This is a genomic window from Amycolatopsis sp. NPDC057786, assembly GCF_042797905.1.
GTDB lineage: Bacteria > Actinomycetota > Actinomycetes > Mycobacteriales > Pseudonocardiaceae > Amycolatopsis.
In genome coordinates this window covers 1-43,737 of sequence record NZ_JBHVKW010000073.1, presented here as the reverse complement: position 1 = coordinate 43,737, position 43,737 = coordinate 1, and the positions used below count along the sequence as shown (strand labels likewise).

The following is a 43,737-nucleotide window of genomic DNA, read 5'->3' as shown; positions in this document are numbered from 1 at the left end:
GCCCTTCACTGCGTCTAGCGCAGTGAAGGGGGCCTTCACGTACTTCGCGGTCAGAGAAGCTGCGGCCGCTCAGGCCAGCCAGGCGATGGCGCCGCCGATGGCCAGCACCGCGCCGATCCCCAGCACGACGGCCATGAACTTGACGCTCTTCCAGGTCGCGTAGACGCCGCCGATCAGGAAGCCGCCGAGCGCGAACAGCAGCACAGCGATGGTCGTGTTACTCACGACCGCCACCCTGCCACACGTCCACCACCACGACCGCGCCGGGCCCGCACCTTGCTCTCGTGACCTGACGCGGCTAACGTACAACTATATGGTTGTACTTCGAGAGGAGAGCGAGGAGTCGCTCAACCAGCTCTTCCGCGCGTTGGCCGACGGCACGCGCCGCGACATCCTGGCGCGGGCCATCACGGAAACGCCGTCGGTCTCCGATCTCGCCGCGCATTACGAGATGAGCTTCGCCGCCGTACAGAAACACGTCGCCGTGCTCCAGCGCGCGGGCCTGGTCCGGAAACGCGCCAACGGCCGCGAACAGCTGGTCTCGACCGACCGCGAGCGGCTCCAGCGCGCCACCGAGCTGCTCGACTCCTACGAAGTCCTTTGGCGCCAACGGGTGGCGCAGCTCGACGATGTCCTGCGGGAAGGGGAATGACGATGCCGATCACCTCGGTCACCAAAGATCCCGGGAAACTCCACCTCACCGTCGTGGCGGACTTTCCCGTCCCGCGGAAACGCCTTTGGGAAGCCTGGGCCGATCCACGGCAACTCGAACGCTTCTGGGGCCCGCCCTTCGCGCCCGCCACGTTCACCCATCACGATTTCCGGGCGGGCGGCCGCGCCGAGTACCACCTGTCCGGGCCGAACGGCGAGAAGTGGGCCAATTCCTGGAAGTTCACCGAGGTGAGCCCCATCGACTTCTTCGAGGCGGAGGACGGCGACGACAACGACGAGAACATGCCCACCTCGATGACCTTCACCTTCGAGTCGACTCCGACGGGATCACGGATGATCCACGTGACGCGCTTTTCCAGCGTCGAAGCCATGGAGAAGACCATCCCGGGGATGGAAGAAGGCTTCCGGGCCGCGATGCCCCAACTCGACGCACTGCTGGAGACGTGATGAGAAAACTCAAGATCATCGAGCACATCTCGCTCGATGGCGTGATCCAGCATTCCGAAGACGAGAACGGCTTCCCGTACAGCGGCTGGAACATGCCCTACCGGACGCCCGCCGGCCGGGAGGCCATCCTGGCCGCGCATCCCGAAAGTTTCGACCTCCTGCTCGGCCGTCGTACCTACGACCTCTGGTCGGAATACTGGCCGGACGCGCCGAGCGACCCGCTCGCGGACCGGCTCAAGGCGGCGACCAAGTTCGTCGTCACCCACCGGCCGGAAAGCCTGAAATGGGGCCCGTTCGAGGGAGTCGGACCGGACCTCGTCGGAGGCGTTCGCCGCCTCAAGGCGCAGGACGGTCCGGCCCTCATCCTCTCGGGCAGCTCCACGCTGACCTCGGCACTGCTCGAACACGGACTCGCGGACGAGGTGCTGCTGGCCGTGTACCCGCTCCTTTTGGGCACAGGCAAGCGTTTCTTCGCCGACGGAACGCCTGCCTGCTCCTTGAAGTTCGCCGGCACCACGTGCACCCCGTCCGGCGTGCTCCTCAACACCTACCGCGTTTAGTCCTCTGGATGCGGCAGGTGCACACGCAAGGAACGCATCCAGAGGACTAAACGCGGGGTTAGAGGACGCCCTTCGTGGAAGGGATGCCGCCCGCCCGCGGGTCAGGCTCGGTGGCGGCGCGCAGCGCACGCGCGACGGCCTTGTACTCGGCCTCCGCGATGTGGTGCGGGTCGCGGCCGTGCAGCACCCGCACGTGCAGCGCGATCTGCGCGTGGAACGACAGCGAGTCGAACACGTGCCGCGTCAGCACGAACGGGTAGTTCCCGCCGATGGTGAAGCTGTTGAACTGCTCCGGCTCGCCAAGGTGCACGCAGTACGGGCGCCCGGAGACGTCGATCGCGGCGTGTGCGAGGGTCTCGTCCATCGGGATCCACGCGTCGCCGAAACGGCGGATGCCGCTCTTGTCGCCGAGCGCCTGCCGCAGCGCCTGGCCGAGCACGATCGCGGTGTCCTCGACGGTGTGGTGCGCGTCGATGTGCACGTCACCGGTCGCCCGCACCTTGAGGTCGAGCGAGCCGTGCACGCCGAACGCGGTGAGCATGTGGTCGTAGAACGGGACACCGGTGTCGATCTCCACCTGGCCCGTGCCGTCCAGATCGAGCTGGACCGAAATGGACGATTCCCTGGTGGTGCGATCCACCTTGCCGACGCGACTCATCGCGGCACCTCCTTGCTGGCCTCGAGAAAGGCGTCGTTCTCTTCCGGCGTCCCGATGGTCACCCGCAGGTGCCCTTCGATGCCGACGTCCCTGATCAGCACACCGTTGTCCAAATAGGACTTCCAGGTCGACGGCGCGTCCGCGAACCGTCCGAAGAGGACGAAGTTCGCGTCACTCGGGACCGGCGTGAATCCCAAGCCCAGCAACGCTTCCACCACGCGGTCGCGTTCGGCCGCGAGTTTGGCGACCGAGGCGAGCGTGGCGTCCGCGTGCCGTAGCGCGGCGCGCGCGGCGGCCTGCGTGAGCTTCGAGAGGTGGTACGGCAGCCGTACCAGCTGCAGCGCGTCGACGATCGCGGGCGCGGCCGCGAGGTACCCGAGGCGCCCGCCCGCGAAGGCGAACGCCTTGCTCATCGTGCGCGACACGATCAGCTTCGCCGGGTAATCCTCGAGAAGCTCCACGGCGCTCGGCTGCGACGAGAACTCCGCGTACGCCTCGTCGACCACCACGATGCCCGGCGCCGCTTCGAGCAGCCCGCGCAGCTCGTCGAACGGGATCGACCCGCCGGTCGGGTTGTTCGGGCTGGTCACGAACACGATGTCCGGACGGCGTTCGCGCACCAGCGCGGCCGCCTTCTCGGTGTCGAGCGTGAAATCGTCGCGGCGCGGCACGGGCAGCCACTCGGTGCGAGTGCCCGCCGAGATGATCGGGTGCATCGAGTACGACGGCTCGAAGCCCAGCGCCGAGCGGCCGGGGCCGCCGAAGGCCTGCAGAATCTGCTGCAGGATCTCGTTGGACCCGTTGGCGGCCCACACGTTCGACTCCGACACGAGCACGCCGGTGGACACCGCGAGGTAGTCCGCGAGGTCCTGGCGCAGCGCGACGGCGTCGCGATCCGGATAGCGGTGCAGCGAGGCGGCTTCGGCGCGGACGGCCTCGGCGACGTCGGCGACCAGCGCGTCCGGCGGCGGGTACGGGTTTTCGTTGGTGTTGAGCCGGATCGGCACGTCGAGCTGTGGTGCGCCGTACGGAGTCTTGCCCCGCAGGTCCTCCCGCAGCGGGAGCGAGCCGAGCGTGATCTCCTCGCCGATGCTCATGCCCGCTCCCCCTCGAACCGCGCCGTGATGGCCTCCCCGTGCGCGGGCAGGTCTTCGGCGTTCGCCAGCGCGACGACGCGGCCGGCGATCTCGCGCAGCGCGTCCTGGCTGTAGTCGACGACGTGCACGCCCTTGAGGAAGCTCTGCACCGAAAGCCCGGACGAGTGCCGCGCGAACCCGCCGGTGGGCAGGACGTGGTTCGACCCGGCGCAGTAGTCGCCGAGCGAGACCGGCGCGTACGCCCCGACGAAGATCGCGCCGGCGTTGCGCACACGGGCCGCCACCGCCGGCGCGTCCGCGGTCTGGATTTCCAGGTGTTCCGCCGCGTACGCGTCCACGACACGGATTCCGTCGTCCACAGTGGACACCAGAATGATGCCGGACTGCTTGCCGCCCAAGGCTTCCGTCACCCGCTCGGAGTGCTTGGTCGCGGCGACGCGGCCGGCAAGCTCCTTGTCGACGGCGTCCGCGAGCTCCTCGGACGTGGTGACCAGCACACTCGCGGCGAGCGGGTCGTGCTCGGCCTGGCTGATCAGGTCGGCGGCGACGTGCACCGGGTCGGCGGTCTCGTCGGCGAGGATCGCGATCTCGGTCGGGCCCGCCTCGGAGTCGATGCCGATGATGCCGCGCAGCAGCCGCTTGGCCGCGGTGAGATAGATGTTGCCCGGCCCGGTGACGACGTCGACCGGCTCCAGCGTCGCGCCGTCGGTGTCGATGCCGCCGTACGCGAGCAGCGCGACGGCCTGCGCCCCGCCGACGGCCCAGACCTCGTCGACGCCAAGCAGTTCGGCGGCGGCCAGGATCGTCGGGTGCGGGAGCCCGCCGAACGCGGCCTGCGGCGGCGAGCACAGCACGAGTGTGCCGACGCCGGCGATCTGCGCCGGGACGACGTTCATCACCACGGTCGAGGGGTACACCGCGAGCCCGCCCGGCGCGTACAGCCCGACACGCTCGACCGGGATCCAGCGCTCGGTGACGGTGCCGCCGTCGACGACCTCGGTAGTGACGTCCTGACGGCGCTGGTCGCCGTGGACCTTGCGGGCGCGGACGATGGACTCCTCCAGCGCCGCGCGGACGGCCGGATCGAGGTTCGCGAGCGCGCTGGTGAGCTCCGAGGCGGCCACGCGGACACCGCCGGGGCGGACCTTGTCGAACTTCTCGGTGTACTCGAGAACCGCCTCGACACCGCGATCGCGGACCGCCTCGACCACCGGCCGTACGTGATGCAGCGCCGCGTCCACGTCGTACTCGGCACGCGGGAGCGTGCGCCTGAGTTCGGCAACGGACGGGACCTGTCCACGCAGGTCGGTACGGTTCAGCATGGGTCAAGGGTACGAGGTGGCCGGATCGCCCCGAGCAGGCACACTGGGGTGGTGACCAGCGATCCCACGATGAGGGAGGCCTCCGTGCCGCGAATCGGGTTGTGCCAGCTCACGGCCGCCGAGGATCCCGAGACGAACCTGAAGCTGATTCGCGAGGGCGTGACGGCCGCGGCGGGCGAAGGCGCCCGAGTCGTCGTGTTCCCGGAGGCGGCGATGGCGCGCTTCGGCATCCCGCTCGGACCCGTCGCGCAACCCTTGGACGGACCGTGGGCGTCCACTGTGGCCGTCCTCGCCGAGGAGCACGGCGTCGTGATCGTGGCGGGCATGTTCACGCCGTCGCCCGACGGGCGGGTGAGCAACACCCTGCTCGTCACCGGCGCGGGGCATCACTTCGGCTACGACAAGATCCATCTCTACGACGCCTTCGGTTTCGCGGAGTCCGACACGGTCGCGCCCGGCACCGCGCCCGCCACCTTCGAGGTCGACGGGACCACGTTCGGCCTCGCGACCTGCTACGACATCCGCTTCCCCGAACTGTTCCGAAAGCTGGCCGACAACGGCGCCGACATCGTCCTCGTGCCGACGTCCTGGGGCGCGGGCGAGGGCAAACGCGAGCAGTGGGAGGTGCTGGTGCGCGCCCGCGCGCTCGACTCCGGCTGCTGGGTCCTCGGCTGCGGACAGGCCGATCCGGCCACGACCTCGACCCCGGTGAACCCGAAGGCGCCCACCGGGATCGGCTACTCCACGGTGTCCGACGGCTTCGGCCGCGTCCACACCCAGCTGGGCGCCGGGCCGGAACTCGTGGTCGTCGACGTGGATCCCGCGGTCAGCGGGAAGGCGCGGGCGGCGACGGGGGTGCTGGCGAACCGTCGGCTGTAGCGTCCACAGATCGCTCGAAGAAGGATTCGAGCACCACGATCGTCTGTGTCCCGGTGACGCCGTCGATCGCGTACAGCCTGCGCAGTGACGCCTGCAGTTCTTCGGTGGTCGGCGTGCGCACCTTCACCAGCAGCGAGGCCGGGCCCGCGATGATGTGCGCCTCGACGACCTCCGGCAGTGCCTCCAGCGCGGCCTTGGTCGGTGCGTCGCCCATCCACGAGCCCGCCTCGACCAGCACGAACGCCATCACGCCCCGGCCGACCGCCGCCGGATCGACGTCGACGGTCGTGCGCCGGATGACGCCCTGTTCGCGCAGTTTGCGGACCCGCTCGTGCGCGGCACCCGCGGACAGGCCGACCACCTTGCCGAGCGCGGCGTACGCCTGAGTCGCGTCCTGCTGCAACGCGGTGAGCAGCATGCGATCTATGTCATCCACGGGTTGACCATATCAAGTTCAGCAGTTCATGATGATCGCAATATCTCATTCGGAACACTGGGGTTCTTCATGGACATGGTCAAGGCACACTTCGAAGTCCTCGACGAGCGCTTCGCCCTGGTCAACGGGGACGAGTGGATGCAGCGCCTCCACACCGGCTGCCGGTGGACCGAGGGGCCCGCCTACTTCCCCGCCGGCCGGTACCTGGTGTTCAGCGACATCCCGAACGACCGGGTCCTGCGCTGGGACGAGACCACCGGCGCGGTCGGCGTGTTCCGCGAGCCCGCCGGCTTCCACAACGGGCACACCGTCGACCGGCAGGGCAGGCTCGTCAGCTGCGAACAAGGCGGCCGCCGGGTGACGCGCACCGAACACGACGGCACGACCACCGTTCTCGCGGACACCTATCAGGGCAAGAGGTTCAACAGCCCCAACGACGTCGTCGAGTCCTCGGACGGCGCGATCTGGTTCACCGACCCGAGTTACGGCATCGACAGCGACTACGAAGGCCATCAGGCGGAGAGCGAGATCGGCGCCTGCCACGTGTACCGGGTCGATCCGGTGGACGGTTCGGCGCGGATCGTCGCCGACGATTTCTCGCGCCCGAACGGGCTCGCGTTCTCGCTCGACGAGTCGCTGCTCTACATCGCGGACACGCGGCAGAAACCGAGCCACCTCAGGGTTTTCTCCGTGGACAAGGGACGGCTTTCCGGCGGCGAGGTCTTCGCGACCTGTGACGCGGGCGGCTTCGACGGCGTGCGCGTCGACGCCGCGGGCCGGGTCTGGGCCGCCGCGCACGACGGCCTGCACTGCTTCGCGCCCGACGGCACGCGAATCGGGAAGCTGCGCGTGCCGGAGGTCTGTTCGAACCTGACGTTCGGCGGGCCGCGGCGGAACGATCTGTTCATCACGGCGAGCAGTTCCGTCTACACGCTGCGGGTGAACTTCTCGGGGCCCCGCGTTTAGTCCTCTGAACGCGGTCGTTGCGCGTGGCAAGTACCGCATTCAGAGAACTAACCGCGACGCGGAAGGGACCTTCGCCACGTCGTATGCGGTGAAGGCACCCATCACGGACTAACCGGGGCGGGCGCCCCGCAACATGCTTAGGCGGCGTGCAATGAAGGGGCCTTTCATAGCAAATTTCGCTGTGAAAGGCGCTTCATTGCAGTCTTTCGGCCTGGGTGCGGAACAGTGCACAACCGAGCCAAGCCGAAGCAGCTAGCGCAGCAGGCCTTCCCGGATCGCGACGCGCACGAAACCGGCCCGCCGCCGTTCCCCGGTCTTGTCCCGGATCCGGTCGAGATAGGACCGCACCGTCCGCACGCTGATGTTCAGGATCTCCGCCACGTCGACGTCCCGTTCGCCCGCCGCGACCAGCCGCAGGACCTGCTTCTCCCGCTCGGACAGGACGATCTTGGGCCCGGCGTGGCGGTCTTCGCTGTCCTGGATGATCATCCCGGCCAGCGTCGGCGACACGTACGCGTTGTCCTCGGCGATGGTACGGATGGCGCGCAGGAGTTCGTCGCCGTCGACGTCCTTGGACAGGAATCCCTTCGCCCCGGCCTGCATGGCGCCCAGCACCTCGGGCTGCTCGGCGTGCGCGGACACCACGAGCACCTTGTGCCCCATCTGCCCCACTTCGAGCACGGCGGCGGCGTCCTGGACGCCGCGCAGCTTGAGGTCGAGGACGACGACGCTCCCTGGCGGCTGCTCCTGGACGGCGAACCGCGCGACGGAGTCGGCGACGGCGCCCAGGGCGATGTCGGGCGCTTCGGTGAGGACACGCGCGACGGCGTCCCGGTACAGCGGATGATCTTCGATCACCCCGACGTTGATCGGCGTGGTGCGTTTCGGCTGCTGCTCGTCTGCGTTCACCGGCGTCCTTCGAATCCGCCCGCGTCGGCGCGGGGCGCGACCGGCCGCGACGGGCCGGGCACCTCCGGCGGAGACGCGAGCCCGAACTGGATGGCCTTGCGGACCAGACCGGCCCGCCTTCTCTCTCCGAGTTTGTCACGGATCCGGTCCAGGTATCCGCGAACCGTCCGAACCCCGATGCCGAGGATGCGGGCGATGTCGACGTCGCGTTCGCCCGCCGCGACCAGCCGCAGTACCTGTTTCTCCCGCGCGGAGAGCGCGACGTCCGGAGCAGGCGCGGGACGGTCTGCGTTGTCCTTGATGATCATCCCGGCCACCACCGCGGAAACGTAGGCCCTGCCCCGCGCGACCGTCCTGATCGCGGTCAGCAACTCGTCGACGTCGACGTCCTTGGACAGGAATCCCTTGGCACCGGCGGCGATCGCGCCGAGCACCTGCTCGGGCTCGGCCTGCGCGGACACCACGAGCACGTGATGTCCCAGCTCGGCCACCTGGAGCACGGCGGCCGCCCCGGCGATCCCCGGCAGGCCGAGGTCGAGCAGCACCACGCTGCCGGGCGGCTGCGGCTGGACGTGGAACCGGGCGACCGAGTCGACCACCGCGCCCAGCTCGATCCCTTCGGCCTCGGTGAGGACCCGCACCACGGCGTGCCGGTACAGCGGATGGTCCTCGATCACCGCGACGTCGACCCGGTCGGTCTCCGGCCTGTCTTCGGTCACCTGCACGTTCCGATCACCCCGTCCCACCCACCACCGCGGACACCGCGCGGCCCGCCTGCGCCGGGTCCAGCGCGGGCCCGCGCGGCACCAGCGCCAGCAATCCATTCGGAACCGGTTGCCGTTCGGCTTGGCCGTAGCCGAGGGAGGCGAGCGCTTCGGTGCTCGCCACCGGGTACTTCAGGCCCGTGTCGGTGACGACGTAGACCGTGCCGGAACCGGATTCCGCCACCACCGCGCCTCCCGACGGAGGCACGAAGACGGCGTCGGCGACCAGCGCGTCCGTGCGCGCCGTCACCGGGATCGCCTTCGCACCTTGCGGCAACGGGACCTGTGCGGAGATAACGATTCGAGAACCCTGCGCGCATAACGTCACGGACTGTCCGGTAACGGGCGCTTTTCGCGGGATCCGGTCCGGATACTCCGCGGGATCGGCTCCGCCCGTCCTCGACTTGGCGACCTTCGGCACCGCGGCGACGTCGGCCGCGCGCACCGCGACGGGCGCCGGGACGCCGGTGTAGGCGTCCGCGTTCTCCGGGGTGTTGATCAGCAGGCTCGCCTCAGTCTGGCCGATCGGTTCGAGCCCTTCGGCGCGCACGAGGTAGTAGGACGTCGCGTCGTTGGGCGACGCCATCGCGTCGACGACGCCGAGCACCGAACCGACCTTCGTCGCGGTACCGCCGACCTTCGGGCCGGGCCGTCCGGCGTCTTCGACCGCGCGGTAGGCGAGATCGCGGCCGGCGGCGACGGTACCGATCCACCGGGAGGACACCGCGATCACCGGATAGGTGTCGAACTGCAACGCCGTGGCGGCTTCCGGGGTGAGCTTGTAGCGGCGTCCCGCCGTCACGAGGTAGCGCTCGCCGTCGGGGACACGGACCACGACGGCCTGGTCCCTCGGCAGGTCGACGCCGGCGGCGGGCGCGCCGAGGAGCACCGTCGTCTCCGGTTCGGCCGACGCGGGCGCGTCCTGCGTCGTCCGCGAGCAGCTCGTCCACGGCGTGTTCACGAGCGCGGCCGCCGCGGGCAGCGAATCGGGGGCGCCGGGGATGCCGATCTGCGAACCCCTCGGCGCCTTCGCGAGCTTGTCCGAGGGGACGGTCACAGTGGCCTCGCCGTTGCCGCCGGCCATCAGCCGCGCGGAGGCGTAATTGAGCACGGGATGCAGCGCGCCGTCCTGGCCGAGGATGTAGCGCGCGCCGGTGCCCTCTTCGACGATCACCTTGCCGCCCGCCAGCCAGTCCTTGCCGCCGGACGGGTTCAGCAGACCGATCACGCCGAACACCGCGGTGACCAGCAACGCGACGCCGAGGCCGCACAGGGTTCCGATGACGAGCCTGCGGCTCGGGGCGACCGGATGGTTGGCGTCAGCCGAGACCAGTGCCGAAACCAGTCTCCTGCGGAGGAATTGGTAGGCCTGGATCTGGTCCCGCTGCGTCCACACGCTCCCGTCCCCCGCCGTTCGTGCCCACCCGTTTCGAGGGTGCTCACGTTAGGTTCCGGCCAGGTTCGCGGTGAGGGTATTTTTTACGCCCCTCCCCCGCGCGGGGCGGGGCTACCGTCGTGCGCGTGCACGGAGGAGGGGAATTCCTTGTCGGTTGATGCCCCGGCCCGCCCGGTCCCGGAACAGGCGGCCCCACGCGGGATCGCGGGTGCGGCGCCGCTGCCCTGGCTGCTGCCGATCCGTCCGCTGCAGGCGGCGCTGTGGGAGATCTCCGGGATCGCGATCCTGCTGGCCCTCACCGTCGACGGAATCCCCCAGGCCGTGTGGATCAGTATCGTCACCGTCGCCGGCGTTCTCGTGCTGACGACTTCGGTCCGCTTCGCCGGGCGCCACGCCGCGGGCTGGGCGCTCACCTGGGCCGCGTACCGGCTGAAACGCCGCGACAAACACGAAGTCCCCGATCCGCTGCACCGGCTCGCCGGCCCTGTCCGGGTGCGCCAGCACGTCGACCGCGCGGGCAACCGCTTCGGGGTCGCCGAGGTCGGCGACGGGTGGAGCGCCATCGTGCGGCTCACCCCCGGCGCCATGGCACCGTCGCCGGACACGCTCGTCGGCATCCTGCGCGAGGCGTACACGAGCACCGGAATCCCTTTGTCCAGCGCGCAACTGCTGACCTGGACCGTCCCCAATGGACAATCGTTGCTGCGGGTCCGCTGGCTCACCGTCCGGTACCGGCCCGAGGACGCGCCGATCGCCGCGCTCGCCAGAGGCGGCGGAGAACTCGGCGCGCTGCGCAGCACCGCCTGCGCGGCGCTACGCCTGATGGGCGCGCTGGCCGAAGCCGGGTTCGAGAGCACCGTGCTCGAAGCCGGTGAGGTGGCGGAAAACCTGCGCGTCGCGCTCGGCAGTGGCCAGGGCGCGCCGGTGGACGGCTGGCGTTCCTGGGCTTGGGGCGGCGCGTCGCAGGTCTGCTACCGGCCCCGGTCGGAGCGGGTTCTCGCGCGGACACTGGATCTTCACGTCCCCGGCTCGGCGTTCACCGCGACCTCGTACACGCTGTACCGCTCGCCCGGCGGCCGCGAGAAGTCCGAGGTGACCATCCGGGTCGGCGGACGGCCGGGAGCGGAAACGGTGCGGCCGACCGGGATCGCGGTCACGCCGCTGCACGGACGGCACGCGGCGGCGGTCCGGCGGACCCTGCCGCTGGCGCTGGAGAACTGAGGGGACGGTCCGTGAAGGACTCCTTTCTTCTCTGAGGGTAGGGAAGGAGTCCTTCACGGACGTAACGCGTTTAGTCCTCTGAATGCGGTGGTTGCGTGAGGCAAGTACCGCATTCAGAGGACTAAACGCACGGTCTCGGATGACGAATGGACGTCGCGAAAGTGGCTTTCGCGACATCACTGCCACGTCAGACCGGCTCTATCGGCGCCGTGTGAACCGAAAGGCGCGTGACGCGTTTCGTCCTCTGAATGTGGGCAGTCGCGCACAGAGAGACACCGGCAAAGGTGGCGGATTGCGAAAGCCACTTTCGCAACCTTCAACGTTGCGAAAGTGGCTTTCGCAACGTCAGCGGAGCCTTACCCGTCAACTGAACGCGGCCGGAGAGATCAGCCCCGCACGGCCTCGTAGACGCCGGCGATCATGCCGACGAACGGGATCAGCGAGAGCAGCACCAGGAACTCCACGATATCGAGAGTCCTTGCCCAGTAAGGAGAACGACGCCCCTTCGCGACACGCGTCGCGTAGGTGAGACAGACGCCGGCCGCGACGACGACGGCGCAGCCCGCGGCGAAGACGAACGAACGCGGCCCGCTCGCGGCGAGCCAGAATCCGGCCGCCGCCAGGGCCGCCGCGCCGAAACCGATGAGCACGACCCGCTGCGAGCGGCCGGCGAAGGCGCGCGAGCGCAGCATCAGCGCCAGACCCAGCAGCGCGCACAAGCCCGCTTCCCAAGCCCCGCCGGAAGACGACAGGACCACCGAAGCCGAAACCACGACGAGCCCGAGCGCGACGAGCAGCCCGGTCAGCAACGCCTGCGCGTACGTCGTCCCGCCGACCATGTCCTCGCCGAGCGATGGGTTCTCGTCGGCGCGGAACGCGTCCATGTCGTCGGGCACCCGCGGCAGCGGCAGCCTGCCGAGCCGCAGCGCCATCATCGGCGCGACCGCGGCCAGCGCCGTCGCCACCACCGCGACCACGGCGGCCGCCGAAATCGGGCGGACGTCGGCCAGCAGGACGATGGCGGTCGTGATCGCGCCGAGCCCGGCCGACACCGTCACCGCGACGAACCACGGCAGCCGGTCCGCCACCGAAACGGCCGCGATCACGCCATAGACGGTCACGATCGCGAGACCGGCGGCCAGCGGTCCGGCCGACAGCGAGAACAGCGGATGCGGCGGCAGGATCGACATCCCCGCCAGCAGCGCCGCGCCGACGCCGGCGAGCGCGCCGGCGGCACCGGCCTCCGCGTCGCCGTACGCGCGGCTCAGCGCGCCACCGCCCAGCACCAGGACGAGCGCGAGCAGCCCGGTCCCGATCGGCGCCAGCACACTGCCGGACGCCGCGGCCTGCACCAGCAGTCCCCCGGCGAGCAGCAGCACCACGGACGCGACGATGCCCGCCTTGCGCGCCACCGGCGGCCCCCATCGCCCGGTGCCCGACTCGGCGACGCTGGCGATCGAGTCGACGACGTCGTCGAACAGCAGCGGACCCCGCGGGCGTTCCCGCGGGGTCAGATGGAGGACTTCGCCGTCGCGCACCTGCGCCGCGGCGACCGTGAGCCCGAGCGCGAGCGGCGCGCCGCCGAGCCGCGACAGCACCCAGCCGGGATGCTCGGCCGACGCCTGCCCCGACGCGCCCGCGAGCCGCACGAGCTGCGGGACGAGTTCGGCGAACGTGCTCTGCTGCGGCAGCGCCACGTCGACGCGCGCCCGCGGTGTCACCACCGTGACGCGCCGGGTGGAGCCCGCGATCGCGGCCGTCATGCTTCGATCGACTTGGCGGACTCGATGACCGGGGCGAATTTGGCGCTGCTGGCCTCGGCCAGTTTCTGCAGCCCGTTGTTGACCGCCTCCAGCACGATCTCCGAGAGATTGCGCGCGTCGTACTGACGCACCGCGCGCGGGTCGATGTCGATCGAGGTGAACCGGCCGTCACCGCGCAGCACGACGGTGACCTCGTTCTGCCGCGAGTGCGCCTTGACCTCCATCGCCTCGACCGAACGCTGGATGCGCTGCACCTCTTCGGTCTGCTTGCGGACCTGGTCCAGCAACTCGTCCATGTCCGGCATGGCATAGGGGTCGGTGGTCACGAGTCTTCTCCTTCATCAGCGGTGAAATCCCGCCGGACGTGGACACTGCCCACGAACCGCCGGAAGTCGTCGCCGAGGCCACGGGCCGCCTCGGGCGTTGCGGTACAGGCGATTTCGAGGATCAGCCGCTCGGCAGGGGTCGCCCCCGGCACGGTCAGCAGCACCTGCGTCTGTACGAGATCCTGTCCTTCGCCGGTGCGGACGCGCAGCACCTGCGTCACCCCCGGCGCGATCCCGGTGCCGATCACCTTGCGCCGCACCACTTCGAGTGCGGCCGTGGTCCGGCCGAGGCGTTCGACGGCCTCGTCGGCGATGCCGGTGATCTCCGCCGGGTCGGGCCGTTGCCCGATGCTCAGGGCGATGTTCGGGGTGAATTCCGCGTACGTCCCGGAGTGCACCGCCACGAAGACCGCGCCCTCGGCGCCGACGGACGCCGGCTCGACCGGCACCCACCCTTCGGGGATGTCGAACCCGAGCGGAAGGGAGACCCGGTCCTGCGTCATCGTTTCGCTCATCCCCGTCACCACGTGCCCACGTAGGTGATCGCGTCGTCCCACGCCTCGCCGACGGCGTCCGCCGCCTGGCCCGCCGCGCCGCTGACCGCGTCGACGGCCGCGCCGCCGTATTCGCCGACGGTGTCCGCGATCTTCGGCAGATCGATGTCGATCTTCGCGCCGATCCCGGCACCGAGACCGAGCGCGACACCCGCCTTGAAGTTGACCTTGAGATGCCCTGCGTCGTAGACGGCCTGGCCGTCGAGCTGCGCGCCGAGTCCATATTGGAGGGTGCCGCTCGCGCCGACGCCCACCCCGGCCACGTCCGCCGCGACTTCGCCTTCGATCTTGCCGCCGACGAAGGCGTTGGCGTGCACACCGACCCCGTGCGCGCCCGCCTGCAGCGAACCGTTCACCTCGCCGCCGACGAACGCGGTTCCCTTGGCGATGCCCGAAGCGACGCCCCACTCACCCTTGCGTTCGAGTTCTTCCTTGAAGGCGGCCAATTCCGCGTGCCCGGAAGCCTTGACGTCCCAGCCCTGCGAGGAGATCTTGGCGTCCCAGCCCGGGGTGAAGCCGTCCTGTTCCTGCTTCCACTTGGCGTAGGTGATCTCGGTGTTGCCCCACGCCTTGTCGCGCAAGCCCTCCGGCTTCGGCCTGCCGAACGGGGTGTCACCCGCCCGTGGGGCGCGCGTGCCTTCGAGACCGTCCCAGGTGAGCTTCTTCCAGCCGGAATTGCCGAACCAGGAAGGATGCGAACGCGGACGTTTGCGGCCGTCGAGCGCTTCACCGTTGAGCCAGTACAACGGGCCGCGGCCCCATTTGCCGAGTTCGTGCTCGATCCGGCCGGTGCCCTCCGGCGGGTACAGCCGCGCGAGTTCTTCGCTCAGCTCGTCGGCGATCTCCTGCGCCGCCTGCGCGGCCCGCTCGCCGAGCCGGCGGGCGGCGGAGATGAACGCGTCGACCGCGTTCGCGTTCGCCGTCCGCGCCTGGCTGACGAGCTGCGCGGCGTATTGGTCGAACTGGGCGATGATCGAGTCCACACAGGACTTCGCGCCCTGCAGGGCCTGCGCGCCCGCCCGCAGCCGGTTCGACTGGTCGCTCAGCTTCGTGCCGAGCTCGCCGAGTTCCTGACTCAGTTTCGCGGCGGAGATGGAGAACGCCGTGTAGGCGTCGCCCTCCCAAGACGCGTTGAGCGCCTTCGCCGCCTTGCCGATCTCGTCCGCCCGGCCCGAAACCGTCGACGCCCGGTCGCCGCACCGCCGGCCGGCCGCCGTCAGCGCCGAAGGATCACCGGTGACCCGCCGCTGGTACTCGACCACGAGCCGCCGGTAATTCGACAGGATGGAACCGACGACGCCCGAAGCGTCGACCACACCGCTCCCCCACACGGCTACCTGCCCTTCGCCGGTGAGTCAGCTCCCGCATCGATGTCGATGTGCTGCTCGAAATGCTTTCCGCCGTAGTTCATGTCGATGTCGATATCGATGTCCTGACCGCCCGGCGCCTGCACGGTGGACTTGCCGGTGCTCAGGTCGGTGGTGATGGTGACCGTGTTCCCGTTGCCCACACCCGGCAGAGAACCTCCGGAACCCGCGCCGCCACCCGAGGGTCTGTCCACCGGGATCCAGGCGTCGGCGCCGCCGGGCCAGTTGCCCTGGGAACCGTTCCCGCCCAGCGCGGGCGGCCGGTACTGGGTGAACGGCGGCGTCTCGCCCGGCGTCGAACCACCGCCCCCACCGCCACCGGAGCCGCCGATGGCGGCCTGTCCCGAACCGCTGGCGACCGAACCCGGAGCCTGCGGGTTGGTGACCGGGGTGCCGGAGACCGCCGAGTTGCCCGCCGCGCCGTTGTCCCCGGCGTCGTTGTGCCCGAACAGTTTCTGGACCTCGCCGATGATGGTGGCGATCTGGGTGATCTGGTTGGCGAGGTCGACCACGCCGAGCGCCTTCAGCAGCGCGCCGATCGCGGTGATGAACGCGCGCAGCGAAGCACTGGTGGCGGTGGAAAGCGCGACGGCGGCGCCGTAGGTCCACGGATTCGACATCAGTCCCGCGACCGTCGGGTTCACCGCCGAGACCACCGCCTTGTACGCGGTCTGCGCGGTCTTGATCAGCGTCCCGGCGATGCCGAGCAGTTCGGCGCCCTTCTGCACGACCTGGATGATCTTGGTCAGCGAGTTCAGGGAGTCGGTGATCTTCTTCAACGCGGAGTCCGACGCGGCGCCGGACCAGATCTTGCCCAGCTGCTCGGCGGCCTTCGTCACCTCGTTGTACATGGTGAGGAACTCGTTGGCCTTCTTGAGCACTTCGAGGACGTGCTTCGCGATCTGCTCCGGCTGACCGGTGAGGATCTGCGGCAGGATCGTGATCGGCCCGCCCGAGGACGCCGTGGCGTCCATCGCGCTGGAATTGGGGTAAGTCAGCATGGTCGCTCCTCAGGCCGGAAGTCAGACGGAAGCCGGGCGGTAGACACTGACCTTCGCCAGGCCGTTGATGTCCGCGTCGACGATTCCGTGGTTGTAGAGCAGCCCGCCCTCTCCGGCGATGGCGATGATCGGCTCGCGGTCGGAGAACAGGAGCGGTTCGACCACGACGACGTCGCCGCTGTGCACCCCGCCCGGCACGTCGCCGAAGTTGCGCGCCGTCCCGGCGTAGACCTCGATGACCCCGACCCGCGCCTGGTTGTCGGCGTCACCGGCCAGCCAGTCGTTGAAATCCGAGACGCCGTGGAACCGCGTGTCGGTGATCGGGTGATCGCCGAGCTGTCCCAGCCGCGCGTCCCCCAGGTAGCGCAGCACGTTGCCGACCGATGACGGCTCGCCCTGTCCGCCGGCGCTGTCGTTGATCGCCAGGGTCGCCAGTTCGGAGGCGTGCGAGTTGCCCCAGATCGACGACGACGCCGAACCCGCGCCGCCGCCGGGACGGCCGCCGTAGCCGCCCGCGACCGCCTCGTCGGCGGCCTGGTAGGCGTCGGCACTGCTCTTGATGAAGCCGTTGATCTGCTGCAGCAGTTGCAGGAGCGTCCGGACCGCGACCACCTGCTGGCTCTGCATCGCCGTGTTGGCGGCCGCCACCGCGCTGCCGAACGTGGCGAACGACATCGGCTGGAGGACGGTGCGTTCGAGGTCGGCGACGACGTTGATGCCCTGCATGATGATGCCGCCCAGGTTCCCGACCGCCGAGCGCATGGCCTCGGGCTCCGCCCGGTACTCGCCCGTGCCGACCATGGCTCTCCTTCTCTCGTTCCCCCACGTCTGCGTTGACCAGCAGCGTAAGTTCGCCACCAGACGCGGGCGGACGGCAAAAGTACCCACCGCGAGGGCGGCACGAGTGGCCAGAATGATCGGCAGGATTACCCACAAGCGGCCAGAAAGACCCTGATGAGCGCCACTCGCGACCGCCTGCCCGCCCTGGGCGAGCAGCCCGGTGAAATCGTCCTGCAGTCCCCGCCGATGCTGCCGAAGGGCTCCTCCGGCGGAGCCATGCAGCTGCTGATGTTCATGCCGATGATGCTGGGCATGGGCGCCATGTCGTTCGTCTACATCGGACGCGACGGCGGCGTGATGACGTACATCTTCGGCGCGTTGTTCCTCACCGCGATGGTGGGCATGGTGGTGATGTCGCTCGGCCGCGGCGGCGCGCAGAAGAAGGCGCAGATCAACGAGGAACGCCGCGACTACCAGCGGTATCTAACCGGTTTGCGCGGTCAGGTCCGGGACATCGCGGACAACCAGCGCGCGGCGATGACGGCGCTGCAGCCCGATCCGGCGGATCTGTGGGCCTGTATCGAGACGGGCAGGCTGTGGGATCGCCGCCGGTCGGACGCCCAGTTCGGGCAGGTGCGGATCGGAACGGGGCCGCAGCGGCTGGCGACACCGTTGAAGGCGCCGCAGACCGTGCCGCTGGAAGACCTCGACCCGGTGTGCTCGACGAACCTCAAACACTTCATCCGCACCTATTCGACGGTCGACGGGCTCCCGGTCGCGGTCTCGCTGCGGTCGTTCGCGCAGGTCGTCCTCTCCGGCCGCCGCCCGGACACACTCGGGACCGCGCGGGCACTGCTGACCCAGCTCGCCACCTTCCACGCGCCCGGCGACCTGCGGATCGCGTTGTGCGTCAAGGACGACCGGCTGCACGACTGGGAATGGGCGAAGTGGCTGCCGCACGTCGCCTCCACCGCCGCCGACGCCGCCGGTCCGCGGCGGCTGGTCGACTCCGGTGCCGGGAAGCTCGCCGAACTCCTCGGCCCCGACCTCGGCGACCGGCCCGCGTTCACCCGGCGGCCGGACGCCCGGCTGGACCTGCCGCATATCGTCGTGATCGTCGACGGCGGGCACACCCACGGCGACACGCGGCTCGTCGCCGAGGAGGGCAAGCTCGGTGTCACCGTGATCGAGATCGGTACGGAACAGCCGCGGTCGGTGTCGTCGGAACGGCTGCTGAGCCTGCACATGAGCCCGGAACAGCTCGGGATGGTCGTCGGCGACGGAACGGAGCAGCGGCTCGGCTTCCTCGGCAAGCCGGACACCTTGGACCGCGGGGCCGCCGAAGCGCTGTCCCGGATGCTGACGCCGCTGTTCCAGGGCACGGCGGTGGTCAGCGAGGCGCCGATGTCGGCGACGTTCGGGCTGGCCGGGCTGCTCGGCATCGGCGATCCGCGCGACACCGACACCGAGGTCACCTGGGCGCCGCGGTCCGCGCGGGACCGGCTGCGGATCCCGCTGGGCGTGAACCCCGAGGGCAGGCCGGTCGAACTCGACCTCAAGGAATCGGCAGAAGGCGGGATGGGGCCGCACGGGCTGGTCATCGGCGCGACCGGCTCCGGCAAGAGCGAGCTGTTGCGGACGCTGGTCACCGCGCTCGCCGTCACCCATTCGTCGGAGAAGCTGAACCTCGCGTTGATCGACTTCAAGGGTGGTGCGACGTTCGCCGGGATGACCGGACTGCCGCACACCTGCGCCGTCATCACCAACCTTTCCGACGATCTCGCGCTGGTCGACCGCATGGCGGACGCGCTGAACGGCGAACTGCTGCGGCGTCAGGAACTCCTGCACGCGGCCGGGAACTACGCGTCGGTGCGGGACTACGAAAAGGCCAGGGAATCGGGCGCGAACCTGCGGCCGTTGCCGTCGCTGCTGGTGATCATCGACGAATTCAGCGAGCTGCTGTCCTCGCGGCCGGAGTTCATCGACCTGTTCGTCGCGATCGGACGGCTGGGCCGGAGTCTCGGGATCCACCTGCTGCTGGCCTCGCAACGGCTTGAGGAAGGACGGCTGCGCGGGCTGGATTCGCACCTGTCGTACCGGATCGGCCTGCGGACGTTCTCCGCGTCGGAGAGCCGCGCGGTGCTCGGTGTCGCCGACGCCTACCAGCTGCCGCCCGTGCCCGGTTCGGCGTATCTCAAGTCCGACAACGACACCCTCGTCCGGCTCAAGGCCGCGTACGTCTCGGGGGAACTGCCGCCGCGCAGCAAGATCGTGCGCAAGGACGGCCAGAGTCTCGGACTGATGCCGTTCACGCTGGCGCCGGTGGAGATCCCGGTGACCGTCGAAGCGGAGGAGCCGGTCGAGAAGGGCACCGGCGAGACGATCATCGGCGCGATGATCTCGCGGATCGAGGGCAAAGGCCCGGAAGCACACCAGATCTGGCTGCCACCGCTGGCCGAACCCCCTACGCTGGACCAGCTGCTGCCTCCGCTCGGCGAAGACCCCGCGCGCGGCCTGTGCCCGCTGGGCTGGGGCGGCAACGGCAAGCTGATGATCCCGGTCGCCCTGGTGGACAAGCCGTTCGAACAGCGGCGCGACATGCTGTGGGCCGATTTCTCCGGTGCCGCCGGGCACGCACTGATCGTCGGGGCGCCGCAGAGCGGCAAGAGCACACTGATGCGGGACATCGCCGCGATGCTCGCGCTCACCCATACGCCGGAAGAGGTCCAGCTGTTCGTGCTGGACATGGGCGGTGGCGCGCTGGCGCCGATCGCCGGGCTGCCCCACGTGTCCGGCTACGCGACCCGGCGCGACGCCCAGCGCTGCCGCCGTGTCGTCGCGGAGCTGACGACCTTGCTCGAACAGCGTGAGGAGTTCTTCTCCGCCAACGGGATCGAGTCGATCGCGGCGTTCCGCCAGCGACGTTCGGAATTCCGGGAGAGTACGGAAGGCCGCGAATTCGGCGACGTCTTCCTGTTCGTGGACAACTGGACCACGATCCGCCAGGAATACGAGCAGCTGGAGGAACAGATCACCAGCCTGGCGTCGCGCGGGCTCGGCTTCGGCATCCACGTCGTCGTCTCGATCAACCAGTGGATGGGCATGCGGGCGACGCTGCGCGACGCCATCGGCACAAAGTTCGAACTGCGACTCGGCGAACCGGCGGACTCGCTGATCGACCGCAAGATCGCGCAGAACGTCCCCGCGGACCGGCCGGGCCGGGGACTGACCGCAGACAAGTTGCATTTCCTCGCGGCGCTCCCGCGGATCGACTCGGACCAGCGGCCGGACACCATCGGCGCCGGTGGCCTGGACCTGAATCGCCGGATTTCGGCGGCCTGGAAGGGTGCGGCGGCGCCGCAGGTCCGGCTGCTGCCTCCCGAGGTCCCGCTGGACTCGTTGGAAGCCGGGCCGCGCAAGCAGGTCACGCTCGGCATCGCGGAATCGAACCTGCGGCCGGTGCATCTCGACTTCGCCACCGAACCGCATTTCCTGGCCTTCGGTGACGTGGAATCCGGCAAAAGTTCGCTCCTGCGCGCCATCGCGCAAGGCATCGTGTCGAAGTATTCGGCGGACGAGGCCGCGATCGTCGTCGCCGATTACCGGCGAGGGATGCTCGGCGCGGTGCCGGATTCGCATCTGCTCGGCTACGCGGGTTCCGAAACCGTGCTGACCGGGCTGATCGACCAATGCCAGCAGGCCATGCGGAACCGGCTGCCCGGCGCGGACGTCACGCCGGATCAGCTGCGGAACCGGTCTTGGTGGCGGGGGCCGGAACTGTTCGTCCTCGTCGACGACTACGAAATGGTCGCCACCGTGGGCCGGAACCCGTTGCAGCCGCTGCTGGAATTCCTGCCGCAGGCGCGGGACATCGGGCTCCACCTCGTCATCGCGCGCGGAAGCGGCGGCGCCGGACGGTCCCTGTTCGAGCCTGTGCTGCAACGGATCCGGGAGCTGGGCTCCCCCGGTCTCGTGATGTCCGGGTCGCGGGACGAAGGGGCGCTGCTCGGGGAAGTGAAGCCCGGACCTCAGCCCGCGGGACGAGGGGTGCTGGTGTCGCGGCGGCATGGGACGGGGCTGGTGCAGGTGGCTTGGACGAAGCCCGTGGAGGACTAACCTGGTGGGGCATGACACTGGATCTGTCCGCTGTTCACGCCGCCGCGGCGGCGCAGGCCATCTGAAAGAACGTACGCACCGTGAGGTGCTGGGACCGCTGCTGCCGGCGTCCGGAACCAGCGGGGTGATCTTTCTCGGCGGAGAGTGCATCGCCGCGTGGGGCGATGCCGATACGCCGGAAATGGCGTTCAGTGTCACGAAAAGCGTCGTTTCGATCGTCGCCGGGATCGGATCAGCACTTGCTGTGGATCGATCCCGATCGTGATCTCGTCATCGTTTCCCGGTGGGGGCAGGCCGTCGAGGAACTCGTTCGCGCTGTTTCGGATGCCGTTCCTGTTGTGAGGTGACCTTCGTCGATAAGCGGCAGAGGCGTGCGACGACCTAGTCTGGCGGCATGCGACGCTTCGACGACGAAGACCTCACCGGCGCGGAGTTCCGCGAATGCGACCTGAGCAGGACCCGGCTGGTCGGCGTGGTCATGCAGGACGCCGAGATCGACGGCCTGGTCACCAATCTCGTGGTCAACGGGGTCGAGGTCATGTCGTACGTCGAGGCGGAGCTCGACCGCCGCCACCCGGTGCGGTTGCTGATCCGCTCCGATGAGCCCGCCGACCTGCGAGAGGCCTGGCGGCATCTGCGGGACGACTGGGCGGCGACCACCGAGCGCGTCCGGTCCATGCCCGAGAACAGCGAGCACCACGGCGTGGACGGCGAGTGGTCGATGGTCGAAACCCTGCGTCACCTTGTCTTCGTGCACGACTCCTGGTTCCGGCGCTGCGTGCTCGGGCTCACCGAGCCGTTCACGGCCATGGGACTGGGTCCACCGTCCGTAATGGACCAGGAGAACGGGCTCGACCCGTCCGTCCGACCGAGCCTCGGCGAGGTGCTCGCCGAGCGCGACCGGCAGGCTTCGGGGATCGGGACGTGGCTGGCTCAGGTCACGTCCGATCAGCTCGCGCAGCCCGCGCCGGTGCCCGACGACGACAGATGGCCTCCGTACGCCAAAGGGCGGACAGTGCGGCAATGCCTCGGCACCGTGCTCGGCGAGGAATGGGCTCACCACAGGTTCTGCGAACGCGATCTGGACAAACTTTCGCGTCAGGATTCCGGTTTGGATTCATGAGGTCTCAGCCGTGGTGCTCGAAGCCGACCGCGGCATCTTTGGTCTTTGCTGGCCGACCGGCTGTCAGCCCAGCATAGGCGCGAGCGCAACGAACCACGTGCACATGCCAGATAACGTTGCCCGCACAAGGATTTCGCGCACTTGACCGCACGTCGCCGATCCAGTGGCGATCGAACACTTGTTCGAGTATGATCTTGGTCATGACCCAGTCTCTTGCTTTTAACCCGAAAGCCGCTCGTTTTCTTGATGCCGCTTATGCCGAGGAGGTCGTGCTCCGGCGGGCGCAGGGCCGGCAGGTGCGTTCGATAGCGGGTTTCGCCGTGGTGGGTGGTTCGCGAAGATCGGTGACCGAGGAGGTCGCGTTGGCCTTCTCGGTCTCCCGCAATCAGGCGTACCTGCTGGTCGAGACCTCGTGTGCGCTGGTGGCCCGGTTGCCGAACACGTTGGCGGCGCTGGAGAACGGCGATATCGATCTGTACAAGGCGTCGAAGGTGTCGCAGCTGACCCGTGAGGTCTCCGATGAGGTCGCCGCACAGGTGGACGCGTGGATGGCGAAACGTCTCGCCGGGCGTGATCCCGGGGCGATCCGGAAGTCGGTGGATCACGCGGTGCAGAAGTTCGATCCCGGCGGCTACCGGGAACGCGCCGCGGCCAAACGCGCGCTGCGGCATATCGCGCTGGAGCACGAGGACGAGGCCATGTCGAAGCTGTCGGGCTGGCTCCCCGCCGAGGTCGCCAGCTCGATCTACGCCTCCCTGAGCCACGCAGCCCGTACCCGCCGCGCCGACGACAAGTCCCGCACCCTCGACCAGCACCGGGCCGACATCTTCGCCGAACGGCTGCTGGCCGAGGACGGGCACGGCACACCGCGGGCGCATGTCCATGTCTATGTCGACTTGCTGACCCTGACCGGCGCGCGGGAAGACCCCGCCACCCTCGCCGGCTACGGCCCCATCCCTGGCTGGCTCGTGCGCGAGATCGCCGCCGACCCCGCCTCGACCTGGTCCCGGCTGATCACCGACCCCGCCACCGGGCAACTCCTCGAAGCCGGCCCCGGCACCTACCGGTCCCCGGCCTCACTCGCCCGCCTGATCAAAGCCCGCGACCGGGAATGCACCCACCCCGGCTGCCACCGGCCCGCCGAATTCTCCGAAATCGACCACATCACCACCTGGGCCCGCCACGGCGGCACCGACCACCACAACTGCCACGCCGCCTGCACAATCCACAACCTCCTCAAAGAAGAACCCGGCTGGACCACCACACCCACCGGCCACGGCGGCATGACCATCACCACCCCCACCGGCCGCATCTACACCACCACCCCGGAGCCACTCCACGACCCACGACCCGAAGACGACACCCCACCCTTCTGAAGCGTGGCACCAGACTTCGACGAAGGCACTCTTGAGGCGCCTTCGTGGATGGGTCATGCCCTGTCGACCCTGTCCACTTTGGAGCCACGAGCAAGACAGGCCGTCAAGATGCGTCGCGCTGGCACCGCGCCCTTCCTCGGTCTCGGTCGACACCACGGCAGATCATCGCCAGTCCACCTGCCGTAAGCAGGCCGTCGGCACCTCCGGCGCAGGACACCGCGTCGATCGACCCGTGTTCGCTCGTCAGCCCGGCGGACCTGGAGTCCTAGGGGACCTTCAAACCGCCGACGAGCAAAACGCGGGCGGGGCCCGGCTCTGCACGCTAAACAAAGAAGCGGCGACACTCTCGGAGACCCTCTCGATCGCCGCCTCGCCCTAACGAAAATCACCCGACCTGTGCGGCGATCTCCCGCGCACAGACCAAGGCTTCATTCACCCCAGTGTCCACTTCGAGGTCGTAAACCACGCCTCGATGCACGATTTCGGCCTGCGTCTCCGCCATCCCCGTGACCCGATCCCCCCGCGCCATCTCCCGCCCGGCGGCCACGGCGCCGTCGCACCGGACCCCGACCCACAGCACCTCGAGTCCGTCCAGCGCGTCACGCCACCGCTGCTGCGACGCGGCCCCACCGAGGAACGCGTCGTCGATGATGACCCGGGCCCCGGCACGCACCATCGCCGCGACACCGGCCATCCACGCGTCCTCGAGCCGCCGGAAACTGGATCCGACATTCACCGCACCGTCCGCCGCGAAGTCGATCCCGTCGTCCACCGTGGACGGCATGGCGTCGATCAAGGTATCCACGCCGAGGGTGAGCCAGGGATCCGGCAACACCGCTTGCAGGCACCTGGCGATCCCCGACTTACCCGAACTGGAGCCGCCGTTCAGCACGATCACTGTCGTCACGCGAACACCCTAGACGTCGGCAGGCGAGCCACGGCCCAGGAATCCGGATACAACGGAGGTCCACGGCAAGAGGCGGCGTCCACTCGATTCCGGAATTCACACAGGACGGACAACCGACTTCGGTCGGATACCAAGACCCTTACCTCTGCTTGGTAAAACCGGTTCAACTCGATTCGGAATCCCCGACGCCGGCCGGAGGGCGTATTCATCGGCGGCGCACCGCGAACCCGGCCAAAGGCACCACGAGCCAGTTTTACGGCTGGGGCCGCACGCAGGGCGACAACCCGCCATCGAGCGTCTTGAAGACCGCGAACGTCCGCATCACCGGAACCAGCAGTGACGCGTACGGCGGTCAGCTGCGGGCCGCCCGAGTCGCCGTGCCAGGCCGGACGCCGGCGATGGCTTACGAACGGCGTCCAGGTCGGTTCCCGGAAACTCACGTCAATTGATGCATCGGCCGCGGAGCCCGAAGCGAAAGCGCCGAACCGCCCGCCACGACCGCGACGACTCCCGCCCCCGCGACCAGCGTCCAGAAATCCGGGTGCACGATGGACTGTCCTCGCTGAGCCTGCCAGGTGAGCAGCACGAGCACCCCCGCGAAGCCCACCGAGGCGGTCCGCACCAGATTCCGCCGCACGAATTCCGATTCGAGCACCGGATAACGCCGGGCGAGTTTGAGCAGCCCGAAGGCGACCAGTGGCAGCGCCTGGATCGCGTGGATTCCGAAGAAGTGCGGGATCCGCATGTCCCCGCCCACCGTGCTCCAGCCCAGCACCGGCAGCCCCGGGCCGCCGTCGGGGACACCGACCGCGTGAGCGCCGAGGATCGACGGCCGTTCGCCGGCGCGGAACTGGGCCATCTGTTGTTCGTTCGGCCCGAACATCAGCAGCGCGACCCCGATTCCGGCGACCGACAGCGCGGCACCCGCGCGCAACGCGGAGTTCATCGCCCGGTCGGGAAGACGCTGGAACAGCAGGAGAATCGCGATCGCCGCCGTCGCTCCCCAGCCGGTGAAGGCGCCGTTCGCGACCATGTCGTTGATCCACTGGTCGGCAGGCGTCTCCCGGTTGAAGTGGAGTGTCCTGCCGCGGATGGCGATCTGCCAGAACAGCAACGCCATGTCCAGGCCGAGCCCGACGGCGAAGACCGTCCCGAGCCACCAGCCGAGCCGCTTGCCCCGGGTCAGCTGCCCGATCAGCCAGGCCAGTGTCACCGCGTAGAGCCCCACGGAAATCGTGAACTTGAGCGGTTTGAGCCAAATGGGCGCGTTGACGAGGCTGCGATCGTCGAAAACCAGACCGCCGAGCGCGATGACCCCGAGCACCGCCATCGCCGCCGCCAAGATCATCAACGGCCGATGCGACACAACCCTGGATCCCTTGTCCACCATGGGATCGAGCGTGCCGGGAAGCTCCGATCCGGACACTGGAGCGCTCCCCCTGATCGGGGGTGGGGAAGGCCCTACCACCGACCTGTGGGTAATAGTGCCGTCAGTGCGACCGGCAGTTGTGCCGTTTGACCGCACTCACCTCTTTTCTAGCGTGTCCTTCACAAGAGCAGACAGGGCGTCCCCTGGTGCTCACCGGGATTTCCAGCGAGATGAGAGGAGGTGGCCCATCAATGACCGGTACGGGATATCAGGCAGACGCAGCTGCGATGGCGCGCGCCGTCCAGGGGTTCGAGGAGACCGCGTCGAACGCCAAGACCACGATGGCCAGCTTGGAAAGCGAGCTGACCCAGACCCTGCACAACTACAAGGGTGACCAGGCGGTCGCGTTCTGGGATCTGCAGCGCCGTCTGCAGGAGAAGATGACCATCGCCGTGAACGAGCTCAACACGATGTCGCGCCTCGTGCACGAGAGCAACCGGAACTACAACTCGGGTGACGAGCAGGTCCGGGAAAGCCTCACCGGGGTCAGCGGAGTCGTCGACCAGACCGTGATCCACCGGCTGAACCCCTGATCCGCGAGAGGACCACCAATCATGGCTGACGTCGTCGAAATCAACTTCGCCGCGCTGCAGCACAGCTCGGCCTCGCTGGCCGCCAAGGCCAAGGCGCTCACGTCCCAGCTCGAACAGCTGCACACGAACCTGCAGCCGATCACCCAGACCTGGTACGCCTCCGGCAGCTCCGCCGGTGAGGCCGCCCGTGCGTCTGAAACCCGCCTGCGCCAGGCCACCGCGGACATCGTGGCGATCATCGCGCAGTTCGGTGGCAAGGTCGGCGACGCCCACGATCTCCAGCACGGCCTGGAGAACCGTAACCAGGGCCTGTTCGCCGGCTGATCATCCCCATCCGTCGGCCGGCCGGTGCTTTCACCCCCCTCGGCACCGGCCGGCCGGCTTTGCGCGTAGTCGTCCCCTTGTCGGCGTGGCCGTTCACGAGAGAGCCGGGATCAATGCAAGACCAGTCGTACTACGTCCATCTGGAATCACTGAAGGACTTCGTGCGGGAACTGGAGACCCAGATCCACGCGATGTCCAAGCCGAACGACTTCCTGCTGACCCTTGGCGAGCAGCCACTGCTGTTCGGCGAGTTCGGGGAGGCGGGTTCACTCGACAAGGCGCACCGGGCGGCCGTCGCCGAGATGCAGGGCCTGCTGGACCAGGTCAAGGGTGCGATCACCTTCGCGCAGGACGTCACGACGACCGTCGCCGACGGCTACGCGGCCGCAGACGACTCGGTGGCGGGCGACATCAACCACGCGAGCCGGCAGACCGGGCTGCTCGATCCGTTGCTCAACGTCCTCGGAGGCGTGCTGGGCGGCAACAGCGGCTCCAACGGCGGGGGGAACAAGGGATGACCGAGACCGCGCACACGAACTTCGCCGCGTACTCGCACCAGCAGCTCTACGCGATGCTGCAGGCGGGCGACCCCAACACGGCGCGTCACGCGGCCCACAAATGGCAGTCCACCGGCACCGGCCTGTTCGAACAGGCCGAGAACCTGACCGGCGAGCTGAAGGACTTCTCCGGCAACTGGACCGGTGGCGCCGCCGACAAGTACCACACGATGATCACCGATCTCGTCGGCGGAATCCGCAAGGTCGCCCAGACCGCGCACGCGATGAACAACCTTCTCGAAGACGCGGCGGACGCGCTGGTGAAGGCCAAGAAGGAGATGCCGCCGCCGGTCGCGGTGCCCGACGTCTCCCCCGCGGATCTCGCACTGGCCGTCAATCCTCCGCTCCTGCCCCCGGATTCGTCGCCGTCGACGATCATCAGCGCCGCCCAGCAGCGGCAGCAGGCCATCGCGAACGTCGAAGCGCAGCAGCAGGCCGCGAGCGCGGCCAGCGCGGCGCACAGCAAGGCGATCGTGGTGATGACCCAGCTCGCGAGCGAGTACTCCTCAGTGGAGGAATCCATTCCGGCCTCGCCGAACGCCGTCACCCCGCCGCCGGTCACCGGTGGCGGCACCGCCCCCGGTGGTTCGGTCGGCAACGACATCGGCGGCACGCCCGGCGTCGGGCTGGTTCCGGGCGACAACACGCATCCGCTGCCGTCGGACGGCTCCACGCCGCCCACCACCGGGCAGCCGGGCCAGGTCCCCAAATCGAATCCGCTGTTCGGCGACATGTTCACCGCCGGTCTCGCCGCGGCCTCGGCCGCCGCGTTCGGCCGGTTCGGCTCGATCATGCCGCGGGTGCCCGCGTGGGCCAGTGGCAAGAACGACGGCAAGGACAAGAACGGCGAACCCGCGGGCGGAGGCGCCGGCGCGGCGGGCGCCACCGCGGGTGGCGCCGGCGGCGGCATCCCGATCGGCGGTGGCGGAGCGCCGTCGCTGGACGGCGGGGCGATCGGCGCGGGCGGCGGCGGAGTCTCCGGCCCCGGCGAGGTCCCGGCCGCGTTCTCCGGCTTGGCGGGCGACGGCGGCTCGGGCAGCGCGATGAGCGGCCTGGCGGGCGGAGCGGCCGGTGCCGCGGGCGCGGCGGCGGCCAAGGGCGCGATGCCGATGATGCCCATGATGCCGATGGGCATGGGCGCGGGCGGCGACCTGGGTTCCGGACGGCGTATCCCGCCGTGGCTCGTGGAGACCGAGAACGTCTGGGGTCAGTCGTCCCCGGTCGCTCCCGCCGTACTCGGCGAAGAACCCGAACAGTACTGATCGTTTTCCACGAGGAGAGGCGGCTCGGTGATGGCATCCAGTGCGGGCGGTTACCGAGTCGCCCCCGCCAGGCTCGAAGCGGCGGCGGCCGAACTCGAACAGCGCGCCGGCGTGCTCAAGACCGCGCAGACCGCGCTGGCGGGTGAGAACGTCCCCGCGACCGCGTTCGGCCAGGTTTCGGCGTCCAGCGCGGCTTCGGCGACGTACACCAAGACGATCAAGGACGTCGCGGGCAAACTCGACGGCCAGATCACCAAGGCGACGGTGATCCACCAAGGGCTCACCTCCGCCGGTGGCGGTTACCGGCGCGCCGACGTCCAGGTCGCCGCTTCGTACCGGTCGCTGATGCCGGAGAACCCGTTGCCCAAGGCCGGGAATCCAGCCGGCGTCGGCGGCGCGGCCGACACCGGCTCCTGGGCCACCGCGATCGCCGAGAACCGCACGAAGGTCACCGACGCGCTGACCGCCGAACGCGAACGGCTCGCGAACCTCCTCGCCCACGGCGGAAAAGCCGACGACATCGCGAGCGCGCGCACCAGGATCGCGCTGTACGAGGACATCCTCGCCAACGACCGGCAGATCCTGCGGTTCGACCCGTCCGGAAACGGGCGCATCGTCGAACTGGTCGGCCGCATCGAGCCGGGCACGCGCAACGTCGGGTTGTTCGTCCCCGGCGTCAACACCTCGTTCGACAACTTCCAGAGCTACGCGGACCTCGGCAAGAGCCTGGTCGCCGCGGACGCCACCGGCCGGACCGCGATGGTGGTCTGGGCCGACGGGGCCTTCCCGCAGAACGTCATCACCGAAGGGCCGGCCGCGCACTACGCGCAGACGATGGCGCCCGATCTCAAGGCGTTCGGCGACGAACTGCGCGGCCAGATCGACAGCCACGCCGGGCCGGGCGTCGTGGTCACCGCCGTCGGGCACAGCTACGGCGGCGCGACCGTGGGGCTCGCCGAGCAGCTCGGGCTCAGGGCCGACCAGGTGCTGCACGTCGAGTCCGCGGGGATGGGACACGGGATCTGGGGCCCGGACGACCTCCCGGCCAGCCAGGCCGGTGTGCAGCGGTACTCCATGACGGCCCCCTTCGACCCGATCGTGGTGGCGCAGGGCAACGCGGGGCTGGTCGAGTGGCTCGGCGCCGGGCACGGAGCGGACCCCGACCGCTTCCCCGGCGTCGTCGAACTGGAAACCGGCCGTGACGCGAACGGAGATCTGCAGTGGGGCTTCGAGTCCCACAGCGGTGTGCTCAAGCCGGGTTCCGATTCGTGGAACAACATCTACGGTGTGATCACGGGCGGCGCGGTCACGCACGAGGGCTTCACCGGCGGCTCACTGCGCGAGATGGTCATCGAAGGCGTCGGACGAGGCTTGTGATGGATGAGTGGCGGAGCAGAGGAGTGCGGCGGGAGTCGGCCAGGGCGTGAACCCGCCCTGGCCGAAGGCCTCGCTATCGCGGTGCCACGGCGCCCTCGGACGCCGACCGCGACTTGACAGACCAGCGAGCGCCGTGGCGACGCCGATCGCGATCGCGGGTTCACCGACAGAGACTGAGGGTTCACCATGATCACCAGGAACACCGAGCTCGACCCGCTGGCCGAGGACCTGACCGCGGTCATCGACGGTGTCGCGGGCACCTTCGGCTCCACCGCGGAGCGCACCGTCGAAGGCGAACTGGACTGCGACCCGACCCAGCCTGGCCGGTTGCTCTGCTGGCAGTACGGCCTCCGGGTGGACGACGCGACCGACGCGATCCGCAAACTGGTCGACGTCGTCCTGCCCCTGCTGGAAAGCCAGGGCTGGCGGACACGCGACCGCAGCAACCCGCGTGAGCTGATCGCGCAGTTCAGCCGCGACGGCGCCGACTTCAACGTGCACGTCTCCCGCGCCGGCGACGGCGTGGCCATCGTGGGCTCGACGGCCTGCGTCCCCGTCGTCCCCTAACCCCAGGGGTCGCGAAAAGACCTCGTGAGCGGCGGCGGTGTCCCCCAGTACACCGCTGCCGCTCACGAGGCGCGGAATCGCGAAGGCTTCCAACCCCGGCGCTTGCCCCGCCGGACCGCGGCCACCACCACACCCGCCGCGATGGCCGCGGCCACCCCGGAAAGGGCGAGCACACCGGAAACCTTGTCCGCGTTGGCCCGCGCGGGCGCGGCGGCGGGGACGACGAAGGTGTCCGGGCCGACGCTCGGCGGCCCTCCCGGGCCGGGGGTACCGGCCGGGATCGAGGCGGAAACGGCGGCGTAGGCGTCGATCGCGCCCCACCCCCGCCGGGGATCGTGCCCACCGCTCGGGCCGCGACGCGCGGTCAACGTCAGCCGTGTGACGACCTGCTCCGGCGACAGTTCCGGGTGGTACGCGCGCACGAGCGCGGCGACACCCGCGACATGCGCGGCTGCCAAGCTCGGATCGCTCACCGGCCACCGGTGCGCCACGGTCCCGCCCGCGCCCGCGGACGTGCTGACCAGTTCGGCGCCGGGCGCGGAGATCCCCACGTACGAACCGGATTCCGCCTGCACCGCCGCACCGGCCTGGTTGGTCGATCCCACGGCGAGCACACCGGGTGTCGCGGTCGGGTAGGAAGTCTGGCCCTGTTGCGTCCCCGCGGCGGGAGAGACGATCAGCGCGCCTTTCTCCCTGGCACGCGAGACGGCACCGGTCAGCGCGGGGCTGTCGGAGGCCGCCGGGACGGCGATCAGGATGATCCCGGCACCGCGGTTCAGCGCGGTTTCGATGGCGGACGCGAGCTGCCCGGGGTCGCCGCCGCCGTTCACCTGCGTGTAGCGGATCGGCAGGATCTTGGCGCCGGGCGCGATCCCGGTGAACGTGGTGGACGGATCCGGTTGCGCGCCGACGATCCCGGCGGCGATGGTGCCCCGGCCGTCGCAGTCGTCGGCCTGGGTGCCCTGGCCGCCGAGAAGCTGACCGGGCGCGAACTGGCCGTTGCCGCCGTCGACCCCGGTGCCGATCACCGCGACCAGCTGGCCGGTGCCGCGGGACAGCGGCCAGATCCGCACGGGATCGATCAGCCGCTGTCCCCACGGGACGGCCGCGGTGTAGGTACCCGTCGGGTTCGCGCACTGCTCGGCGACCGCCGTCGACGGGACCGGGGTGCCGAGCAGTGCTATGAAAGCCACGCATCCCGCGACGGCACTTTTACCGGCAAAACCCACCATTCCTCCAGAATTCCCTTGTCACACAAGGAAATTCTAGTGCCGGAGGTCAGCGAAGGTCCATCCCGAGGTCGAGCGCGGGTGACGAATGCGTGAGCGCTCCGACGGCGAGGAAATCCACACCGGACTCCGCGTACGCCCGCGCGACGTCCAGCCGCAGACCGCCCGAGGATTCCAGCCTGGTCTTCGGCGAAACCTCGTCGCGCCGGTCGACGGCTTTCGCGCATTCGTCCGGGGTGAAGTTGTCCAGCAGCACTTCGTCGGCGCCCGCGGTGAGCGCCTCCTCCAGCTGGGCCAGGTCGTCGACCTCGACCTCACAGTGCAGTTCGGGCGCGTGTTCGCGCGCGGCCGCGAGCGCGGCGGTCACCGAACCGGCGGCGACCACGTGGTTGTCCTTGATCAGCACCGCGTCGCCGAGCCCGAGCCGGTGGTTCACCCCGCCACCCGCGCGCACGGCGTACTTCTCCAGCAACCGAAGCCCGGGCAGCGTCTTGCGGGAATCCCTGACCCGGCAACCGGTTCCCTCCACGGCGCGCACCCAGGCGGCGGTCGCGGTGGCGATACCGGACAGGTGGCACAGCAGGTTCAGCGCGGTACGTTCGGCGGTGAGCAGGCCGCGCACCGGACCCCGCACGACGAGCGCGGGTTCGCCGGCGGTCAGCCGGTCGCCGTCGTCACGGGCGGCCAGGATCTCCAGGCCCGAGCCGAGCACGACGTCGAACACCGCCAGCGCCACCGGAATCCCGGCGACCACGCCCGCCGTCCTCGGCGTGAGTTCGGCCAGCGCGCGGGCGGATTCGGGCACGGTGGCGTTCGTCGTCGCGTCGGGCCCGTACCGCAGATCCTCGGCCAGCGCCGTCGTGACGACACGGTGCGCATCGGCGGCGTCGAGACCGTGATCGGCCAGCGCCTTGGTGACCCACGGGGAGAATTCGGTCATGCCACACCCTCCAAAGCGATCGGATCGGCCAGTACCGGCTGCCCCGACGGGCTGAGCCGGATGAGCTGGCCGCGTTGCCAGTCGTTGTCGTCGCGTCCGGGGAAATCGGTCCGCACGTGGCAGCCGCGAGACTCCGTCCGGCGCGCCGCCGCCGCGACCAAGGCCTCCGCCACCAAGGTGAGCGCCGCGTCCTCCACGACCCGGGGAGTCCACAAAGGACTCTCAGTGACGGAAAGGTCCAGCACCGAACCGACGACCGAAAGCCCTTCGGCGTCCCGGCCGATGGCGGCGTACCGGCTCATCGCCCGCTGCAACGCGTCACGATCGGCCACCGCGACGTTCGCCGGAGGCAGGAGAACACCGCGGCGCGGGTCGGCCAGCAAACCGGCGGCGAGGTCGATGGCGACCGCTTCCGCCACTCGCTGCCCGACGACCAGGCCTTCGAGCAAACTGTTGGAGGCCAGGCGATTCGCGCCGTGCAGACCGGTCCTGGCGACCTCGCCGGCCGCGTAGAGACCGCGGACCCCGGACCGTCCGTCCACAGTGGTCACGACACCACCACAGGCGAAATGCGCCGCGGGCGTGACCGGGATCGGCTCTTGCGCGGGGTCCAGCCCGATCGCCGCGCACGCCGCGTGCACGGTCGGGAACCGCTTGGCGAACCCGGAGATCCCGGTCGCGTCGAGGAAGACGTGGTCGTCGATACCGCCGGGCGCCTGCGCCATGCGGCGCGTGATCGCCGCCGACACGACGTCCCGCGGCGCGAGATCGCCGAGCGGGTGAACTCCCCGCATCACCGAAGCGCCCGTCGCGTCGTGCAAGGTCGCGCCCTCACCGCGCACCGCCTCGGTGACCAGCGGGAGACGGCCACGCGCGCCGGGCGTGAACAGGACCGTCGGATGGAACTGGACGAACTCGACGTCCGCGACCTGCGCCCCCGCGCGCAACGCCAGCGCCAGCCCGTCGCCGGTGGCGATCTCCGGATTCGACGTCGCCTGGTAGAGCTGCCCCAGCCCGCCGCTGGCCAGCAGCACCGCGGGCGCCCGGACGACCCCGGGCACCCCGTTGCGGTCCAGGACCGTCACGCCCACGACCTCGCCCGCGGGCGTGCGGATCGCGTCGACGGCGATGTGGTGCTCCAGCACCGGGATCCGCCGGTCACCGGCCGTCGCGACCAGCGTCCGCTCGACCTCCGCACCGGTCGCGTCGCCACCCGCGTGGATGACGCGGAACGCGCTGTGCCCACCTTCCCGCGTCCGGGCCAGTTCGGGCCGCCCTTCGGCCGCCGGGTCGAAACGGGCGCCCTCGGCGCGCAGCCGGGCCACCGCGGCCGGGCCACCGGCGATGATCGACCGGACGGCGTCCTCGTCGCAGAGCCCGGCACCGGCGGTGAGGGTGTCCTCGGCGTGCTTGCCGACCGAATCCCCTCGTTCGTGCTCACCCTCCAGGACGACCGCGATACCGCCCTGCGCCCAGCGGGTGTTGCCGTCGGAGACCGTCGCCTTGGTGACCACCAGGACGTGCAGCCCGAGTTCCCGCGCCCGCAGGGCCGCGGTGAGCCCCGCGACGCCGCTGCCGATCACCACGAGATCGGCGGCGGCCTCCCAGAGCGGGTGGGTTTTCGCCTGGAGAGCGGTAACCTGGTCGGTCATTCTCCGCCGCCAGGCTGCCCGATCTCGATCATGCGCTGCACGGAAGCGCGGGCACGGGCGGCGGTCTCGGCGTCGACGTGGACCTCGTCGGCACCCTCACGCAGCGACCGCAGGAGGGCGGCCGGCGTGATCATCTTCATGTACCGGCAGGACGCCCGGTCGTTCACCGCGCGGAAGTCGATCTCCGGCGCGGCCTTGCGCAGCTGGTGGATCATCCCGATCTCGGTGGCCACGAGCACCGACTTCGCCTTGGTGTCGCGGGCGGCGTGGACCATGTCGCCGGTCGAGAGGATCTTGACCCGCTCGGGGGCGACGGCACCCTCGCCTGCCAGGTACAGCGCCGAGGTCGCGCAGCCGCATTCCGGGTGGATGAACAGGTCGGCGTCCGGGTTCTCCGAGGCCCGCTCGGCAAGCTCGGCGCCGTTGATCCCGGCGTGCACGTGGCACTCCCCGGCCCAGATGTGCATGTTCTCCCGGCCGGTCACGCGTTTGACGTGTGCGCCGAGGAACTGGTCCGGCAGGAAGAGAACCTCCTGGTCAGCGGGGATGGAGGCGACCACGTCGACGGCGTTCGACGAGGTGCAGCAGATGTCGGTCTCCGCCTTGACCTCGGCCGTGGTGTTCACGTACGACACGACGACCGCGCCGGGGTGCTCGGCCTTCCAGGCGCGCAGCTGGTCGCCGGTGATCGAGTCCGCGAGCGAGCAGCCCGCCCGCGCGTCCGGGATCAGGACCGTCTTCTCCGGCGCCAGGATCTTCGCCGTCTCGGCCATGAAGTGCACGCCGCAGAAGACGATGGTGGACGCGTCGCTGCTCGCCGCGATGCGGCTCAGCGCGAGAGAGTCACCGGTGAAGTCGGCGATGTCCTGGATCTCGGGAACCTGGTAGTTGTGCGCGAGCAGGACGGCGTCGCGCTGGCGAGCGAGACTCCGCACCTCCTCCGCCCAAGCGGCGTCGGCGACAACTCCGCCGTACGGGGTCAGGTCGTTCTGCAGGGTGCTCGTCATCGTTCTGGCCCTCCTGGACCGATCTCCGGTTTTCGCCTTACAATCGAAAACCGTGCGAAGTCATCTTAACACCCAGACCCCCCTCGCCCACGAGGTTTTGGGAGCGGTCCTGCAAGTGCGCTCCGACACACTCCGGGTCCTGCTGTGGCGGCGCGCCCTCGATCCGCATCTCGGTCGCTGGTCCCTTCCTGGAGGCAGGCTTCGCCCGGATGAAGACGTCGAGGCGTCCATCCGGCGGCAACTCGCGGAGAAGGTCGACGTACGCCAGTTGAAGCATGTGGAGCAACTGGCGGTTTTCAGCGCGCCGGACCGGGTGCCGGGACCCCGCGTCGTCGCGACGGCGTTCCTCGGCCTCGTACCGTCCGATGTGGACCCCGAGGTCCCCGAAGACACCGAGTGGCACGACGTTTCCGAGCTGCCCCGCACGGCGTTCGACCACGAGTCCATCGTGCTGCGTGCGCGAGACCGGCTTCGCTCGAAGCTCTGCTACACGAATCTCGGCTTCGCGCTCGCCCCGGAAGAGTTCACCGTATCGGCGTTGCGGGGGCTGTACTCGGCCGCGCTGGGTTACCGGGTGTCCGCGACGAACCTGCAGCGGGTGCTGTCCCGGCGCGGGCTGCTGGTCCCCACCGGGCACACCGCCCCGCCCGGGCGCAGCGGCGGACGCCCGGCGGCGCTCTTCTCCTTCGCGGGCAAGGGGATGCAGATCACCGACCCGTTCGCCGTCTTCCGCCCGCCCGCCGGGAAGTGACCGTCCTGCGAAGTCCTCCCGGTCCCCGTACCTTGAACGGGTGACCGAGCCGAGCGAGGAGTCCACCGGGAAGGCGATCTTGCCGCTGTTCCCGCTACAGACCGTGCTTCTGCCCGGAACACACCTTCCGTTGCACATCTTCGAACCGCGGTACCGGCAGCTGATGGCCGACCTCGTCGGTGAGGTCGTCCCGGACCGCGAGTTCGGCGTCGTCGCGTTGCGTTCGGCGATGGTCAGGGAGGTCAGCGGGCCGGAGCACGTCCACGAGGTCGGCTGCAGCACGGTGCTGCGCGAGGCGAAACGGCTGCCGGACGGCAGATTCGACGTCGTCACAACCGCGCGGCGCCGGTTTCGGCTGCTCGAGATCGACCGCGTTTCCGCGCCGTACCTGATCGGCTCGGTCGAATGGGTGCCCGACGACCGGGTCGCCTCGGTACCCGGCGACACGGTGAACAGGCTCGCCGACGTCGCGAAGGCCGCGCACCGGCGCTACTGCGAATCCGCCTGGCACGCCGACGACTGGACGACCCCGCCCGAGGACGGCGACATCGCGGCGCTCGCGTACCGGCTCACCGCGGACTGCCTGCTCCCGCTGGAGGACCGGCAGCGCCTGCTGGAGGAGACCAACCCGCTGCGGCGGCTGCGGATCGCGTGCCGGCTGCTGACGCGGGAAGCCGGGTTCCTCAGCACGCTCGGCGCGGTCCCGATGCCGCCGGGGGAACTCGGCGAGTTCACGCGCCCCTCGAACCTGAACTGAGACGACCTGTCGCCAGACACCCCGCATGCCACGCGGCGAAAGCTCCCTTCACCACACCAGACGCGGGGAAAGTCCCCTTCAGCCCGGACCCAGGCTGACGCTGGCACGCGCCCCTCGACCCTGAACTGAGCCCCTTCAAGCGCCATGAACGGCCCGTTCCTGGCAAATTTCGCAAGGAACGGACCGTTCATGGCACGTGTGGGACGCGGACTCGCGAGGCGCTACTTACCGGACTCCGGCGCCGCACCCTCGTCCGGACCGTTGCCCCCGCCGAACTTGCTCCACACCTTGCCCGCCGCCCCGGACACCGCCTCGCCGACGTCGCTGAACACCTTGGTCAGCGGGTCGGCCGAGCTGTTCCAGGAATCCTTGTACGACTTCGCGGCCGACTTCAGGTCATCGGTCCAGTTGGACGAGGGCGCGTCCTCGTCGCGACGCGGGTACCCACCGGCCAGGATCCCCCGGTACTCCTCGGACGCGGCCCACTTCTGCAACTGCGCGGCGCGTACGACGGCCAGCGGATGCGACATCGTCTCGACGTAGCGCAGCTTCAGGTAGCTGTCCCGGATGTCCTCGACCGACTCGTATTCCGCCGCCTGCTGCAGGAAGGCCGGGATGTCGATCTTCGACGGGTCGATCCCGCCCGCGACCAGGATCTGCGAGCGCAGCGCCGCCGTCGGGTCCTGCGAGCACAGCAGCCCGGCGCGGTCGCAGGACAGTTCGGCCTTGCGGTACCACTCGCGCAGCGCGGCGATGACGACACGGATGCCGATCGCGCTGACCGGCGTCCACGACATCGACATCTGCAGGCCGATCAGCCGGATCATGATCGTGCGGTACACCGCGTGCCCGGACAGCACGTGCCCCATCTCGTGCCCGATCACGAACCGCAGCGACGCGAGGTCCATCGCCTCGACGGCCGCGGTGTTGAGCACGATGAACGGCTCGTCCATGCCGATCGTCTGCGCGTTGACCTCGGGACTGCGGGCGACGAACAGGTTCGGCACGCGGTCGAGGTCGAGCGTTTCGGCGCATTCGTTGCGCAGCCTGTCCAACTCCGGATACTGCTTCGGGCCGACCCTGATCGCGGACGCGAGCGCCATCAGCCGCTCGCCGCGTTCGGCGTAGAAGCCCGAAACCGCCTTCACGACCTGCGCGAACCCCGGAACGGCGCGCAGGGTGGCCAGTGCGCCGCGGTCGACGGGGTGTTCGTAGGCGCGCGGGCTGATACCCGGAAAGCGGACGGCGTTGTGCCGGGAAACCTCGATGTCGTCGGTCAAGAAAGCCCCCTAGAGAAGTTGCCGCCCACCCTAGAGGAAATTCGTCAGCCGAGGCGGCGGCCCAGGTCTTCCCGTCCGTTCCACGCGGTCAGCAGCGTGTACGCCAGCGTGGTCATCAGCGGCGCGGCGAGCATGATCCACGGGGATTCGATCTGCGGCGCCTTCGCGATGACGTCGCCGACGGCGGGCGCCGCGGCGATCTCGTAGCGGCCGTTGGCGAACGCGACGCCCATCGTCGTCCCCAGCCAGCCCGCGAGGGTCGCGCCGCCGGTCGCGGCGATCAGCACGACCGGGCCGCGGCGCTCCCGCAGCAGCCAGGTCACGATGCCGATCAGCAGCCCGGCGCCGAGCGCGAGGAAACCGTAGACGGCCAAGTCGTCGAAGCGGTGCCAGCTCTCCAGCTCCAGCGGGGCGAGGGTGCCGCTGTCGTTGATCACGCGCATCCGCTGAGGCGGAGCGAGCCTCGCCCACAGCCAGGCCAGCGGGAAGCCGAGCAGCCCCGCCGTCGACAGGACGCTGACCGCCGGCAGGAGATCGGCCTTGACGACGACCTTGGGGTGCGGGCGGCGCGGCCTCGGCAGCACCGGCACCGACCAGGGGTCGGGCACACTGGAAGACAGGTGCGCCGGTTTACCGGTCGTCTCGCCCAACCCCGGACTCCTCCCTCGTGCTGCTTGTGCAGAGCGTAACCAATGACGCCCCCAGCGCACGCGCCTCCACCGCGTTTCGTCCTCTGAATGCGGGAATTCAGCCGGCGAGTTCGCCGTGACGGCTGCACCGGGCCGTCCAGCCGACCGGGGTGATCTGGACGACCATCCGCCGCGCGCAGTACGTGCAGTAGCGCGGCGGCTCGAGCGCCGTTCTCGGGTTGTGGCAGGCGGGATGTTCCGCGCCACCGTCGGACGGCTGTCCACAGTGGACGCAGAACGCGGGTTCGTCAGAGGACGTCACTGATCGCCTTCACCGGCATCTTCAGCTCTTCGAGCATCGCCAGATCCGCGGTGGCCGGGCGGCCGAGGTTGGTCAGGTAGTTGCCGACGATGATCGCGTTGATGCCGCCGAGCATGCCCTGTTTGGTGCCGAGGTCGCCGAACGTCAGCTCACGGCCGCCGGAGAAGCGGAGCAGCGGACGGGGCATCGCCAGCCGGAACGCGGCCACGGTGCGCAGCGCGTCCTTGCCCTCGACGACCTCGTAGTCCTCGTAAGGCGTACCCGGCTGCGGGATGAGGAAGTTCATCGTGCACTCGTCCGGGTTCAGCTCGGCCAGCTGCGCGGCGAACTCGGCGCGCTGCTCGATGCTCTCCCCCATGCCGATGATGCCGCCGCAGCAGACCTCCATGCCCGCCTCGCGGATCATGCGCAGGGTCTCCCAGCGCTCTTCCCACGTATGCGTGGTGACGACGTTCGCGAAATGCGAGCGCGCGGTCTCCAGGTTGTGGTTGTAGCGGTGCACGCCCATCTCGACGAGTTCGTCGACCTGTTCCTGGGTGAGCATGCCGAGCGAGCAGGCGATCTGGATGTCGTTGCCGTCCTCGCGGATGGCCTTGATCCCCTCGCGGACCTGCGAGAGCAGCCGCTTGTCGGGGCCGCGGACGGCGGCGACGATGCAGAACTCGGTCGCTCCGGTCTCGGCGGTCTGGCGGGCGGCCTTGACCAGGCCGGGGATGTCCAGCCACGCCGACCGCACCGGCGTCGGGAAGCGGCCGGACTGCGAGCAGAAGTGGCAGTCCTCCGGGCAGCCTCCGGTCTTGAGGCTGATGATGCCCTCGACCTCGACCTCGGGGCCGCACCAGCGCATCCGGACCTCGTGGGCCAGCGCCAGCAGGTCGGTCAGGTGGTCGTCGTCGAGCCGCAGGATCTCGAGGATCTGCGCTTCGCCGAGCCCGACACCACGCTCGAGGACCTGCTCACGCGCCACGGCGAGGATGTCGACGGTCTCCGGGGCAGTGGTCACGAGGCGGCTCCTGTTCGGGGTGGGGCGGTGAAGCAAAGGCACATCATCGTGCACGACCGGGCGCCTCGGCCACAGCGACGCAGGTCACTTCTGCGCCGACGCGCGGCCGACGAAGCATTCCGGGTCGAATTCCCCGCCGAACCACGGCGAGAGCCCGGCCCTCGCCCGATCGGTGAACTCCTCGGGCCCGGCCGAGCCCAGCCCGGCGGGCAGCACGCCCAGCAGTGGGGCGCCGGCGGCGACCGGCAGGTCCCGCAGGTTCGACACGGCCGCCAGATCGGGCTCGTCCGGCCAGGAGCCGATGATCACCCCGGCCACGGTGAGCCCGCGTCTGGTGGCGACCTCGGCGGTCAGCGCGGTCGCGTTGAGCGTGCCCAGCCCGGCCTCGGCGACGATGATGACCAGCGCGCCCAGCGACCACGCGACGTCGGCCAGTGTGGCCCCGTCGGCGTCGAAGCGGACCAGCAGGCCTCCCGCGCCCTCGATGAGCGTGAGGTCGTGTTCGCCGTCGAGGTCGCTCGCCGCGGCGGCGATCTCACTCGGGGCCAGCGTCGGCAGTCCCGAGAGCCTGGCGGCCGCCTCCGGCGACAGCGGATCCGGGTATCTCCGCAGTTCACGGGTGGTGACCGCGCCGGCGAGCCGGAGCACGTCGGCGAGGTCGCCCGGTTCGTCCGGGCCCACTCCGGTCTGCGCCGGTTTCAGCACGGCGACACGCTGGCCCTGACCGGCGGCCAGAGCGGCGATGGCGGCGGTGGAGATCGTCTTGCCGACACCCGTACCGGTGCCGGTCATGACCAGCATGCTCACGTGCGTTGAACTTAGTGGGTCGGGATCAAGTCCCGCTGAACGGCTCCGTCAGCTCCCCTGTTCGGGCACGGCGGCGACGGCCCCGACCGGGGTGAACGCCGGGCTCTCGTCGTCGGACAGGTAGACCTGCGCCGCCCCGACGTCGAAGTACATCCCGGTCAGATGAAGGTCACCGCGTGCCTCCGCCTCGGCGATCAGCGGGTAGTGGCGCAGGTGCTCCAGCTGCTGCAGCACGTTCTGCAGGGCCAGCCGGTCGACCTCGGATTCCGGGCGTTCGCCGTCGAGGGTCACCGTCACCTTGCGGTTCGCGCTCGGCTCGGCGTGCCGCAGCCACGAAGCCAGCATCGGCGCGCCGTCCGGGGCACCGGTGGCCAGCGCCTGCATCGCACCGCAACCGGAATGCCCGCAGACCACGATCTCGCGCACCTTCAGCACCCCGACGGCGAACTCGACGGTCGCGCCCATCGACGGGTCGGCCCGGCGGGCGGGCACCAGGTTCCCGATGTTGCGGACGGTGAACAGGTCGCCGGGACCGCTCGTGGTGATCATGTTCGGCACGATCCGCGCGTCACCGCAGGTGATGAACAGCGTGTGCGGCGACTGGCCACCCGCCAGCTTGCTGAGCGCGGGCTGCATGAGCGCGGCGGTGCGCCGCTGGAACTCGGTCGCCCCGCGCAGGGTGGGCCCGCCGCGCTGGCCGGGCACCTCGACGTCCTTGGCCTGCCAGTCCGACCACGGCGCGAGGAACCGCGGCACCGAACGCATCGCGGCCGTCCTGGTCAGCGTGGGATCGCCGGATTTGCCGTTGGCGAACCACGGATGCCCGATCTCGTCGACGATCACCTTCCCGCCGGAGCGTTCGTGCGCCTGCTGCCAGTTCGACAGGCTTTCGAAGGCGGCGTGGTCGAGGTAGTCGACGACCAGTTCCAGGGTCACCTTCGCGCCGTCGGGAACGGTCGCGAGCACCCGGCTGAGCCTCGGCACCGACAGGAAAGTCAGGACACCCTCGACGACGACGCGCCAATCGTCACCGTCGCGTTCGGCGTGGATCCCGGACCACACCGTGCGCCGCAGCATCAGCAGCACCGAAAGCGCGATACCGAGCAGGACGCCGGTGAGCAGGTCGAAGACGACGACCCCGCCGAGCGTCACCAGGTACAGCCCCAGGTCGCCGTGTTTGAGGACCTGCTTCATGTGGCCGGGGTTCACCAGCTTCGCACCGACGTGGACGAGCAGGCCTGCCAGCGCGGCGAGCGGGATGTTCTGGATCAGCCCGGCGAACGCGGCGACGAACACCAGGATCCAGACGCCGTGCAGGATCGCGGACACGCGGGTGCGGGCGCCGGCGGCGACGTTCGTGGAACTGCGGACGATCACGCCGGTGACCGGGAGACCGCCCAGCGCGCCGGAAGTCATGTTCGCGGCGCCTTGCCCGATCAGCTCACGGTCGAGGTTCGACCGCGGCCCGGTGTGCATCTTGTCGACGGCGACGGCCGACAGCAGGCTTTCCACGCTGGCGATCAGCGCGATGGTGATGACCGCGACGGCGAACGCGCCCCAGCCCGCGTCCGGGAATTCCGGCGCGAAACGGATGTTGAGCAGGTCACCAGGCAGGTCGACACGGGGCAAGGTCATCCCGGTGGCGACGGACAGCACGGTCACCAGCGCGATCGCGGCGAGCGGGCCGGGAACCTTGCGGACGGACTCGGGAAGCCGCGGCCACAGCAGCAGGATGCCGATGGTGAGCACACCGATCAACGCGGCGGCGTCGTGGTGGCCGACGATCTGCGCGGGCAGTTCGGCGATGTTCTTGAGCGCCGAACTCTGGGCCGTTCCGCCCAGTACGACGTGGAGCTGGCCGAGGACGATCGTGACGCCGATACCGGCGAGCATGCCGTGGACGATGGCGGGCGAGATCGCGAGCGCCGCGCGGGCGATGCGGCTCAGGCCCAGCAGGATCTGGAGCGCCCCCGCGACGACGGTGATCGCGCAGGTGGTCGCCCAGCCGAAGGTCGCGATGGTCTCGGCCATGATCACCGTCAACCCGGCGGCCGGACCGCTGACCTGGAGAGCGGAGCCGCCGAGTGCTCCGGCGACCACACCTCCCACCACGGCGGCGATCAACCCCGCGACGATCGGCGCTCCTGACGCGAGAGCGATCCCGAGCGAAAGCGGGACGGCGACGAGGAACACCACCAACGAGGCGGGCAGGTCGTGCCGGAGCACGGCGAGGGGTTTCTTGATGATCACCATCATGATCACCAGGAAACTGGTGAATTGTCCGATATGCACCACCCTATCGAGTGAATATCACCCCACAGGCGGGTGGCGTGGCCCACTTTCGGCCTGTTTCGTTGCCCGGAGGTGTCCACCGCATTGCGAAAACCCTTATGAGCTCCCGAATCCTGGGACGTATCGATCGGCCGCCCGGCCAACTCGGCCGCCCCCTACCGTCGCCCGGCCCGGCAAGGCGAAGCGTTGCGAAAGCCACTTTCGCAACTTTGAAGGTTGCGAAAGTGGCTTTCGCAACTGTCCCGTCCCTCACGCTAGGCCGCTCCACCCGTGGCGCCGGGCCGTGTCGCGAAAGCCACAGTGATGATGATGTGTGTGGATGGAGTTCTGGCGGGGTCTGGCTCGGAAAGCCACTGACGCCCTGGTTGGGGTTGTCTTG

45 protein-coding genes and 1 pseudogene are annotated in these 43,737 nt (G+C 69.7%); 19 read left to right on the top strand and 27 right to left on the bottom strand.

Annotated elements, in window-relative coordinates; translation table 11 throughout:
* Nucleotides 1-69: 69 nt before the first annotated feature.
* The gene (locus ACFVM3_RS29680) at nucleotides 70-225 is read right to left on the bottom strand and encodes a hypothetical protein (protein ID WP_167373564.1); all 156 of its coding nucleotides are present in this window, start codon (nucleotides 223-225) and stop codon (nucleotides 70-72) included.
* An 88-nt stretch (nucleotides 226-313) separates the two neighbouring features.
* On the opposite strand from ACFVM3_RS29680, the gene ACFVM3_RS29675 reads away from it, so the two are divergent.
* Genes ACFVM3_RS29675 through ACFVM3_RS29665 form a run of 3 tightly spaced genes read left to right on the top strand, consistent with a single transcriptional unit; the run spans nucleotide 314 to nucleotide 1,679 of the window.
* A complete protein-coding gene (locus ACFVM3_RS29675) occupies nucleotides 314-652 on the top strand; it encodes an ArsR/SmtB family transcription factor (protein WP_378443244.1) in 339 nt (112 codons plus the stop codon).
* A 2-nt stretch (nucleotides 653-654) separates the two neighbouring features.
* Nucleotides 655-1,119, top strand: a complete 465-nt coding sequence (locus ACFVM3_RS29670; protein WP_378443243.1) for an SRPBCC domain-containing protein — start codon at nucleotides 655-657, stop codon at nucleotides 1,117-1,119.
* Nucleotides 1,119-1,679: a dihydrofolate reductase family protein gene (locus tag ACFVM3_RS29665; RefSeq protein WP_378443242.1), complete on the top strand. Its 561-nt coding sequence runs from the start codon at nucleotides 1,119-1,121 to the stop codon at nucleotides 1,677-1,679. The genes ACFVM3_RS29670 and ACFVM3_RS29665 overlap by 1 nt, the downstream gene beginning before the upstream one ends.
* A 58-nt stretch (nucleotides 1,680-1,737) precedes the next feature.
* Here the strand turns inward: ACFVM3_RS29665 and hisB are convergent, their stop codons facing one another.
* Genes hisB through hisD form a run of 3 tightly spaced genes read right to left on the bottom strand, consistent with a single transcriptional unit; the run spans nucleotide 1,738 to nucleotide 4,756 of the window.
* On the bottom strand, nucleotides 1,738-2,337 hold the full coding sequence (gene hisB, locus ACFVM3_RS29660; protein WP_378443241.1) for an imidazoleglycerol-phosphate dehydratase HisB: 600 nt from the start codon (nucleotides 2,335-2,337) through the stop codon (nucleotides 1,738-1,740).
* Nucleotides 2,334-3,434: a histidinol-phosphate transaminase gene (locus ACFVM3_RS29655; RefSeq protein WP_378443240.1), complete on the bottom strand. Its 1,101-nt coding sequence runs from the start codon at nucleotides 3,432-3,434 to the stop codon at nucleotides 2,334-2,336. The genes hisB and ACFVM3_RS29655 overlap by 4 nt, the downstream gene beginning before the upstream one ends.
* Nucleotides 3,431-4,756: a histidinol dehydrogenase gene (gene hisD, locus ACFVM3_RS29650; protein ID WP_378443239.1), complete on the bottom strand. Its 1,326-nt coding sequence runs from the start codon at nucleotides 4,754-4,756 to the stop codon at nucleotides 3,431-3,433. Before hisD ends, ACFVM3_RS29655 begins: the two co-directional genes overlap by 4 nt.
* Nucleotides 4,757-4,840: 84 nt before the next feature.
* On the opposite strand from hisD, the gene ACFVM3_RS29645 reads away from it, so the two are divergent.
* Nucleotides 4,841-5,635: a carbon-nitrogen hydrolase family protein gene (locus ACFVM3_RS29645; RefSeq protein ID WP_378443249.1), complete on the top strand. Its 795-nt coding sequence runs from the start codon at nucleotides 4,841-4,843 to the stop codon at nucleotides 5,633-5,635.
* Here ACFVM3_RS29645 and ACFVM3_RS29640 read toward each other — a convergent pair.
* Nucleotides 5,583-6,071: an Lrp/AsnC family transcriptional regulator gene (locus tag ACFVM3_RS29640; RefSeq protein WP_378443238.1), complete on the bottom strand. Its 489-nt coding sequence runs from the start codon at nucleotides 6,069-6,071 to the stop codon at nucleotides 5,583-5,585. The genes ACFVM3_RS29645 and ACFVM3_RS29640 overlap by 53 nt on opposite strands.
* Nucleotides 6,072-6,140: 69 nt before the next feature.
* Between ACFVM3_RS29640 and ACFVM3_RS29635 the strand changes: the two genes are divergently transcribed.
* Nucleotides 6,141-7,037: an SMP-30/gluconolactonase/LRE family protein gene (locus ACFVM3_RS29635; RefSeq protein ID WP_378443237.1), complete on the top strand. Its 897-nt coding sequence runs from the start codon at nucleotides 6,141-6,143 to the stop codon at nucleotides 7,035-7,037.
* A gap of 252 nt (nucleotides 7,038-7,289) precedes the next feature.
* On the opposite strand, the gene ACFVM3_RS29630 is transcribed toward ACFVM3_RS29635, so the two are convergent.
* Genes ACFVM3_RS29630 through eccB form a run of 3 tightly spaced genes read right to left on the bottom strand, consistent with a single transcriptional unit; the run spans nucleotide 7,290 to nucleotide 10,106 of the window.
* Nucleotides 7,290-7,946, bottom strand: coding sequence for a response regulator transcription factor (locus ACFVM3_RS29630; protein WP_034319368.1), 657 nt, complete (start codon nucleotides 7,944-7,946; stop codon nucleotides 7,290-7,292).
* A complete protein-coding gene (locus ACFVM3_RS29625; protein ID WP_378443236.1) occupies nucleotides 7,943-8,671 on the bottom strand; it encodes a response regulator in 729 nt (242 codons plus the stop codon). The genes ACFVM3_RS29630 and ACFVM3_RS29625 overlap by 4 nt, the downstream gene beginning before the upstream one ends.
* A 7-nt stretch (nucleotides 8,672-8,678) precedes the next feature.
* Nucleotides 8,679-10,106: a type VII secretion protein EccB gene (gene eccB, locus ACFVM3_RS29620; RefSeq protein WP_378443235.1), complete on the bottom strand. Its 1,428-nt coding sequence runs from the start codon at nucleotides 10,104-10,106 to the stop codon at nucleotides 8,679-8,681.
* Nucleotides 10,107-10,253: 147 nt separating this feature from the next.
* Here eccB and ACFVM3_RS29615 point away from each other — a divergent pair, with 147 nt between their 5' ends.
* Nucleotides 10,254-11,327 carry a type VII secretion protein EccE gene (locus tag ACFVM3_RS29615; RefSeq protein ID WP_378443234.1) on the top strand — a complete coding sequence of 358 codons (1,074 nt, stop codon included), beginning with the start codon at nucleotides 10,254-10,256 and terminating at the stop codon, nucleotides 11,325-11,327.
* Nucleotides 11,328-11,713: 386 nt separating this feature from the next.
* On the opposite strand, the gene eccD is transcribed toward ACFVM3_RS29615, so the two are convergent.
* From eccD to ACFVM3_RS29585, 6 genes are read right to left on the bottom strand one after another with little or no spacing between them, the layout of a single operon-like run.
* A complete protein-coding gene (eccD, locus tag ACFVM3_RS29610; protein WP_378443233.1) occupies nucleotides 11,714-13,090 on the bottom strand; it encodes a type VII secretion integral membrane protein EccD in 1,377 nt (458 codons plus the stop codon).
* Nucleotides 13,087-13,416, bottom strand: a complete 330-nt coding sequence (locus tag ACFVM3_RS29605; protein ID WP_016336001.1) for a YbaB/EbfC family nucleoid-associated protein — start codon at nucleotides 13,414-13,416, stop codon at nucleotides 13,087-13,089. The genes eccD and ACFVM3_RS29605 overlap by 4 nt, the downstream gene beginning before the upstream one ends.
* On the bottom strand, nucleotides 13,413-13,931 hold the full coding sequence (locus ACFVM3_RS29600; RefSeq protein WP_378443232.1) for a hypothetical protein: 519 nt from the start codon (nucleotides 13,929-13,931) through the stop codon (nucleotides 13,413-13,415). The genes ACFVM3_RS29605 and ACFVM3_RS29600 overlap by 4 nt, the downstream gene beginning before the upstream one ends.
* Before the next feature lie 5 nt (nucleotides 13,932-13,936).
* A complete protein-coding gene (locus tag ACFVM3_RS29595; RefSeq protein ID WP_378443231.1) occupies nucleotides 13,937-15,286 on the bottom strand; it encodes a WXG100 family type VII secretion target in 1,350 nt (449 codons plus the stop codon).
* Between the two features lie 17 nt (nucleotides 15,287-15,303).
* Nucleotides 15,304-16,338, bottom strand: a complete 1,035-nt coding sequence (locus ACFVM3_RS29590) for a hypothetical protein (protein WP_378443230.1) — start codon at nucleotides 16,336-16,338, stop codon at nucleotides 15,304-15,306.
* Between the two features lie 21 nt (nucleotides 16,339-16,359).
* Nucleotides 16,360-17,139 carry a WXG100 family type VII secretion target gene (locus ACFVM3_RS29585; protein WP_126733749.1) on the bottom strand — a complete coding sequence of 260 codons (780 nt, stop codon included), beginning with the start codon at nucleotides 17,137-17,139 and terminating at the stop codon, nucleotides 16,360-16,362.
* A gap of 153 nt (nucleotides 17,140-17,292) precedes the next feature.
* Between ACFVM3_RS29585 and eccCa the strand changes: the two genes are divergently transcribed.
* The 3 genes from eccCa to ACFVM3_RS29570 all read left to right on the top strand — a co-directional run bounded on the left by eccCa (nucleotide 17,293) and on the right by ACFVM3_RS29570 (nucleotide 22,357).
* A complete protein-coding gene (gene eccCa / locus ACFVM3_RS29580) occupies nucleotides 17,293-21,234 on the top strand; it encodes a type VII secretion protein EccCa (protein ID WP_378443229.1) in 3,942 nt (1,313 codons plus the stop codon).
* A gap of 85 nt (nucleotides 21,235-21,319) precedes the next feature.
* Complete coding sequence (locus tag ACFVM3_RS29575; protein WP_378443228.1) at nucleotides 21,320-21,499, top strand: hypothetical protein; 180 nt, start codon at nucleotides 21,320-21,322, stop codon at nucleotides 21,497-21,499.
* Between the two features lie 129 nt (nucleotides 21,500-21,628).
* Entirely contained in the window at nucleotides 21,629-22,357 is a 729-nt protein-coding gene (locus ACFVM3_RS29570; RefSeq protein WP_378443227.1) for a DinB family protein, read from the top strand.
* Between the two features lie 4 nt (nucleotides 22,358-22,361).
* Here ACFVM3_RS29570 and ACFVM3_RS29565 read toward each other — a convergent pair whose 3' ends face one another.
* Nucleotides 22,362-22,559 carry a hypothetical protein gene (locus ACFVM3_RS29565; RefSeq protein ID WP_378443226.1) on the bottom strand — a complete coding sequence of 66 codons (198 nt, stop codon included), beginning with the start codon at nucleotides 22,557-22,559 and terminating at the stop codon, nucleotides 22,362-22,364.
* Nucleotides 22,560-22,701: 142 nt separating this feature from the next.
* Between ACFVM3_RS29565 and ACFVM3_RS29560 the strand changes: the two genes are divergently transcribed.
* Complete coding sequence (locus ACFVM3_RS29560; RefSeq protein ID WP_378443248.1) at nucleotides 22,702-23,733, top strand: DUF222 domain-containing protein; 1,032 nt, start codon at nucleotides 22,702-22,704, stop codon at nucleotides 23,731-23,733.
* A 385-nt stretch (nucleotides 23,734-24,118) separates the two neighbouring features.
* Here the strand turns inward: ACFVM3_RS29560 and cpt are convergent, their stop codons facing one another.
* Nucleotides 24,119-24,640, bottom strand: a complete 522-nt coding sequence (gene cpt, locus ACFVM3_RS29555; protein WP_378443225.1) for a chloramphenicol phosphotransferase CPT — start codon at nucleotides 24,638-24,640, stop codon at nucleotides 24,119-24,121.
* Nucleotides 24,641-24,858: 218 nt separating this feature from the next.
* On the opposite strand from cpt, the pseudogene ACFVM3_RS29550 reads away from it, so the two are divergent.
* Nucleotides 24,859-25,008 (top strand): annotated as a pseudogene (locus tag ACFVM3_RS29550) (serine protease); the annotation flags it as partial.
* Nucleotides 25,009-25,076: 68 nt separating this feature from the next.
* Here the strand turns inward: ACFVM3_RS29550 and ACFVM3_RS29545 are convergent.
* Nucleotides 25,077-26,030, bottom strand: a complete 954-nt coding sequence (locus ACFVM3_RS29545) for a hypothetical protein (protein WP_378443247.1) — start codon at nucleotides 26,028-26,030, stop codon at nucleotides 25,077-25,079.
* A gap of 230 nt (nucleotides 26,031-26,260) precedes the next feature.
* Between ACFVM3_RS29545 and ACFVM3_RS29540 the strand changes: the two genes are divergently transcribed.
* From ACFVM3_RS29540 to ACFVM3_RS29515, 6 genes are all read left to right on the top strand, one after another.
* Nucleotides 26,261-26,602 (top strand): WXG100 family type VII secretion target, encoded by a 342-nt coding sequence (locus tag ACFVM3_RS29540; protein ID WP_076153289.1) that lies wholly within the window; start codon nucleotides 26,261-26,263, stop codon nucleotides 26,600-26,602.
* 21 nt (nucleotides 26,603-26,623) lie between these two features.
* Nucleotides 26,624-26,926 carry a hypothetical protein gene (locus ACFVM3_RS29535; protein WP_378443224.1) on the top strand — a complete coding sequence of 101 codons (303 nt, stop codon included), beginning with the start codon at nucleotides 26,624-26,626 and terminating at the stop codon, nucleotides 26,924-26,926.
* 113 nt (nucleotides 26,927-27,039) lie between these two features.
* Nucleotides 27,040-27,444, top strand: coding sequence for a hypothetical protein (locus ACFVM3_RS29530; protein ID WP_378443223.1), 405 nt, complete (start codon nucleotides 27,040-27,042; stop codon nucleotides 27,442-27,444).
* Entirely contained in the window at nucleotides 27,441-28,745 is a 1,305-nt protein-coding gene (locus ACFVM3_RS29525) for a WXG100 family type VII secretion target (RefSeq protein ID WP_378443222.1), read from the top strand. The genes ACFVM3_RS29530 and ACFVM3_RS29525 overlap by 4 nt, the downstream gene beginning before the upstream one ends.
* A gap of 30 nt (nucleotides 28,746-28,775) precedes the next feature.
* Complete coding sequence (locus ACFVM3_RS29520) at nucleotides 28,776-30,122, top strand: alpha/beta hydrolase (protein WP_378443246.1); 1,347 nt, start codon at nucleotides 28,776-28,778, stop codon at nucleotides 30,120-30,122.
* Between the two features lie 186 nt (nucleotides 30,123-30,308).
* Nucleotides 30,309-30,689: a hypothetical protein gene (locus tag ACFVM3_RS29515; protein WP_378443221.1), complete on the top strand. Its 381-nt coding sequence runs from the start codon at nucleotides 30,309-30,311 to the stop codon at nucleotides 30,687-30,689.
* 62 nt (nucleotides 30,690-30,751) lie between these two features.
* On the opposite strand, the gene ACFVM3_RS29510 is transcribed toward ACFVM3_RS29515, so the two are convergent.
* The 4 genes from ACFVM3_RS29510 to nadA are packed head-to-tail and all read right to left on the bottom strand — an operon-like array spanning nucleotide 30,752 to nucleotide 35,517.
* Nucleotides 30,752-31,921, bottom strand: a complete 1,170-nt coding sequence (locus tag ACFVM3_RS29510) for a S8 family serine peptidase (RefSeq protein WP_378443220.1) — start codon at nucleotides 31,919-31,921, stop codon at nucleotides 30,752-30,754.
* 46 nt (nucleotides 31,922-31,967) lie between these two features.
* Complete coding sequence (gene nadC, locus ACFVM3_RS29505; RefSeq protein WP_378443219.1) at nucleotides 31,968-32,858, bottom strand: carboxylating nicotinate-nucleotide diphosphorylase; 891 nt, start codon at nucleotides 32,856-32,858, stop codon at nucleotides 31,968-31,970.
* Nucleotides 32,855-34,510, bottom strand: coding sequence for an L-aspartate oxidase (locus ACFVM3_RS29500; protein WP_378443218.1), 1,656 nt, complete (start codon nucleotides 34,508-34,510; stop codon nucleotides 32,855-32,857). Before ACFVM3_RS29500 ends, nadC begins: the two co-directional genes overlap by 4 nt.
* On the bottom strand, nucleotides 34,507-35,517 hold the full coding sequence (nadA, locus tag ACFVM3_RS29495; protein ID WP_378443217.1) for a quinolinate synthase NadA: 1,011 nt from the start codon (nucleotides 35,515-35,517) through the stop codon (nucleotides 34,507-34,509). Before nadA ends, ACFVM3_RS29500 begins: the two co-directional genes overlap by 4 nt.
* A 115-nt stretch (nucleotides 35,518-35,632) precedes the next feature.
* Between nadA and ACFVM3_RS29490 the strand changes: the two genes are divergently transcribed.
* Nucleotides 35,633-36,268 carry an NUDIX domain-containing protein gene (locus ACFVM3_RS29490; protein ID WP_034321308.1) on the top strand — a complete coding sequence of 212 codons (636 nt, stop codon included), beginning with the start codon at nucleotides 35,633-35,635 and terminating at the stop codon, nucleotides 36,266-36,268.
* A gap of 40 nt (nucleotides 36,269-36,308) precedes the next feature.
* Nucleotides 36,309-37,025 (top strand): LON peptidase substrate-binding domain-containing protein, encoded by a 717-nt coding sequence (locus tag ACFVM3_RS29485; RefSeq protein WP_378443216.1) that lies wholly within the window; start codon nucleotides 36,309-36,311, stop codon nucleotides 37,023-37,025.
* A gap of 221 nt (nucleotides 37,026-37,246) precedes the next feature.
* Here the strand turns inward: ACFVM3_RS29485 and ACFVM3_RS29480 are convergent, their stop codons facing one another.
* From ACFVM3_RS29480 to ACFVM3_RS29455, 6 genes are all read right to left on the bottom strand, one after another.
* Nucleotides 37,247-38,305: a M48 family metallopeptidase gene (locus tag ACFVM3_RS29480; protein WP_378443215.1), complete on the bottom strand. Its 1,059-nt coding sequence runs from the start codon at nucleotides 38,303-38,305 to the stop codon at nucleotides 37,247-37,249.
* Nucleotides 38,306-38,349: 44 nt separating this feature from the next.
* Nucleotides 38,350-38,955: a DUF2567 domain-containing protein gene (locus ACFVM3_RS29475; RefSeq protein WP_378443214.1), complete on the bottom strand. Its 606-nt coding sequence runs from the start codon at nucleotides 38,953-38,955 to the stop codon at nucleotides 38,350-38,352.
* A gap of 97 nt (nucleotides 38,956-39,052) precedes the next feature.
* Nucleotides 39,053-39,256, bottom strand: coding sequence for a hypothetical protein (locus tag ACFVM3_RS29470; RefSeq protein ID WP_126733760.1), 204 nt, complete (start codon nucleotides 39,254-39,256; stop codon nucleotides 39,053-39,055).
* Nucleotides 39,243-40,259, bottom strand: a complete 1,017-nt coding sequence (bioB, locus tag ACFVM3_RS29465) for a biotin synthase BioB (protein WP_378443213.1) — start codon at nucleotides 40,257-40,259, stop codon at nucleotides 39,243-39,245. The genes ACFVM3_RS29470 and bioB overlap by 14 nt, the downstream gene beginning before the upstream one ends.
* An 84-nt stretch (nucleotides 40,260-40,343) precedes the next feature.
* A complete protein-coding gene (gene bioD, locus ACFVM3_RS29460; RefSeq protein ID WP_378443212.1) occupies nucleotides 40,344-41,066 on the bottom strand; it encodes a dethiobiotin synthase in 723 nt (240 codons plus the stop codon).
* 48 nt (nucleotides 41,067-41,114) lie between these two features.
* The gene (locus ACFVM3_RS29455) at nucleotides 41,115-43,319 is read right to left on the bottom strand and encodes a SulP family inorganic anion transporter (protein ID WP_378443245.1); all 2,205 of its coding nucleotides are present in this window, start codon (nucleotides 43,317-43,319) and stop codon (nucleotides 41,115-41,117) included.
* Nucleotides 43,320-43,737 lie beyond the last annotated feature (418 nt).

Coding starts and splice junctions, on each gene's coding strand:
- ACFVM3_RS29530 (WP_378443223.1), top strand. CDS start 27,040: ATGCAAGACCAGTCGTACTACGTCCATCTGGAATCACTGAAGGACTTC.
- ACFVM3_RS29500 (WP_378443218.1), bottom strand. CDS start 34,510: ATGACCGACCAGGTTACCGCTCTCCAGGCGAAAACCCACCCGCTCTGG.
- hisD (WP_378443239.1), bottom strand. CDS start 4,756: ATGCTGAACCGTACCGACCTGCGTGGACAGGTCCCGTCCGTTGCCGAA.
- ACFVM3_RS29670 (WP_378443243.1), top strand. CDS start 655: ATGCCGATCACCTCGGTCACCAAAGATCCCGGGAAACTCCACCTCACC.
- nadC (WP_378443219.1), bottom strand. CDS start 32,858: ATGACCGAATTCTCCCCGTGGGTCACCAAGGCGCTGGCCGATCACGGT.
- ACFVM3_RS29665 (WP_378443242.1), top strand. CDS start 1,119: ATGAGAAAACTCAAGATCATCGAGCACATCTCGCTCGATGGCGTGATC.
- ACFVM3_RS29535 (WP_378443224.1), top strand. CDS start 26,624: ATGGCTGACGTCGTCGAAATCAACTTCGCCGCGCTGCAGCACAGCTCG.
- ACFVM3_RS29545 (WP_378443247.1), bottom strand. CDS start 26,030: ATGGTGGACAAGGGATCCAGGGTTGTGTCGCATCGGCCGTTGATGATC.
- ACFVM3_RS29570 (WP_378443227.1), top strand. CDS start 21,629: ATGCGACGCTTCGACGACGAAGACCTCACCGGCGCGGAGTTCCGCGAA.
- ACFVM3_RS29675 (WP_378443244.1), top strand. CDS start 314: ATGGTTGTACTTCGAGAGGAGAGCGAGGAGTCGCTCAACCAGCTCTTC.
- ACFVM3_RS29520 (WP_378443246.1), top strand. CDS start 28,776: ATGGCATCCAGTGCGGGCGGTTACCGAGTCGCCCCCGCCAGGCTCGAA.
- ACFVM3_RS29600 (WP_378443232.1), bottom strand. CDS start 13,931: ATGAGCGAAACGATGACGCAGGACCGGGTCTCCCTTCCGCTCGGGTTC.
- ACFVM3_RS29455 (WP_378443245.1), bottom strand. CDS start 43,319: ATGGTGATCATCAAGAAACCCCTCGCCGTGCTCCGGCACGACCTGCCC.
- ACFVM3_RS29510 (WP_378443220.1), bottom strand. CDS start 31,921: ATGGTGGGTTTTGCCGGTAAAAGTGCCGTCGCGGGATGCGTGGCTTTC.
- ACFVM3_RS29585 (WP_126733749.1), bottom strand. CDS start 17,139: ATGGTCGGCACGGGCGAGTACCGGGCGGAGCCCGAGGCCATGCGCTCG.
- ACFVM3_RS29655 (WP_378443240.1), bottom strand. CDS start 3,434: ATGAGCATCGGCGAGGAGATCACGCTCGGCTCGCTCCCGCTGCGGGAG.
- nadA (WP_378443217.1), bottom strand. CDS start 35,517: ATGACGAGCACCCTGCAGAACGACCTGACCCCGTACGGCGGAGTTGTC.
- ACFVM3_RS29565 (WP_378443226.1), bottom strand. CDS start 22,559: ATGACCAAGATCATACTCGAACAAGTGTTCGATCGCCACTGGATCGGC.
- ACFVM3_RS29635 (WP_378443237.1), top strand. CDS start 6,141: ATGGACATGGTCAAGGCACACTTCGAAGTCCTCGACGAGCGCTTCGCC.
- ACFVM3_RS29540 (WP_076153289.1), top strand. CDS start 26,261: ATGACCGGTACGGGATATCAGGCAGACGCAGCTGCGATGGCGCGCGCC.
- ACFVM3_RS29525 (WP_378443222.1), top strand. CDS start 27,441: ATGACCGAGACCGCGCACACGAACTTCGCCGCGTACTCGCACCAGCAG.
- ACFVM3_RS29515 (WP_378443221.1), top strand. CDS start 30,309: ATGATCACCAGGAACACCGAGCTCGACCCGCTGGCCGAGGACCTGACC.
- hisB (WP_378443241.1), bottom strand. CDS start 2,337: ATGAGTCGCGTCGGCAAGGTGGATCGCACCACCAGGGAATCGTCCATT.
- eccD (WP_378443233.1), bottom strand. CDS start 13,090: ATGACGGCCGCGATCGCGGGCTCCACCCGGCGCGTCACGGTGGTGACA.
- ACFVM3_RS29590 (WP_378443230.1), bottom strand. CDS start 16,338: ATGCTGACTTACCCCAATTCCAGCGCGATGGACGCCACGGCGTCCTCG.
- eccCa (WP_378443229.1), top strand. CDS start 17,293: ATGAGCGCCACTCGCGACCGCCTGCCCGCCCTGGGCGAGCAGCCCGGT.